This is a genomic window from Streptomyces sp. NPDC093089 (assembly GCF_044754405.1).
In the GTDB taxonomy this organism is placed as follows: Bacteria; Actinomycetota; Actinomycetes; order Streptomycetales; family Streptomycetaceae; genus Streptomyces.
This window is the reverse complement of the sequence record NZ_JBIVPA010000014.1, coordinates 197740-255410: the sequence shown is the minus strand read 5'-3', so window position 1 is coordinate 255410 and position 57671 is coordinate 197740. Positions and strand designations below refer to the sequence as shown.

The 57671-nt window shown below is 73.8% G+C and carries 45 protein-coding genes (1 of these 45 running past the window's edge); 31 read left to right on the top strand and 14 right to left on the bottom strand.

Features of this window, described 5'->3' with window-relative positions:
* A protein-coding gene (locus tag ACIQFX_RS30415) for a glycosyl hydrolase (protein ID WP_402469913.1) crosses the window boundary here: on the bottom strand, nt 1-1942 show its 5' portion. It extends 830 nt beyond the left edge of the window; only the first 1942 of its 2772 coding nucleotides appear in the window; it begins with the start codon at nt 1940-1942; its stop codon lies beyond the left edge, outside the window.
* Between the two features lie 249 nt (nt 1943-2191).
* Between ACIQFX_RS30415 and ACIQFX_RS30410 the strand changes: the two genes are divergently transcribed.
* The 4 genes from ACIQFX_RS30410 to ACIQFX_RS30395 all read left to right on the top strand — a co-directional run bounded on the left by ACIQFX_RS30410 (nt 2192) and on the right by ACIQFX_RS30395 (nt 7149).
* Nucleotides 2192-3496, top strand: coding sequence for an extracellular solute-binding protein (locus tag ACIQFX_RS30410; protein ID WP_402469911.1), 1305 nt, complete (start codon nt 2192-2194; stop codon nt 3494-3496).
* A 223-nt stretch (nt 3497-3719) separates the two neighbouring features.
* On the top strand, nt 3720-4685 hold the full coding sequence (locus ACIQFX_RS30405; RefSeq protein ID WP_402469908.1) for a carbohydrate ABC transporter permease: 966 nt from the start codon (nt 3720-3722) through the stop codon (nt 4683-4685).
* Nucleotides 4682-5623, top strand: coding sequence for a carbohydrate ABC transporter permease (locus ACIQFX_RS30400; RefSeq protein ID WP_402469904.1), 942 nt, complete (start codon nt 4682-4684; stop codon nt 5621-5623). The genes ACIQFX_RS30405 and ACIQFX_RS30400 overlap by 4 nt, the downstream gene beginning before the upstream one ends.
* A 116-nt stretch (nt 5624-5739) precedes the next feature.
* On the top strand, nt 5740-7149 hold the full coding sequence (locus ACIQFX_RS30395) for a GH1 family beta-glucosidase (RefSeq protein ID WP_402469901.1): 1410 nt from the start codon (nt 5740-5742) through the stop codon (nt 7147-7149).
* A 73-nt stretch (nt 7150-7222) separates the two neighbouring features.
* Here ACIQFX_RS30395 and ACIQFX_RS30390 read toward each other — a convergent pair whose 3' ends face one another.
* Together ACIQFX_RS30390 and ACIQFX_RS30385 are read right to left on the bottom strand one after the other, a co-directional pair.
* A complete protein-coding gene (locus ACIQFX_RS30390; RefSeq protein ID WP_402469899.1) occupies nt 7223-8590 on the bottom strand; it encodes a carbohydrate-binding protein in 1368 nt (455 codons plus the stop codon).
* A 92-nt stretch (nt 8591-8682) separates the two neighbouring features.
* Nucleotides 8683-9627 (bottom strand): LysR family transcriptional regulator, encoded by a 945-nt coding sequence (locus ACIQFX_RS30385; RefSeq protein WP_402469896.1) that lies wholly within the window; start codon nt 9625-9627, stop codon nt 8683-8685.
* Between the two features lie 177 nt (nt 9628-9804).
* On the opposite strand from ACIQFX_RS30385, the gene ACIQFX_RS30380 reads away from it, so the two are divergent.
* Complete coding sequence (locus ACIQFX_RS30380) at nt 9805-10470, top strand: GPP34 family phosphoprotein (RefSeq protein WP_402469894.1); 666 nt, start codon at nt 9805-9807, stop codon at nt 10468-10470.
* Between the two features lie 51 nt (nt 10471-10521).
* On the opposite strand, the gene ACIQFX_RS30375 is transcribed toward ACIQFX_RS30380, so the two are convergent.
* The gene (locus ACIQFX_RS30375) at nt 10522-11943 is read right to left on the bottom strand and encodes a chondroitinase-B domain-containing protein (protein WP_402469893.1); all 1422 of its coding nucleotides are present in this window, start codon (nt 11941-11943) and stop codon (nt 10522-10524) included.
* A gap of 331 nt (nt 11944-12274) precedes the next feature.
* On the opposite strand from ACIQFX_RS30375, the gene ACIQFX_RS30370 reads away from it, so the two are divergent.
* Nucleotides 12275-15991, top strand: a complete 3717-nt coding sequence (locus ACIQFX_RS30370; RefSeq protein ID WP_402469891.1) for a choice-of-anchor D domain-containing protein — start codon at nt 12275-12277, stop codon at nt 15989-15991.
* Between the two features lie 31 nt (nt 15992-16022).
* Here the strand turns inward: ACIQFX_RS30370 and ACIQFX_RS30365 are convergent, their stop codons facing one another.
* The 3 genes from ACIQFX_RS30365 to ACIQFX_RS30355 all read right to left on the bottom strand — a co-directional run bounded on the left by ACIQFX_RS30365 (nt 16023) and on the right by ACIQFX_RS30355 (nt 19003).
* The gene (locus ACIQFX_RS30365) at nt 16023-16388 is read right to left on the bottom strand and encodes a hypothetical protein (protein WP_402469889.1); all 366 of its coding nucleotides are present in this window, start codon (nt 16386-16388) and stop codon (nt 16023-16025) included.
* Between the two features lie 175 nt (nt 16389-16563).
* The gene (locus tag ACIQFX_RS30360) at nt 16564-17955 is read right to left on the bottom strand and encodes an NAD(P)/FAD-dependent oxidoreductase (RefSeq protein ID WP_402469886.1); all 1392 of its coding nucleotides are present in this window, start codon (nt 17953-17955) and stop codon (nt 16564-16566) included.
* 181 nt (nt 17956-18136) lie between these two features.
* A complete protein-coding gene (locus ACIQFX_RS30355) occupies nt 18137-19003 on the bottom strand; it encodes a PaaX family transcriptional regulator C-terminal domain-containing protein (RefSeq protein ID WP_402469883.1) in 867 nt (288 codons plus the stop codon).
* A 156-nt stretch (nt 19004-19159) separates the two neighbouring features.
* Here ACIQFX_RS30355 and ACIQFX_RS30350 point away from each other — a divergent pair, with 156 nt between their 5' ends.
* The 5 genes from ACIQFX_RS30350 (at nt 19160) to ACIQFX_RS30330 (ending at nt 25239) form a co-directional block, all read left to right on the top strand.
* Nucleotides 19160-20071, top strand: coding sequence for an SDR family NAD(P)-dependent oxidoreductase (locus ACIQFX_RS30350; RefSeq protein WP_402469881.1), 912 nt, complete (start codon nt 19160-19162; stop codon nt 20069-20071).
* A 14-nt stretch (nt 20072-20085) separates the two neighbouring features.
* Entirely contained in the window at nt 20086-20955 is an 870-nt protein-coding gene (locus ACIQFX_RS30345) for an amidohydrolase family protein (protein WP_402469983.1), read from the top strand.
* An 11-nt stretch (nt 20956-20966) separates the two neighbouring features.
* Nucleotides 20967-22487 (top strand): long-chain fatty acid--CoA ligase, encoded by a 1521-nt coding sequence (locus tag ACIQFX_RS30340; protein ID WP_402469878.1) that lies wholly within the window; start codon nt 20967-20969, stop codon nt 22485-22487.
* Between the two features lie 213 nt (nt 22488-22700).
* The gene (locus ACIQFX_RS30335) at nt 22701-23156 is read left to right on the top strand and encodes a MaoC family dehydratase (RefSeq protein ID WP_033200905.1); all 456 of its coding nucleotides are present in this window, start codon (nt 22701-22703) and stop codon (nt 23154-23156) included.
* A gap of 211 nt (nt 23157-23367) precedes the next feature.
* Complete coding sequence (locus ACIQFX_RS30330; protein ID WP_402469875.1) at nt 23368-25239, top strand: IclR family transcriptional regulator C-terminal domain-containing protein; 1872 nt, start codon at nt 23368-23370, stop codon at nt 25237-25239.
* Nucleotides 25240-25328: 89 nt separating this feature from the next.
* Here ACIQFX_RS30330 and ACIQFX_RS30325 read toward each other — a convergent pair whose 3' ends face one another.
* Entirely contained in the window at nt 25329-26039 is a 711-nt protein-coding gene (locus tag ACIQFX_RS30325) for a TetR/AcrR family transcriptional regulator (protein WP_402469872.1), read from the bottom strand.
* Between the two features lie 168 nt (nt 26040-26207).
* Here ACIQFX_RS30325 and ACIQFX_RS30320 point away from each other — a divergent pair, with 168 nt between their 5' ends.
* On the top strand, nt 26208-27842 hold the full coding sequence (locus ACIQFX_RS30320; protein WP_402469869.1) for an amidohydrolase: 1635 nt from the start codon (nt 26208-26210) through the stop codon (nt 27840-27842).
* Between the two features lie 7 nt (nt 27843-27849).
* Here ACIQFX_RS30320 and ACIQFX_RS30315 read toward each other — a convergent pair whose 3' ends face one another.
* Nucleotides 27850-28914, bottom strand: a complete 1065-nt coding sequence (locus tag ACIQFX_RS30315) for a LacI family DNA-binding transcriptional regulator (protein WP_402469867.1) — start codon at nt 28912-28914, stop codon at nt 27850-27852.
* Between the two features lie 141 nt (nt 28915-29055).
* Between ACIQFX_RS30315 and ACIQFX_RS30310 the strand changes: the two genes are divergently transcribed.
* Genes ACIQFX_RS30310 through ACIQFX_RS30290 form a run of 5 tightly spaced genes read left to right on the top strand, consistent with a single transcriptional unit; the run spans nt 29056 to nt 34313 of the window.
* A complete protein-coding gene (locus tag ACIQFX_RS30310) occupies nt 29056-30693 on the top strand; it encodes an ABC transporter substrate-binding protein (protein ID WP_402469864.1) in 1638 nt (545 codons plus the stop codon).
* Nucleotides 30690-31643 carry an ABC transporter permease gene (locus ACIQFX_RS30305; RefSeq protein WP_402469861.1) on the top strand — a complete coding sequence of 318 codons (954 nt, stop codon included), beginning with the start codon at nt 30690-30692 and terminating at the stop codon, nt 31641-31643. Before ACIQFX_RS30310 ends, ACIQFX_RS30305 begins: the two co-directional genes overlap by 4 nt.
* Nucleotides 31640-32509: an ABC transporter permease gene (locus ACIQFX_RS30300; protein WP_402469857.1), complete on the top strand. Its 870-nt coding sequence runs from the start codon at nt 31640-31642 to the stop codon at nt 32507-32509. Before ACIQFX_RS30305 ends, ACIQFX_RS30300 begins: the two co-directional genes overlap by 4 nt.
* Before the next feature lie 5 nt (nt 32510-32514).
* Nucleotides 32515-33501, top strand: coding sequence for an ABC transporter ATP-binding protein (locus ACIQFX_RS30295; RefSeq protein ID WP_402469854.1), 987 nt, complete (start codon nt 32515-32517; stop codon nt 33499-33501).
* Nucleotides 33498-34313 carry an ABC transporter ATP-binding protein gene (locus ACIQFX_RS30290; protein ID WP_402469851.1) on the top strand — a complete coding sequence of 272 codons (816 nt, stop codon included), beginning with the start codon at nt 33498-33500 and terminating at the stop codon, nt 34311-34313. Before ACIQFX_RS30295 ends, ACIQFX_RS30290 begins: the two co-directional genes overlap by 4 nt.
* Nucleotides 34314-34335: 22 nt before the next feature.
* Here the strand turns inward: ACIQFX_RS30290 and ACIQFX_RS30285 are convergent, their stop codons facing one another.
* Nucleotides 34336-36135: an alpha/beta hydrolase gene (locus tag ACIQFX_RS30285; RefSeq protein ID WP_402469848.1), complete on the bottom strand. Its 1800-nt coding sequence runs from the start codon at nt 36133-36135 to the stop codon at nt 34336-34338.
* A 154-nt stretch (nt 36136-36289) separates the two neighbouring features.
* Here ACIQFX_RS30285 and ACIQFX_RS30280 point away from each other — a divergent pair, with 154 nt between their 5' ends.
* From ACIQFX_RS30280 to ACIQFX_RS30245, 8 genes are all read left to right on the top strand, one after another.
* Nucleotides 36290-37288: a MerR family transcriptional regulator gene (locus ACIQFX_RS30280; RefSeq protein ID WP_402469845.1), complete on the top strand. Its 999-nt coding sequence runs from the start codon at nt 36290-36292 to the stop codon at nt 37286-37288.
* A 167-nt stretch (nt 37289-37455) separates the two neighbouring features.
* Nucleotides 37456-38223: a GntR family transcriptional regulator gene (locus ACIQFX_RS30275; protein WP_402469843.1), complete on the top strand. Its 768-nt coding sequence runs from the start codon at nt 37456-37458 to the stop codon at nt 38221-38223.
* A 40-nt stretch (nt 38224-38263) separates the two neighbouring features.
* Complete coding sequence (locus ACIQFX_RS30270; RefSeq protein WP_017236562.1) at nt 38264-38491, top strand: ferredoxin family protein; 228 nt, start codon at nt 38264-38266, stop codon at nt 38489-38491.
* A gap of 14 nt (nt 38492-38505) precedes the next feature.
* Complete coding sequence (locus tag ACIQFX_RS30265) at nt 38506-39876, top strand: ABC transporter substrate-binding protein (protein ID WP_402469840.1); 1371 nt, start codon at nt 38506-38508, stop codon at nt 39874-39876.
* A gap of 59 nt (nt 39877-39935) precedes the next feature.
* On the top strand, nt 39936-40784 hold the full coding sequence (locus ACIQFX_RS30260; protein ID WP_402469980.1) for an ABC transporter permease: 849 nt from the start codon (nt 39936-39938) through the stop codon (nt 40782-40784).
* Nucleotides 40781-41599, top strand: a complete 819-nt coding sequence (locus ACIQFX_RS30255) for an ABC transporter ATP-binding protein (protein WP_402469838.1) — start codon at nt 40781-40783, stop codon at nt 41597-41599. Before ACIQFX_RS30260 ends, ACIQFX_RS30255 begins: the two co-directional genes overlap by 4 nt.
* A 124-nt stretch (nt 41600-41723) precedes the next feature.
* Nucleotides 41724-44492: a fumarate reductase/succinate dehydrogenase flavoprotein subunit gene (locus ACIQFX_RS30250; protein ID WP_402469835.1), complete on the top strand. Its 2769-nt coding sequence runs from the start codon at nt 41724-41726 to the stop codon at nt 44490-44492.
* 149 nt (nt 44493-44641) lie between these two features.
* Nucleotides 44642-45490, top strand: a complete 849-nt coding sequence (locus tag ACIQFX_RS30245; protein WP_402469832.1) for a VOC family protein — start codon at nt 44642-44644, stop codon at nt 45488-45490.
* A 75-nt stretch (nt 45491-45565) separates the two neighbouring features.
* Here the strand turns inward: ACIQFX_RS30245 and ACIQFX_RS30240 are convergent, their stop codons facing one another.
* Nucleotides 45566-45703 (bottom strand): hypothetical protein, encoded by a 138-nt coding sequence (locus ACIQFX_RS30240; protein ID WP_402469829.1) that lies wholly within the window; start codon nt 45701-45703, stop codon nt 45566-45568.
* Here ACIQFX_RS30240 and ACIQFX_RS30235 point away from each other — a divergent pair.
* Nucleotides 45692-46015, top strand: coding sequence for a hypothetical protein (locus ACIQFX_RS30235; RefSeq protein WP_402469827.1), 324 nt, complete (start codon nt 45692-45694; stop codon nt 46013-46015). The two genes, ACIQFX_RS30240 and ACIQFX_RS30235, sit on opposite strands and share 12 nt — an antisense overlap.
* A 186-nt stretch (nt 46016-46201) precedes the next feature.
* Here the strand turns inward: ACIQFX_RS30235 and ACIQFX_RS30230 are convergent, their stop codons facing one another.
* On the bottom strand, nt 46202-47674 hold the full coding sequence (locus ACIQFX_RS30230) for an MFS transporter (protein WP_402469824.1): 1473 nt from the start codon (nt 47672-47674) through the stop codon (nt 46202-46204).
* A 123-nt stretch (nt 47675-47797) separates the two neighbouring features.
* Here ACIQFX_RS30230 and ACIQFX_RS30225 point away from each other — a divergent pair, with 123 nt between their 5' ends.
* The gene (locus ACIQFX_RS30225; RefSeq protein WP_402469821.1) at nt 47798-48262 is read left to right on the top strand and encodes a MarR family winged helix-turn-helix transcriptional regulator; all 465 of its coding nucleotides are present in this window, start codon (nt 47798-47800) and stop codon (nt 48260-48262) included.
* A gap of 112 nt (nt 48263-48374) precedes the next feature.
* On the opposite strand, the gene ACIQFX_RS30220 is transcribed toward ACIQFX_RS30225, so the two are convergent.
* Nucleotides 48375-48743 carry a YrdB family protein gene (locus ACIQFX_RS30220; protein ID WP_402469818.1) on the bottom strand — a complete coding sequence of 123 codons (369 nt, stop codon included), beginning with the start codon at nt 48741-48743 and terminating at the stop codon, nt 48375-48377.
* 208 nt (nt 48744-48951) lie between these two features.
* On the opposite strand from ACIQFX_RS30220, the gene ACIQFX_RS30215 reads away from it, so the two are divergent.
* From ACIQFX_RS30215 to ACIQFX_RS30200, 4 genes are all read left to right on the top strand, one after another.
* A complete protein-coding gene (locus tag ACIQFX_RS30215; RefSeq protein WP_402469815.1) occupies nt 48952-51930 on the top strand; it encodes a carbohydrate binding domain-containing protein in 2979 nt (992 codons plus the stop codon).
* Nucleotides 51931-52256: 326 nt separating this feature from the next.
* Nucleotides 52257-54053 (top strand): S8 family serine peptidase, encoded by a 1797-nt coding sequence (locus ACIQFX_RS30210; protein ID WP_402469977.1) that lies wholly within the window; start codon nt 52257-52259, stop codon nt 54051-54053.
* Between the two features lie 201 nt (nt 54054-54254).
* Nucleotides 54255-55166 carry a diiron oxygenase gene (locus ACIQFX_RS30205; RefSeq protein ID WP_402469812.1) on the top strand — a complete coding sequence of 304 codons (912 nt, stop codon included), beginning with the start codon at nt 54255-54257 and terminating at the stop codon, nt 55164-55166.
* A gap of 33 nt (nt 55167-55199) precedes the next feature.
* Entirely contained in the window at nt 55200-56858 is a 1659-nt protein-coding gene (locus ACIQFX_RS30200; RefSeq protein ID WP_402469809.1) for an FAD-dependent oxidoreductase, read from the top strand.
* 119 nt (nt 56859-56977) lie between these two features.
* Here the strand turns inward: ACIQFX_RS30200 and ACIQFX_RS30195 are convergent, their stop codons facing one another.
* Nucleotides 56978-57556, bottom strand: a complete 579-nt coding sequence (locus ACIQFX_RS30195; protein WP_402469806.1) for a Type-2Aa cytolytic delta-endotoxin — start codon at nt 57554-57556, stop codon at nt 56978-56980.
* Between the last annotated feature and the right edge of the window lie 115 nt (nt 57557-57671).

The window sequence follows — 57671 nt, the reverse complement described above, 5'->3', positions numbered from 1 at the left end:
ATTCGACGGCGGGGCCGCCGTTCTCCCGTTCCATCTCGGCGATGTTGCGCCGGACGGCGTCCTTGTGTCCGCCGAGGTGCAGGGAACCGCCGGTCACGGGGAGGACGTTGATGCCGTGGATCTCCTCCGGGTTCGCGGTCCACCAGGTGGAGTAGGCGGCGCCGCTGCCCCAGACCATGCCGACGGTGTCGTGCTGGAAGGAGGCGGGGAAGACCTGCTGGTCGGCGTCGAACCAGTACTGGGCGATGGCCTCGCCCTCGGTGGTGAGCAGGTAGGTGCCGAGGTCGCGCAGGGCGGTGTCGCCGGTGGCCGAGCCCCACAGGACGAGCGCGGCGCTGAGGTTGGTCGACTCGGAGGAGGACTCCTGGTTGTTGCCGGCGGCGAAGCCCTGGTGGCCGCTGGCCCAGCTGTGTCCCGCGTAGACGTCGAAGCCGCGCAGGAAGGGGAAGGCGCCGTCGGTGCGGCTGGGGTTGGCGGTGTCGCGCACCAGGGTCTTCACCATGGCGCCCCAGGCGGAGTCGGCGGCCCAGGCGGGGTCGTACTGGGCGACGATCGCGGCGGCGTACACGTAGTAGCCGTAGTGGAAGTGGTGGTCGTTGAGTTCGGTGTCGCTGCCGTAGGAGGCGGGATAGCCGGTGAGCGTCTTCCACGCCTGGTCGTACGAGAACTCGTTGGCGCCGCCGGCCGTGAACCACTCCTGGAGGCGGCCCTTCATGAGGCCGAGCAGCTTGTCGCGGATGGCGCCCTCGCCGATCTGGTCGGCGAGCGGGACCAGCTGGGCGAGCTTGCCGAGCGCCTTGCCGGTCCAGTAGGTGTCGACGGCTCCGGAGAAGGGGTCGGAGGAGTTCGCCACCTCGTTCAGGTAGCCGCGCAGCCGGGCGGTGTCCGCGCCGGTGCCGCCGGGGAGGGCGGGCAGGGTGGCCGCGGCGCGCTGGGTGGTGGTGAAGGAGGCGGCCTCGCGGACCTTCATGGTGCCGCGGGGCGAGACGTAGGTGTACGGGGTGAGCGGGTCGGTGGTGTGCAGCCACTGGTGGCGGTAGAGGGCCTGGAGGGTGCCGCGCTCGGTGCCCTCCTTGGCCTCGGTGGTGAGGCTGTAGGTGGCGCGGACGGTGCCGGCGTCGTAGCTCCAGTTCACGGTGGATCCGGTGACGAAGCTGTAGGCGTACTTCCGGTAGGTCGCGAGGGCGCCGGTGGAGGGAAGGACGGCGACGGAGAAGTAGTCCTTGCCGCCGAGGCCGGCGGTGACGGTGGTGCCGGAGACGTTCCAGTCGGTGCCGCTGGGGGCGAAGAGGGCGTAGTGGTGGCCCGCGACGGTGATGCCGAGGACGTTGCCCTGGTCGGCGAAGACGGCGGGCGCCTCGGCCGTGGTGATCCGGGCGTCGCCGCCGGTGCCCTTGGCGTACACGAAGGGCAGGCCGTGGCCGATGGTGGTGCGCAGGGTGCGGGAGCCGTCGGACCAGTAGGGGGTGACGGTCCAGTCGGACCAGGCGTCGGCCTTGGTGTCGGGCGAGTTCAGGCCGGTGAGGCCGAGGGTGAGGTCGCGTTTGTGCGCGTACTCGTACTGGCGGCCGTCGCCGACGACGGCGGGGCTGGTCGGGTAGCCGACCTCCAGGCCGCCGGCGACGGCCTGGTAGGTGAGCGGGTGGCCGTACATGGGGGTGGAGTACGGGTTGTCGCCGTAGCGCTGGAAGGCGAGGGAGGACCACCAGTCGTTGGTGGGGACCGGCTTGCCCTGGGCGGCGGCGGTGACCTTGGGGGTGACGGGCGCGCCGGTGTTGGTGGTGGGGCCGGAGGTTCCGGCGGGGCGGGTGTCGGAGTAGCTTCCGGCGCCGGTGGGGACGGTGGCGGCGGCCGCGGGGGCGGCGGCGGGGCCGAGTCCCAGGGCTGCGAGGGCGGAGACCAGGACCAGCGCTGCGGCCGGCCGTGTGCGGGGGGCTGGCATGAACGGCACCTCATGTCGTCGCGGAGTCGCGGTGAGCGGGCGGCTGAGAGCGCTCTCAGATGGCCGGAAACGTAAAACCCTTGAAACGACTGTGTCAAGAGATTGAACACAGTGGGGAGTTGAGGCCGTGTCTCGTCCGTTACGCCTTCGAGCCTTGACGGATGAGCCGCTCCGCAGGCACGCTCCCTCCGCAAGCTTGAGAGCGCTCTCAACCGCTCTCGCTCGTTCCGGAGCCAAGGGAGGCTTCCCATGCCCATCGCCCGAGCCGCCAAGAGAACCGCCGTCCGCCTGGGGGCGGTCGCGCTCACCGGGGCACTCCTCGCCGCCTGTGGAGGTTCGACGGACGACACGTCGTCGGACGGCGCGGGCGGCAAGGTCACGATCACCGTGGACCTGTTCGGCTCCTTCGGGTACAAGGAGGCCGGGCTCTACGCCGAGTACGAGAAGCTCCACCCCGGCGTCACCATCAAGCAGACGGACACCGAGGACGAGGCCGACTACTGGAAGTCCCTCCAGACCCGGCTCGCCGGCGGCGGCGGGCTCGCCGACGTCCAGGGCATCGAGGTCGGCCGGATCGCCTCCGTCACCCAGCAGCAGGCCGACCGCTTCACCGACCTCAGGAAGTACGGCGCGGACGGGCTGAAGGACCAGTTCGCCCCCGCCAAGTGGGCCGCCGCCACCGGCAAGGGCGGCGAGGTCCTCGGTCTCGGCACGGACGTCGGCCCCGAGGCGATGTGCTACCGCACGGACCTCTTCGCGCAGGCGGGACTCCCGACCGACCGGGACGAGCTGGCGAAGAAGTGGGCCACCTGGGACGGCTACCTGGACCTCGGCAAGCAGTACAAGGCGAAGGCCACCGGCAAGCGCGCCTGGCTCGACAGCGTCGGAAGCCTCTACTCGATCATGATCGGCCAGGAGAAGGAGCGGTACTACGACGCCTCCGGGAAGCTGATCTGGGAGGACAACCCCGCCCTCCGCACCGCCTGGGACCACTCCGTCCAGGCGGCCCAGGACGGCCTGAGCGCCAAGCTCGACCAGTGGTCCCCCGCGTGGAACCAGGCCTTCGCCGCCGGCTCCTTCGCCACCATCCCCTGCCCCGCCTGGATGCTCGGCTACATCAAGGGCCAGGCCGGTGAGGCCGGCAAGGGCAAGTGGGACGTCGCCCCGCTCCCCGGCGGCGCCGGCAACTGGGGCGGTTCCTACCTCGCCGTGCCCAAGGCCGCCGCGCACAAGAAGGAGGCGTACGAGCTGATCAAGTGGCTCACCGCCCCCGAGCAGCAGGCCCGGCTCTTCGAGAAGCAGGGCAACTTCCCCTCCGCCACCGGTGCGATCGAGAAGGTCGCCGGCGCGAAGGACCCGTTCTTCTCCGACGCCCCGATCGGGAAGATCTTCGGCGACGCGGCGAAGGCGGCCCCCGTCCAGGTCCTCGGCGTCCACGACCAGAACATCGCCCAGCAGATCACCAACGCCCTGAGCGAGGTCGAGCGCAAGGGGACCTCGCCGGAGAAGGCCTGGTCCAACGCGAAGAAGGGCGTCGAGAACACCATCGGCTGACGCGCCCGGTCGGCCGACCCGCACCCTCGGCCGACCCGCACCGCCGGTCCACCCGCCCGCCCGGCCGGCCGTCGCGCTTCCCCGGACGACCCGCCCGGCCGTCCGCCGCGCTCCCGGGCCGACGCGCACGGCCGCCCCGCCCCGCCTCCCCGGACGACCGCGCCGCCGGTCGTCCGGCACACCCCGCCCCGACCGCACCGACCTCTCACCGAAGGGCCGCACCGTGACCCTCACCGCATCCCAGGCACCGGCCCCGCCCGGCCGGACCGCCCCGCCACCGCGGCGGGGATCCGCCCGGCGGGCCTGGCGGACGCTCTCGCCGTACGCCTATCTGGCCCCGTTCTTCACCCTGTTCGCCGCGTTCGGACTGTTCCCGCTGGTGTACACGGCGTACGTCTCGCTGTACCGGGTGGAGCTCCAGACGCCCGGCGACATGCAGTGGCGCGGCCTCGGGAACTACACCGCGCTGCTCGGCGACGAGTACTTCTGGCTCGCGCTGCGCAACACGTTCACCATCGGGGTGCTCTCCACCGTGCCCCAGCTGGTCATGGCGCTCGGCCTCGCGCACCTGCTGAACTACCGGCTGCGCGGCCGCACCTTCCTGCGGACCGCGATCCTGCTGCCGTACGCGACCTCGGTCGCCGCCGCCACCCTCGTGTTCGCCCAGCTCTTCGGCAGCGACTTCGGGCTCGTCAACTACGTCCTGGGCGTGGTCGGCGTCGACCCCGTCGACTGGCAGAACGACACGGTCGCCTCGCAGGTCGCCGTGTCGAGCATCGTCGTCTGGCGCTGGACCGGGTACAACGCGCTGATCTACCTGGCGGGCATGCAGTCCATCCCGCACGAGCTGTACGAGGCCGCCGCGATGGACGGCGCCTCGCGGTGGCGGCAGTTCTTCCACGTCACGCTGCCCGGGCTGCGGCCCACGATCGTCTTCACCGTCGTGGTCTCCACGATCGGGGCCACCCAGCTCTTCGGGGAGCCGCTGCTGCTCGAAGGCCAGATATCGGGCGGCATCTCGCACCAGTACCAGACGCTCGGGCTCTACATGTACGAGCAGGGCTGGGGCTTCTTCCACCTGGGCCGGGCGGCGGCCATCGCCTGGGTGATGTTCCTGCTCATCGTGGTGCTGGTCGGGGTCAACGCCCTGATCGCGCGCCGCCGTTCCCGCAAGGAGGCCGGCCGATGACCGCGCCGATCGCCCCCGCGGCGGCCCCGGGGCCGTCCGCCCCCGCCACCCCGCCGGCCGGCGGCCGCCGGACTCCCCCGCGCACGGGCCGGCCGCGCCGCGGTGCCCCGCGGGCAGGGCGCACCCTGCACGCCGGCCCGGTCGCGTACGCGATCCTGATCGTCGCCGTCCTCGTGTCGGCGTTCCCGTTCTACTGGACGATCGTCGCCGCCAGCCGCTCCAACGCCGATCTGGCCCGGGTCCCGCCGTCGCTGCTGCCGGGCCCGAACCTGATGCGGAACTTCGAGGCGGTCGTCGAGGAGGCGGACATCGGCAAGGCGCTGCTGAACTCGCTGGTCGTCTCGGGCTCGATCACCGTGGGCACCGTGCTGTGCTGCACGCTGGCCGGTTTCGCCTTCGCCAAGCTGCGCTTCCGGGGGCGGGGCGCGCTGCTCGCGATCACGGTGGGCACGATGATGATCCCGCCGCAGCTGGGCGTCATCCCGCTGTTCATGCTGATCGCCGAACTGGGCTGGGTGAACCAGCTCCAGGCGGTGATCCTGCCGGGTCTGGTGTCGGCGTTCGGGGTGTTCTTCATGCGGCAGTACCTGGTGCAGTCGCTGCCCGACGAGCTGATCGAGGCGGCCCGGGTCGACGGCGCGTCGACGGCCAGGATCTTCTGGTCGATCGTGGTGCCGGTGGCCAGGCCCGGCATGGCGGTGCTCGGCCTGCTGACCTTCATGGCGGCGTGGAACGACTTCTTCTGGCCGATCGTCGCCCTGACCTCCTCCGAGCCCACCGTCCAGGTCGCACTGCGCCAGCTGGGCGGCGGCTACGTCCACGACCAGTCCGTGATCATGGCGGGCACGCTGCTCGGCACGCTCCCGGTGCTGCTCGTCTTCGGCCTCCTCGGCCGCCAGATCGTCGGCGGCATCATGCAGGGCGCGGTCAAGGGCTGACCCGCGGCCCGCCGCCGGCCCGCCCTCACCCCACTCTCGCCCTCGCATGCACACCCTCACCCGCACCTCCCCCTGCCTCTCCCCAAGACGTCTCACTCCAAGGGAGTTCCCGTCCCATGACCGCGCTCGACACCCGTACCCACACCGACGACACGACCGCCCTCCGCTTCCCCGAGGGGTTCCGCTGGGGCACCGCGACCGCCGCCTACCAGATCGAGGGCGCGGCGACCGAGGACGGCCGCACGCCCTCCATCTGGGACACCTTCAGCCGCACCCCGGGCAAGGTCCGCAACGGCGACACCGGTGACATCGCCGCCGACCACTACCACCGGCTCGACGAGGACATCGCCCTGATGCGGCAGCTCGGGGTGACCGACTACCGCTTCTCGATCGCCTGGCCCCGGGTCCAGCCGACCGGGCGGGGACCCGCCGTGCGCAAGGGCCTGGACTTCTACCGGCGGCTCGTCGACTCGCTCCTGGAGGCCGGCATCCGCCCGGTGGCGACGCTCTACCACTGGGACCTGCCGCAGGAGCTGGAGGACGCGGGCGGCTGGCCGCACCGGGAGACCTCGTACCGCTTCGCCGAGTACGCGGGGATCATGGCGGACGCCCTCGGCGACCGGGTGGCGACCTGGACGACGCTGAACGAGCCGTGGTGCGCCGCGTTCCTCGGCTACGGCAACGGCGTGCACGCCCCGGGCCGGACCAGCGACCTGGCCGCGCTGCGCGCCGCCCACCACCTCAACCTGGCCCACGGGCTCGCGGCGCGGGCGCTGCGCGGTGCACTGCCCGGCTCCGCCGAGGTGTCGCTGACGCTCAACCTGCACGCGGTGCGGGCCCGTTCGCAGGCGCCGGAGGACCTGGACGCGGCGCGGCGGATCGACGCGGTCGGCAACCGGATCTTCCTCGACCCCGTCTTCCACGGCAGGCTCCCCGAGGACCTGGTCCGCGACACGGCGGCGGTCACGGACTGGTCCTTCGTCCAGGACGGCGACCTCGCGGCGGCCGCCGCGCCGCTCGACTCGCTCGGCATCAACTACTACTCCCCCGCCGTCGTCGCCGCCGGGTCCTCCGAGTCGCCGTCGCCGTGGGCGGGCGCGGAGAAGCACGTCCGGTTCGAGCCCGCGCCCGGTCCGCGCACCGCCATGGACTGGCCGGTGGACGCGGACGGGCTGCACGAGCTCCTGGTCCGGCTGCGGGACGAGCTGCCCGGCGTGCCGCTGGTGATCACGGAGAACGGCGCGGCGTACGACGACTACGCCGACCCCTCGGGCCGGGTGAAGGACCCCGAGCGGGTGGCGTACCTGCACGCGCACCTCGCGGCGGTGCACCGCGCCCTCGCCGACGGCGCGGACGTGCGGGGCTACTTCCTGTGGTCGCTCCTGGACAACTTCGAGTGGGCGTACGGCTACAGCAAGCGGTTCGGCATCGTCCACGTCGACTTCGCCACCCAGCGGCGGACGCTCAAGGACAGCGCCCGCTGGTACGCGGACGTCATCGCCCGGGGCGGCCTCGCGCGGTCCTGAGCCCGGCGGCGCGGAGGAGGCGCCGCGACCACCCCCCGGGTGCGCGGCGCCCCCGGTCAGGGACGGTCCTGCCTCACAGGCGCTGCCACAGGGCGGGGACGTTCGGCGGCTCCCAGCCCGACTGGGCCTGGTGGCCCTGGAGGCAGCGGTAGCTCCCGCCGCCGTACGTGACCGTGTCACCGGCCGCGTAGACCTTGCCCGCGGCCCAGGTGCCGCCCGGCTGGGGTTCGCCGGGGCCGGGGCCGGGGCCGCTCCCGGTGGTCTTCAGGGTCAGGCCGTAGTTCTGGAGCAGCGGGTTCAGCGGCTGGAAGAAGGTGGTGCCGCCGCTGGAGCAGGTGCCGGAGCCGCCCGAGGTGACGCCCTGCGCCTGGCTGCCGGAGATGTACGAGCCGCCGGAGTCGCCGGGCTCGGCGCAGACGGTCGTACGGGTCACCCCGGTGATGGTGCCCTCGGGGTAGGTGACGCTCGTGTTGTGCTGCTGCACGGTCCCGCAGTGCCAGCCGGTGGTGGAGCCGGAGCGGCACACGGAGGAGCCGACGGGCTGGAGCACCGAGCCGGTCACCTGGACGTTGCCGCCGGAGCCCTTGACGTACGGGGTGGCGGTCCAGTTGGAGTTGGCCGCGACCCAGGCCATGTCGTTGCCGGGGAAGATCGAGCCCTGGAAGCTGCCCTGCGCCACCTGGTTGAAGCCGCTGGTGGTGGTGCCGGCGCGGCCGCAGTGGCCGGCGGTGGCGAAGCCCTGGGTGGTGCCGCGGGTGACCGCGAAGCCGACGGAGCAGCGGCCGCCGCCGCCCATGTAGTAGGCGTCGCCGCCCCGGATGTCGTACAGCGGGCGCGGCGCCTCGGCCGTGCGGACGACGCGGACGAGGTCGCGCGGGACGCCGGTGGCCCGGACGAGCCGCGCCCCGGCGCCGGCCTTCGCCTCCTCGACGACGAGGACGTTGGCCCGGACGTCGACGTAGCGGACGGGGGCCTCGGCGGTGGCGGCCCGGTCGAGGGCCTCCTTGGCGCGCTCCAGGGCGGTCAGGCCGTGCGTGACGAGCCGGACGCGCGCCCCGGTGGCCCGTATCGCGGCGGTGTCGGCGGCCCGGGTGGTGGCCACGGTCAGGGTGTCGGCCTCGGCACCGTCGACCCAGGCGCCGGCGAACGTCCCGCCGAGGTCCTGGCGGAGCCGGGCGGCGGTGGCACCGGCCTCGGCCTCGTGGGCGAGGCGGCGCAGGGACTGCTCCCGGGTGAGGCCCAGGTCGCGTCCCATGGCACGGAGGAGTTCGGGCTGGGCGGAGGCCGCGCCGAGGGTCTGCGCGGCGGTGCTGACGGCGGGGGTCGGGGCGGTGTCCCGCGCCTGCGGGGCCGCGGTGGCGGAGCCTGCCTGGAGGCCGGCCAGCGCCATTCCGGCGGCGGCCAGCGCGGTACACGCCGCGCGGGCGTGTCGTCGGAGCATGGGTGTCTCCTCGGTTCTCGGTGGGGGATCTCCTGAGAAGGTAGGAGTCCCGACGAGGAGACGGCAGCGGCCAGTTCGCCCCTGCCTCCGTGTTATGCCCCGGCCGCCGGAAGGTGCGGTGCCGGGGTTCCGCCGGCGCTCCGGGCCAGCGCGTCGGCGTGGGCGGCGCGGGTGTGGCGGAGGACGGCGGCGGCCCGGTCGGCGGCGCGGCCCTCGGGGTGCCAGCCCAGGAGGTGCCGCCAGACCAGGGGCGTCCCGGCCAGCGGGCGGGTGACGAGGCCGGGCGTCACGGGGAAGGTCGCCCGGCACAGGCCGACGGCCCGGCCGACCTGGACGAGGTGCACGCAGGACGCGGTGTCCGTCTCGTACACGCAGGCCGGGGTGAAGCCCGCGCGCACGCAGGCGGCCGCGAAGCAGTCGCCGAAGCAGCCGTCGCCCGGGACGTCGGTCCAGGCCTCGGCGGCGAGTTCGGCGAGGTCGATCTCGGTGCGGAGGGCCAGGGGGTGGTCGGCGGCCAGCATGACGTACACCGGGTCGCGGGCGACCTCCGTCCACGCCAGTCGGCCCGCCTCGGGTGCGCCGCTCTCGCCGCAGACGCCGACGAGGGCGAAGTCGAGCCGTCCGGCGACCACTCCGCAGGCGATCTCGCGCTCCGACCACGAGGTGTACGTGGTCACCTGCGCCCCCGGGTCGGTGCGGGCGATGCGGTCGACGAGTCCGCCGAGCAGCGGGCCGTGCGTGCCGCCGAGCCGGTATCCCTCCGTGCCTTCGCGCGCGAAGCGCACCGCCTCCTCCTGCAGTTCGCACACGGCGGGCAGCACCACGCGTGCCCGCTCCACGACCAGGTCGCCGAGCGCCGTGGCCCGCACGCCGTCCCGGCCGCGCACGAACAGCTCTCCGCCCAGTGCCCGCTCGATCCTCTTCAGCTGCGCGCTGAGGGCCGGCTGGGCCAGTCCCAGGACCGTGGCGGCGCGCGTGAGGCTCCCCGCGTCCGCGATGGCCCGGATCGTCTTGAGGTGTCTCAACTCCAAGTCCATACAGGGAGCTTGACGCCGGACGACCGATAGGTCCAGACCAGGTGGCGTACCGGTGTCCCCCGCTCGGCCGCTCCCGGGGAACCGAAAGGATCTTCGTGTCGTCTTCCCGACCGAAGGGCGGCCGGGGTCCCGGGGGACGGCGGGCCGCCGAGGATGGACGAGGGCTAGGAGCACGCGGTGGCGGTCACGCTCGCGGAGGAGATCATGCTGCTGTCGCTGGACGACGCGTCCGGCGCGGCGAAGGAACGGCAGTCCGCGGCCTGGGCCGTCGCGGGCGGGATCCTCCTCGATCTCGTCCTGGCCGGCCGCGTGGCCGTCGACGGCGGGCGGGTCCGGGTCACCGACCCGAACCCGACCGGGGTCCCCCTCCTGGACGAACGGCTGCGCCTGGTGACCGCCTGGGCGGCCGGCAGGAAGCAGGCGCCGAAGGTCACCCAGTGGCTGACGAAGGACCACACCAAGGCCGTCCGGGCCACCGTGGACAGCCTGCGCGGACGGGGCCTGGTCCACGCCGAGCAGCGCAAGGTCCTGGGACTCTTCCCGATCACCCGCTACCCGGAGGCCGACGGCTCCGCCGAGCGCGAGCTCAGGGACCGGCTGCGGGCCGTCGTCCTCGGCGGCGCCGAGCCCGACGCGCGCACCGCCGGCCTGCTCGCCCTCGTCCACGGCGCGAAACTGCACCGCCTCGCCTTCCCCGACGTGCCCCGCAAGCAGGTCGCGCCCCGCCTGGAGCGGATCACGGAAGGCCACTGGGTCACCGAGGACGTCCGGAAGGCGATCCGCGACATGCAGGCCGCGATGGCGGCGGTCACCGTGGCGACCATGGTGGCCGCCACGAGCTGACCGGTCCGCTCCCCGGCCCGCCGTCCGCTGTCCGGGGCGTCCCGCAACCGGTCAGGAGGCGTCGGGGCCGACGTCGGCCGGGGTGAGGGGACGGCGGAGCGGCAAGGTGGCGGCGTACTCGTCCGCGCCGACGTCGCGGGCGGTGCCGCGCGGGTGGCCGTCGATGTCCTCGGTGACGGGGACGCCGGTGAACGTGGCGGCGCCGATCGCGGGACTGTCCGCGGCCAGGCGGTGGACGCCGTCGGCGTCGGGCAGGAGGCGCGGGTCGACACGGGTGTAGCCGGCGGCGGGGAGGGTGCCGTCGGCGGCGGCGCCCCAGAGGATGTTGCCCTGCCAGGTGAAGCCGGTGGTGCGGCCCAGGGCGACGAGGCTGCCGGTGTCGCCGACGAGGAGGTTGTCGGCGACGACGACGTCCCGGGGTTCGTACGTGCGGCTCTCTCCGGACAGTGAACTCTTGTTGCCGCGCAGGGTGTTGTGGACGATGACGGCGCGGTCGCACGCGTCGTTGCCGCGTCGCTGCTCGGTGGTCTCGCCGTCGGTGTGGTCGCGGGTGGTGCCGCTGCCGATGACGAGGGCGCGGCCCGTCAGGCCGGCGAGGTGGTTGTTCACGACCAGGTGGTCGTTGCCGTAGAGGCGGATGCCCTCCTTGCCGCCGAGGAGGTAGTTGCCCTCCACGGTGGTGCGGTTGCCGTGGCGCAGCACGATGCCGCCCTGGCTGTCGCGGATCGTGTTGTGGCGGACGGTGTTGTCGGAGGACTTCACCGAGATGGCCTCGGGGTCGCCGTCGCACCGCTCGAACAGGTTGTACTCCACGATCGCGTGGGCGCCGGACAGCGCCCGGCCGCTGACGCCGAGCCGGATCGCCTCGCCGCCGTTGGCGCCGGTGTAGCCGTGGCGGGCGAAGTGGTTCCTGAAGACGTGGAGGCGCTGGGCGACGGCGGTCGTGCCGGGGCCGTCGACGACGAGGAAGATGCCCTGCGTGGTCCTGTCGTGGAACCGGTTCCGGTCGACCTTGGCGTCGTCGCCCTCCACGAGGACCCAGTCGAGGCCGGGTTCGTCGGCGAGCTGGAAGTCGTTGCGGGTCAGCCGGATGCCGGTGCTGTCCGCCGGGATCGCGAGCGTCTCGCTCTGCCGGAACGCGAAGCCGCTGAGCGTGACGTGGTCCGCGTCGCGGAACACGAAGCTGCGCTCGCCGCGCAGCACGGCGCCGCCCCGGGACGCGGAGACGATGGTGATGGGCGCGGCGGCGGTGCCCTTCCTGCCCGTGACGGTGAGGGCTCCGCCCGGCGGAACGGTGTACGTGCCGTTCGCGACGACGATCCGGTCGCCGGCGACGGCCCGGTCGATCGCGCCCTGCAGCTCGGCCAGGGACGTGACCGGCGCGGCGGTCGCGGCCGGGGCCGCGGGGACGAGCGGTACGGCGGCGGCCGCCGCGCCGATGAGGGAGCCCGTGAGGAAGGTCCGTCGTCGCATGATGCCTCCTGGGGAAGAGAGGAGTTCGCGCGGTGCCCGTCGCGGGACGCCGTTCGCGTCCCGACCGGGCCGGATCCGGTGCGGGCCCCCACGGCCCGCACCGGATCCGGCCTGGTCAGGACGGGACGGGCCCCACTCTCCCGCCCGCCGCTGACGTTCCGCTGACGTTCCGCTAACGCGCCCCGCCGGGCACCCGGTCCGGCGCCGATCGGGTGGACCTCGGGAAGGGCCGGGGAAGGAGGGGTGTACGTACGCGGGCGGACGGTTCAGGATGGGGGCCGGCGGAGCGAACCGGTCTTCGTCCTCGTGGGTCCACGTGAAGGTGGGGGAGATGACCGGCCGACGCAGGGCGATCACCCGGCTGCTGACGATGTCTCTGACGTTTTCCCTGACCGCGGGACCGGCGACGGCCCTCGGCGCCCCCGCGCTGCCGTCCCGGCTCGTCGCCGACCAGACGACGATCTCGCACGACGACCTGCGCACCGGCTGGGACCGCGACGAGCCGGGGCTCGGCCCCGACCAGGTGTCCAGTTCGGACTTCGGACTGCAGTTCTCCACCCCCGTCGACGGCCAGGTCTACGCCCAGCCGCTGGTGGTGGGGCGGACGCTGATCGCGGCCACGGAGAACAACAAGGCGTACGGCATCGACGCGGCCACCGGCGGCATCGGCTGGACGAAGGACCTCGGCGCGCCGTGGCCCGCCTCGGCCGTCAGCTGCGGGGACCTGGTGCCGAACATCGGGGTCACGTCGACCCCGGTGTACGACCCGGTCAGCAACGCCGTCTACCTGACGTCGAAGGTGAACGACGGCCCCGACGTCCAGCACCCCAACTGGTACGTCCACGCCCTCGACCCGGCGACGGGCGCCGAACGGGCGGGCTGGCCGGTCAAGGTGGCGGGCGCCCCGGTGAACGATCCCGGGCGCGCGTTCAACCCGTACACCGCCGGGCAGCGGCCCGGGCTGCTCCTCATGGGCGGTTCGGTGTACGCGGCGTTCGCCTCGCACTGCGACCGCGGGCCGTACGTGGGCTACGTCATGGGGGTCAACACCACGACCCGCAAGACCACGCTGTGGGCGACCGAGGACGCGTCGGCGAACGGCATGGCCGGCGTGTGGATGAGCGGCGGCGGTCTCGTCTCCGACGGCCCGGGCCGCATCCTGTTCTCGACGGGCAACGGGGTCTCCCCCGCGCCCGGACCGGGCAACCGGCCGCCGGGCCAGCTCGCGGAGTCGGTGGTGCGGCTCGGGGTGAACAGCGACGGCACGATGTCGGCGCAGGACTTCTTCAGCCCCTCCAACGCCTCCCAGCTCGACCTGAACGACACCGACCTGGGCTCCGGCGGGCCGGTCGGCCTGCCGGAACCCTACTTCGGCACCAGCCGGCACCCGCGCCTGCTCGCGGAGATCGGCAAGGACGGCCGGCTCTTCCTCCTCGACCGCGACGACCTCGGCGGACGCAGCCAGGGTCCGGGCGGGACCGACAAGGTGGTCGGCGTGTTCGGGCCGTACGAGGGGGTGTGGGGGCACCCCGCCGTGTACGGCGGTCAGGGCGGGTACGTCTACACGATCGGCAGCAACGGACCGCTGAGGGCGTTCGCGTACGGGCTGTCCGGCTCGGGCCTCCCGGTGCTCAGCAACACCGGCAGCAGCGCCCAGCGGTTCGGCTACACCTCGGGTTCGCCGGTGGTGACGTCGACCGGGACGAACCCGGGCTCGGCGCTGGTGTGGGCCATCGCCTCCGACGGGGCGAACGGCGCCAACGGGCAGCTGCGCGCCTACGACGCCGTACCCGTGAACGGGGAGCTGCGGCTGCGCTGGTCGGCGCCGATCGGGGTGGCGTCGAAGTTCGCCGTGCCGGCCACGGACAACGGACGCATCTACGTGGGCACCCGGGACGGCCGGGTGATGTCCTTCGGCCGTCCCGCGAACTCGGCGCTGCACGGCGAGCCGGTGGACGTCGGCGACGTCGCGGTCGGCTCCTCCGGTACGGCCACGGCGACCGTCACGGCGACCCGCGACGTGACGCTCACGGGCGTGCGCACCCCGGCCGGCAGCGCGTTCACGGCGGCCGCGGCCGGTCTGCCGCGCACGCTGCGGGCAGGCGAGACGCACACCGCGCAGGTGACCTTCTCCCCCACCGCGCCGGGGGCCGACACCTCGGCGCTGACCTTCACCACGAACGTCGGCGACAGCGCGCTCGGCCTGACCGGTTACGGGACCCGGCCGGGTCTCCTCGCGTCCCCGGGCTCCCTCGACTTCGAGACGGTCCCGACCACGTCCCGCAAGACGCTCGGCGTGACGTTCACGAACACGGGGACGACCGACGAGACCCTCTCCTCGGTCTCCTTGCCGGACGGCCCGTTCACCGTCGCCGATCCGCCGACCGCGGGCACGGTCGTGCGTCCCCGTCAGTCCGTCACCGTGCAGGTGACGTACGCGCCGACCGTCGCCGGGGAGCACACGGGGACGGTCGCCGTCACCGGCGGGAGCGGCACCGCGTCCGTCTCCCTGGCGGGTACGGCGGTGACCGGGCGGGCGCAGCTCACCATCACGCCCACCTCGACGGACTTCGGTCAGGTGCGGGTCGGCGAGTCGTTCACCAGGACCTTCGACATCGCCAACACGGGCAACATCCCGCTCACCATCACCAAGGCCAAGCCTCCGGCGGCACCCTTCCACGTGACGAACCCGATCAGCGAGGGCCAGGTCCTCGGCCCGGAGGACGTGGTCCACCAGGCCGTCACGTTCTCGCCGACGGCCATCGGAGCCGTGTCGGCGGGGTACGAGCTGACGGCCGACGACGGGCAGGGGGCGATGAAGGAGACGCTGACCGGTACGGGGACCGCCGGCACCGTGGTCAACGTCCCATCGCCCGGCGCGGGCGGCTGGAAGCTGAACGGCTCCGCGCGGATCTCCGGGAACGACCTCCAGCTGACCCAGGCGACCGCCTCCCAGCGGGGTACGGCGGTCTGGCCCGTGCCGGTGCTCACCGACGGTCTGAAGGCGTCGTTCACCACGGTGATCGGCGGCGGGACCGGCGCCGACGGACTGTCCTTCTCGCTCCTCGACCCGGCCAGGACCACGCCGTCCGCGCTCGGCGGCGTCGGCGGCGCGCTCGGCTTCGGCGGCCTGCCCGGTGTGGCCGTCGCCTTCGACACCTTCCGCAACACGGGCGATCCGTACAAGAACTTCGTCGGCGTCTCCACCGGCGGCACGAGCTCGTCCCTGACCTATGCCGCGACCACGCCGAACGTGCCGAACCTGCGGTCGGGCACCCACGCGGTGTCCGTCGCGGTCACCGGCAAGACGATCGCGGTGTCCGTCGACGGCGTCGAACGGCTGCGGACCACGGTGGCCTCGCTGCCGCCGACGGCGTTCCTCGCGTTCGGCGGCGGGACCGGCGGCATGACCGACATCCACGCCGTCCGGGGCGCGGCGATCACCGCCAACGCGTACGCGCTGCCGCCGCCCGGCCCCAACGGCTGGACGTACAACGGCAGCGCCGCCCTGTCCGGCACCTCGCTCGTCCTCACGCCCGCCACGGCCAACGCCAAGGGTTCGGCGATCCAGTCCACCTCCGTGCCCTCGGCGCGGCTGCGGGCCCGCTTCACCGCCACCCTGTCGGGCGGCACCGGCGCCGACGGGCTCGCGCTGCTGCTCCTCGACGCGGCGCGGGCGACGCCGACGTCACTGGGCACCGGAGGCGGCGGGCTCGGCTTCAGCGGGCTGCCGGGGGTCGCGGTCACCCTGGACACCTACCGCAACGGCAGCGACCCGTCGGCGAACTTCGTCGCCGTGTCCACCGGCGGCACCGGAACCACCCTGCGGTACGCGGCGACCTCGACGAACGTCCCCGCCCTGCGGACCGGCAGCCACGTGGTCGACGTGAACGTCACCGCGGCCGGGCGCCTCATCGTCCTGGTCGACGGCGTCCAGGTCATCGACGTGGCGATCACCCTGCCGCGCAACGTCCTGGTCGGCTTCAGCGCCGCCAACGGCGGTCTGACCGACCGCCACACGGTCAGCGGGGTGCGGATCGGCTACTGAGGTCCCGGCACGGGCGGGGCCTCCCGCGTGTTCAGCGCACCGACTTGATCGGAATGACGGCGGCGGCGACGAGGGTGATGACGGCGGCCGTCAGGTACAGGCCGTCGTAGCCGATCGCGCCGAGGACGAGGTAGCCGAGGGACAGGTCGGCGGGGACGAACAGGGCGGCGAGGCCGCCGCAGAGGATCCAGGGGTTGCGCCGCCCCGAGCGGTCGGAGAGGAGTCCCGCCATGGAGTTGAAGAGGGTGGCGAAGATCGCGGCCACACCGGAGACGAGACCGAAGTCGGCGACCTTGTCCGCCGGGTCGATCAGTTCGACCTGGACCGGCAGCAGCACCACGCCGATGCCCATGTAGACCATGAACATGGCGGCGTTCGCCACCGTGAGCAGGGGCATCAGGCGCAGCAGGGCACCCCGGTCGGCGGTCGGGCCGGGGCCCGCGGTGCCGATTCCGCCGGGCCGGTCGGCCGGACTTCGGACGCGTTCGTGTCGGGTCTCCTCGGCCGCGACGCCGGGGAGGGCGTCGCGGCGGGTCTTGCGTGAGCGGGGACGGAAATGCGGTGGGACCGGGTCAGCTGTCGAAGCCGAGGCCGAAGCGGTCGAGGGTGCGCAGCCAGAGGTTGCGGTGTCCCTCGTTGCGGTCGGCGCGCGCCATGGACCACTTGGTGATGTTGATGCCGATCGAGCGGACGGGCTCGGGCGGGAAGGGCAGGGGCTTGCGTCGGACGAGTTCCAGGCCGGTGCGCTCGGTGCGCTCGCCCGCGAGGAGGTCGAGCATGACCTCGGCGCCGAAGCGGGTGGCGCCGACGCCGAGGCCGGTGAAGCCGGCGGCGTAGGCGACCTTGCCGTGGTGACTCGTATCAAAGAACACGCAGAAACGGGTGCTCGTGTCGATGGCCCCGCCCCAGGCGTGGCTGAACCGCACCCCTTCCAGCTGCGGGAACGTGGTGAAGAAGTGGTCGGCGAGCGTCGCGTACGTCTCGGGCCGCCGGTCGTGCTCGGCGCGGACGGGACCGCCGTGGTAGACGGCGTCGTACCCGCCCCACAGGATGCGGTCGTCGGCGGAGAGCCGGACGTAGTGGAACTGGTTGGCGCAGTCGGCGAAGCCCTGGCGGCGCGTCCACCCGACGGAGGCGAGCTGCTCGGCGGTGAGCGGCTCGGTCATCAGCGCGTAGTCGTACACGGGGACGGTGTACGGGCGGTGGCGCCGGAGCAGGGACGGGTAGGCGTTGGTGGCGAGCGCCACGCGCCGCGCGGTGATCCGGCCGTAGGGGGTGGTCACGGCGATCACGGCGCCGTGTTCGTCGAGCGAGGTCGCGGGGGTGTGCTCGTGGATGCGGACGCCCAGGTCGAGGCAGGCCTGCTTGAGGCCCCAGGCGAGCCGGGCGGGGTTGACCATGGCGACGTCGTCCCGGTTCCACACGCCGCCGAGGAAGGTCGGGGAGTCGATCTCGGCCCGGACGGCCTCGGCGTCGAGGAGGAGCGGCTTGCCGCCGTAGCGCGCGGCGGCCTCGGCCTCCTCCGCGAGGCCTTCGAGCTGGTACGGCTCGGTGGCGACGACGAGGGAGCCGGTGCGCTCCCAGTCGCAGTCGATGCCGTACCGCTCGACGGCGTCCTCGATGCCCTGGAGGTTCTCGCGGCCGAGGCGTTCGAGGAGGCCGATCTCGTCGGGCCAGCGCTGGAGGCCGTTGCCCAGGCCGTGGGTGAGGCTGGACTCGCAGAAGCCGCCGTTGCGGCCGGAGGCGGCGCCGCCGACCTCGTCCGCCTCGACGAGGACGACGTCGGCGGAGGGGTCGCGCTCCTTGGCGACGAGGGCGGTCCACAGGCCGGTGTAGCCGCCGCCGACCACGAGCAGGTCGCAGGTGGTGCCGCCGACGAGCGCGGGCTCGGGCTGCGGCCGGCGGGGGTCGTCGAGCCAGAACGGGGTGTGCTCGACGTCCCGGAGCGAGGTGAGGTGATCCATGGGCGTTCCTTACGGGTCGCGGAGACGCCCGGGCGCGGGGCGTCTCCGAAGTGCCGCCATGAGACTCCGCCGCACGGAACAAGGTCAATGGTGTTGACATAAGCGCCGCGGCCCGCGCCCCACCCCCTCGGTGCCTGCGCCGGCCGGTCGGCCTCGCGGCCCGTACCCCGCCTCTCGGCGCCTACGCGAGCGGGTCCCAGCGGTCGAGGATCTCGTCCGCGATCCGCCGGGCCCCCGGCTCGAACCGCGCGGAGAGGTCGTGGAACAGCGCCTCCGCGCGCTCGGCCGGCCACTGCTCCGGCAGGTGCTCGGCGGGCAGGTGCGGGTCGCCGCGGACCACGTCGAGCCAGTCGGTGTGGAGCAGGAGCAGGCGGCCCAGGTCGTCGTGGGCCTCGGCGGGCGCGGGGCCGTCGCCCCAGCGGGCGAGGAAGGCGCGGTAGCCCCCGGCGATGGCGTCGACGTCGAAGGCGGCGCGGAGCAGGGGCCCGGCCTCGGTGGGTGCGGCGGCCTCGCCGTGGAAGGCCTTGATACGGTCCCCCAACCCGAGTTCCGCCGCGACGTGGGCGACGTCGACGCGGCCGGGCGCGACCCAGAGGCCGCTCTGGAGGGGGCCGAAGCCCGCCCAGACGAGCCGGGAGCGCAGGTCGTGGCGTTCGCGGCGCCAGGACTCGGGGAGCGAGAAGCCGACCAGGGTCCAGGTGCCGTCCCAGGCTCGGTTGACGGCGCCGGTGCGGCGGATCCGCTCCTCGCCGTCGGCGAGCACCTCGGCGGCCCGGTCGGTGAGCGAGAAGTACATCCTGCGGCCTCGCCGGTGCCGTTCGAGCAGCCCGCGGCCGACCATGCGCGTGAGGGTCGAGCGGACGGCGTCCTCCCCCACGCCGACGCGGGCGAAGGCGTCGATGACGCTCGCCGAGGAGAGGGCGGTGCCGGTGCCGAGGACGTGGATGCCGAAGAAGCTCAGCATCAGGGACTGGGGGCGGGGCGGGGCGCCGCGGCCGGCCGTTTCGGGGTCGGCTTCGGACGGCTGTGCCGGGTCGGGTGCGATCACGGGGACAGCGTAGGCCCGGACTCCGCACCCCAGAATGAATCTTCGGCACTTTGTTGACCGCAGGCAAGAATGTGCCTAGCTTTGGCCTCGCCGGTGCGTGCTCCAGGCCGCGTCTCCTCGCGCCCCGCACCCGGCTCTCGGGAAGGACCCCCGCTCATGACCCCTGTGGATCTCTCCGGCAAGGTCGCCGTCGTCACCGGCAGCGGCCGCGGACTCGGCCTCGCCTACGCCCGCTCGCTCGCCGCCGTCGGCGCGGCCGTCGTGATCAACGACGTGGACACCGAGGCCGCCGTCGAGGCCGTGCGCCTCATCACCGCCGACGGCGGACGGGCCGTCGCCGAGGTGGTGCCGGTCGGCTCCACCGAGGCCGCGGAGGCGCTCGTCGCCCGCGCCGTCGACAGCTACGGCCGGCTCGACGTCATGGTCACCAACGCCGGCGTCCTGCGGGACCGGGTGCTGTGGAAGATGACCGACGAGGACTTCGACACCGTCGTCGAGGTGCACCTGCGCGGCACCTTCACCTGCGTCCGCGCCGCCGTCGAGCGGATGCGCGCCCAGGGCGAGGGCGGCCGGATCGTGGTCGCCGGCTCCCCCGCCGGACAGCGCGGCAACTTCGGGCAGACCAACTACGCCGCCGCCAAGGCCGGCATCGCCGCCATGGTCCGCACCTGGGCCATGGAGCTCGCGAAGGCCGGCATCACCGCGAACGCCGTCATCCCGGTGGCCGCGACCGCGATGACCAAGACCATCCCGGCGTTCGCCCCGCACGTCGAGGCCCTGGAGAAGGAAGGCGTCGCGCTCCCCGACAGCCTGCGCAAGGGCGAGGGCTTCGGCACGGCCGAGGACGTCGCCGGCCTGGTGACCTTCCTCGCCTCGGAGGCCGCCGCCGGCGTCACCGGTCAGTGCGTCGGCATCGGCGGGGACAAGCTCGCGCTCTGGTCGCACCCTCAGGAGGTGTCGGTGGCGTACGCGGACGGCGGCTGGAGCGCCGAGGCCATCGCCGCCGCCTGGCCGGTGACCGTCGGCCGCACCCCGGAGACCTTCGGCATCCCGGCGCCGCAGCTGTGAGCGGCCACGGCTCGATGGACGTGGACGCGCTCGTCGCCATCGACATGCACACCCACGCCGAGGTGTCCGAGAAGGGCTGCGCGTCGCTCTCCGACGAGCTCGACGCCGCCGCCGGCGCGTACTTCAAGGCTGAGCACCGCCACCCGACGCTGTCGGAGATCGCCACGTACTACCGCGAGCGGCAGATGGCGTGCGTGGTCTTCACGGTGGACGCGGAGTCGGCGACCGGCACTCCGCCCGTGCCCAACGAGGAGATCGCCGAGGCCGCGCTGCGGAACCCCGACGTGATCATCCCGTTCGCCGGGGTCGACCCGTACAAGGGAAAGGCGGCGGTCCGTCAGATCCGGCGGCTCGTCGAGGAGTTCGGCGTCAAGGGCTTCAAGTTCCACCCGAACATCCAGGCCTTCCACCCCAACGACCGCATGGCGTACCCGCTGTACGAGGCGATCGAGGAGGCCGGTGCGATCGCGGTCTTCCACACCGGGCAGACGGGCATCGGCGCGGGCGCTCCCGGCGGCGGGGGCATCCGGCTGAAGTACTCCAACCCGATGGACGTGGACGACGTCGCCGCGGACTTCCCCGGGATGAGGATCGTCCTCGCCCACCCGTCCTTCCCCTGGCAGGACGAGGCGCTCGCGGTGGCCACCCACAAGCCCCAGGTGTACATCGACCTGTCGGGCTGGTCGCCGAAGTACTTCCCGCCGCAGCTGGTCCGCTACGCCAACAGCCTCCTGAAGGACAAGGTGCTGTTCGGCTCCGACTTCCCGCTGCTCGCCCCCGACCGCTGGCTGGCCGACTTCGCGGAGCTCCCGATCAAGGACGAGGTCCGTCCGAAGATCCTCAAGGAGAACGCGGCCCGGCTGCTCGGTCTCACCGGAAACTGAGGGATCACCCCATGCGCAACCAGGGCATCGGCTCGTGGCCCGCACGCCGCGACCGCAGGTCGCCCCGGCGCACCGCCCTCCTGCACGAGGGCCGCGCGGTCGACTACGCCGAACTCCACGACCGCTGCACCCGCTTGGCCCACACCCTGCGGGGTGCCGGGGTCGAGCGCGGCGACCGGGTGGCGTTCCTCGGCCCCAACCATCCGTCCTACCTGGAGACGCTCTTCGCGGCCGGCCTGCTGGGCGCGGTGTTCGTCCCGCTCAACACCCGCCTCGCCGTACCGGAGTTGCTCCATCAACTGACCGACTCGGGCAGCACCGTGCTCGTACACGCGGGGCAGTCGCCCGAGCGGGTGAGGGAACTGGCGGCCGGGGCCGGCGTCGGCACCGTCCTCGCGGTGGACGGCGGCCCGGGGACCTCGTACGAGGAGCTGCTCGCGGCCGCGTCCACGGAGCCGGTCGACGAGGAGGTGGGGCACGACGACGTCTGCCTCATCATGTACACCTCGGGCACCACCGGCCGTTCCAAGGGCGCCGTCCTGACCCACGGCAACATCGTCTGGAACAGCCTCAACGTCCTCGTGGACACGGACCTCGCCGGCGACGAGGTGGCGCTGGTCGCCGCCCCGCTCTTCCACACGGGCGCCCTCAACATGAGCTGCCTGCCGATCCTCCTGAAGGGCGGCACCGTCCTCCTGGAGTCCTCCTTCGACGCGGAGCGCACCCTGCGGCTCGTCGAACGGCACCGCGTGACCTACATGTTCGGCGTGCCGACCATGTTCGACGCGATGGCGGCGACCCCCGGCTGGCCGGAGGCGGACCTGACCAGTCTGCGCACCCTGCTCTGCGGCGGCGCCCCGGTGCCGACCCGCACCGCCCACGCCTATCTGGACCGGGGCCTCGCCTTCGTCCAGGGGTACGGCATGACGGAGACCGCGCCGGGCGCCCTGATCCTGGACCGGGCGGACTCGCTGACCCGCGCCGGTTCGGCGGGCGTCCCGCACTTCTTCACCGACGTACGGGTGCTGCTGCCCTCCGGCGAGGAGGCGGCGCCCGGCGAGAAGGGCGAGGTCGTCGTCGCCGGGCCGAACGTCACGCCGGGCTACTGGAACCTTCCGGAGGCGACCGCCGCGGCCTTCCGCGACGGGGGGCGCTTCCGGTCGGGCGACGTGGCCGTCGTCGACGAGGACGGCTACGTACGGCTCGTCGACCGGCTCAAGGACATGATCATCTCGGGTGGGGAGAACATCTACCCGGCCGAGGTCGAGGACGTCCTGCTCGGACACCCGGACGTCGCCGAGGCGGCCGTCATCGGCGTGCCCGACCCCCGATGGGGCGAGGTGGGACGCGCCGTCGTCGTCACCCGCGCGGGAGCGGCCGTCACCGCCGAGGAGCTGATCGCCCACCTGGAGGCCCGGCTCGCCCGCTACAAGATCCCCAAGAGCGTCGTCCTCGCGCCGGACCTTCCCCGCAACGCCACCGGAAAGCTGCTCAAGGCCCCCATCCGGGCGCGCTACGGCGACGACGGCTGACGCTCCTGCCGGTGTCCCGCCGGTGCCGCCGTCCGTCGTGCCCGCCCGTCGTGCTCCTTCGACGTGCTCCTTCGTCGTGCCCGTCCGTCGTGCTCCTTCGACGTGCCCGTCCGTCGTGCCCGCCCGTCGTGCCCGTTCGACGTGCCCTTTCGACGGCCCTCCCGCATTCCCTCGCATCTCCGCATCCCCCTGCATCTCCAGAGGAGTACCACCATGGCTCTCACCGTCCACGGCATCGACGAGATCAAGGCCCAGGCCGGAGCCGACCTCGGCCACAGCTCCTGGGTCGAGATCGCCCAGCCGCGCGTCGACACCTTCGCGGACGCCACCGACGACCACCAGTGGATCCACGTCGACGCCGAGCGCGCGGCCACCGGTCCCTTCGGCGGCACCATCGCCCACGGCTACCTCACCCTCTCCCTGCTCATCCCCATGTGGAGCGAGCTGCTCCAGGTCGAGGGCGTGGCGATGGCGGTCAACTACGGCCTGAACAAGGTGCGTTTCCCCTCCCCCGTGCGCGTCGGGTCGAAGATCCGCACGCACGGCCGCGTGGTCTCCGTCGAGGACGTCAAGGGCGGCGTCGAGGTCGTCGTGGACCTCACCGTGGAGATCGACGGCGTCGCCAAGCCGGCGTGCGTCGCCCAGGCGGTGTACCGCTTCTTCGCCTGATCCCGGGATACGGGGCAGGGGCGGCCGCTTCCCGAGGTCGCCCCTTCGGCGTGCCCGCGGGTCGGATCCGTCCAGGCGTCCCGCACGCGCGCCGGGCGGTGACGGGTGCCGGCGGCCCGTACGCGTCAGGGGTCTCGCCGCGGGTGGCGGGTACGGTGGGCCCGCGCCGTCCAGGCGCCCCGCTCGCCCCCGCCCCCGAGGAGTCCGGACGATGCCGCAGCCCACCGAGGCCGAGGGCGCACCCGCCGAGTCGGTCGGGCCGTTGGAGCGGGGGCTCGCCGTGCTGCGCGTGATGGCCGCCGGGTCCGACGTGCGCCACCGTCCCGGCGACCTGGCCCGGTCGACCGGCCTGGCCCGGTCGACCGTCGACCGGGTCGCCACGACACTCGTCCGCCTCGGCCTCCTGCGGACCGAGGGCCGCGACCTGCTCCTCGCCCCGCGGGCCGCCGAACTCGGCAACGCCTACCTCGCCTCCTCCGGGCTCCCCGAACTCCTCGGGCCGCACGCCGCCGCCCTCGCCGACGCGCTCGACGAGTCGGTGTCCCTGGCCGTTCCGGACCGCGACGGCGTCCGCTTCCTCACCCAGGCGACCCGCCACCGCGCCATGGCGATCTCCTTCCGGCCCGGCGGTCTGCTGCCGGCCGAGCGGTGCGCGCCCGGCGCCCTGTTCGCCGCCCACTGGGACGCGGGCGACCGCGAGCGGTGGCGGGCGCGACGCGCCGAGGACCCGCTGGACACCGCCTTCCCGTCCGTACCGCCCCGCCCGGCGGCCCCGCCGGACGAGGTGGAGGCCGAGTTCCTCGACCGGGTGCGGGAGGCCCGCGAGAGCGGCGTCGCCGTCGACGACCAGCTCATCGAGCCGGGCCTGCTCTCCGTCGCCCTGCCCGTACGGGCACCGGACGGCGCGGTGGTCTGCGCGGTCGCCGTCGTGAGCCACACCAGCCGGCACACCGCCCGGTCACTGACGGAGCGGGCCCTGCCGTCGCTGCGCAGCGCCGTCGCGGCGATGGAGGCGGCCCTCGCGGCGCGGGAAGCCGTGGCGGGCGCGGCGGCGGGTGCGCCCCCAGGGGTCGCGGCGCCGGGAGTCGCCCCGGGGCCCGTGCCACCGGCCGCCCCGATGCCAATGCCCCCGGCCGCCTCAGGGCTCATGCCCCCGGCCGCGCAGGGGGCCGCCCCCGAGGTCACGGCAGCGGTGGCCCCGCCCGGGTCACCACCCGGGGCCACCGCACCGGAAACCCCGCCCGGGTCACCACCCTCGGTCGCGCCCGCGCCGGGAAGGGCGGAGCTCAAGGAGGAACTCGGCTCGGGCTTCCTGCAGTCCCTCGCCCGCGGTCTCGACGTCCTGCGCGCCTTCGGCGGCGTCAGGGGTCCCGTGCGGCTCGCCGAGCTCGCCCGGCTGACCGGGCTTCCCCGGGCGACGGCGCGCCGGTCGCTGATCACCCTGCGCCATCTGGGATACGTCCGGGAGGAGCCGGGCGGGTTCGTGGTCCTGCCCCGGGTGCTCGAACTGGGTCACGCCCGCCTGTCGGGCCTGAGCCTGCCGGAGATCGCGACCCCGCATCTGGTCGCCCTGGTGCTGCGGGTGCACGAGTCGGCGTCGGTGGCCGTGCTCGACGGTGACGACATCCGGTACGTGGCGCGAGTCGCCGGCACGCGCATCATGCACATCGACATCACGGTGGGCACCCGGCTCCCGGCGTACGCGACCTCGATGGGCCGCGTACTCCTGGGGGACCTGACCGAGGACGAGCGTGCCGAGCGCCTCGGGCGCATCACGCCGGAGGCGCTGACCCCGCGCACGGTGACGACGCACGAGGGGCTGGACGAGGTGGTGGCGGCGACGGCCGCGCGCGGCTACGGATGGGTCGAGCAGGAGCTGGAGGAGGGCCTGCGCTCGCTCGCGGTGGCCGTCACGGACGGACGGGGCCGGGCGGTCGCGGCGGTCAACGTGGCCCTGCACGCGAGCCGGGCCACGCCGCGGGAGAGCATGGCCGCTCTGCTGCCGCCGCTGCGGGAGACGGCCGGCCTGATCAGCGCCGACCTCACCGCCGTGGGGCGCTTCTCGCGGGTGGCGACCGGCTGAGGTCGTGCGCGGTGCGGGTGCGGGTGCGGGCGGGAGGCCGGGCCCGAGGGACGGCCTCCCGCCCGCGGAGGGGACGCCTCTCTCTTCGTTCAGCCGTCGGCGCCGGTCGGCCGCAGGGCCTCCACCGCGGCGAGCATCAGCTCCAGGGCGAAGGGGTAGCCGCTGCCGCTCATGTCGGCGGCGAGCAGGGGGAAGGTCGCGGCGATGTGGGGGTGGGTGTCGGGCGACAGCCTGCCGTACACCTCGTGCCAGACCTCCTCGTCCTTCTCCCGGGCGGCGGACGGCAGCGCGGCCGCGGCGGCGTCCTGGGCGGCGAAGGCGAGGGCCTGGTCGACGAAGGCGTGGTAGATGCGGACGGCGAGGTCGTCGGGGAAGCCGGCGGTCCTGAGGATGCCGAGGATCCGTTCGACGGCCCGGGTCTCGTGGGGGCGGCCGGTGGTGCGGTGGGCCGCGAGGACGGCGGCCTGCGGGTTGTTCCGGTAGCATGAGTTGATCCGCACGCCCATCGCGCGAAGGTCGGTCCGCCAGTCGCCGGTCGCCGTCCAGCCCTCCTGCGCGCGGCCGATCATCTCGTCGGCGACGGCGAGGAGCAGGGCGTCGGTGTTGCGGAAGTAGCGGTAGAGGGCGGTCGGGTCGGCGCCGAGCGCGGCGCCCAGCCTCCGTACCGAGAGGGCTTCCGCGCCGTGCTGCGCGATCAGGCGCAGGGCGGTGTCGACGATGAGCCGTTCCGAGAGGACGGCGCCCTGCTTGGTGGGGCGGCGGCGCTGCCTGCTTCCTTCGGGCACGACGCGTTCGGACATGGCCGAAACCTTACGTCAACGTGGTTGACGTGTAAACGGCCTCGGTCGATCACCTTGCGGGGAGCGGCCGTTCGGTCGCGCGGACGCTTATGTCAACGCCATTGACGTGTGGACGGCCGCCCGCTTCCATGGCCCCCACCACACGTCACCCCATGTTCTGGAGCGCACATGAGCACGGCCGATCTGGTCTTCACCCGCGGCCCCGTCTTCACGGCGGACCCGGCCCGCACCCGGGCCACCTCGCTCGCCGTCGTCGGCGACCGGATCACGGCCGTCGGCCACGACGAGGTACGGGACCTCATCGGGCCGGGCACGGAGGTCGTCGACCTGACGGGCAAGCTGCTGCTGCCCGGCTTCCAGGACGCCCACATCCACGCCGTCGGCGGCGGCAAGGAGCTGGCCGAGTGCGACCTGACCGGCACGGTCGGCGTCGCCGAGTACCTGGAGCGGATCCGCGAGTACGCCGACGCCCACCCGGAGCAGGACTGGATCACCGGCGGCGGCTGGTCGATGGAGAGCTTCGACGGCGGACTGCCCACCCGGCAGCTGCTCGACTCCGTCGTCCCCGACCGGCCGGTCCTGCTGTCCAACCGGGACCACCACGGCGCCTGGGCCAACTCCCGGGCGCTGGAGCTCGCGGGCCTCACCGCCGACACCCCCGACCCGGCCGACGGCCGGATCGAGCGGGAGGCGGACGGCACCCCCGGCGGCACGCTCCAGGAGGGCGCGATCGGCCTGGTGGGCCGGTTCGTGCCGCCGGCCACGCACGAGGACCGGCTGGCCGGTCTGCTGCGGGCCCAGGAGCTGCTGCACTCGCTCGGCATCACCGCCTGGCAGGACGCGCTGCTCGGTTCGTTCAGCGGCATGACCGATCCGTCGGACGCGTACATGACCGCCGCCCAGGACGGTTCGCTGACCGCCCGGGTGACCGGCGCGCTCTGGTGGGACCGGGAGCGCGGCGCCGAGCAGATCCCCGAACTGGTCGCCCGTCGCGAGAAGTTGAGCGCGGGCCGGTTCCGCGCCGGCTCGGTCAAGATCATGCAGGACGGCATCGCGGAGAACTTCACCGCCGCCATGATCTCCCCGTACCTGGACGGCTGCGGCTGCGCCACCGGCAACAGCGGCCTGAGCTTCGTGGACCCCGAGGCGCTGCGCGGGTACGTGACCGAGCTCGACGCCCTCGACTTCCAGGTCCACTTCCACGCCCTGGGCGACCGCGGCGTCCGGGAGGCCCTGAACGCCCTGGAGGCCGCGGTCGCCGCCAACGGCCACCGCGGCAACCGCCACCACCTCGCCCACCTCCAGGTCGTCCACCCGGAGGACCTGCCCCGCTTCGCCAGGCTCGGCGCCATCGCCAACATCCAGCCGCTGTGGGCCGCCCACGAGCCGCAGATGGACGAGCTGACCATCCCGTTCCTGGGTCCCGAGCGCGCCGCCTGGCAGTACCCGTTCGGCGACCTGGTGCGGGCCGGTGCCACCCTCGCGGCCGGCAGCGACTGGCCGGTCAGCAGCCCGAACCCGATCGAGGGCATCCACGTCGCCGTCAACCGCCGGGACCCGGAGGCCACCGACGACCGGGTCTTCTACGCGGAGCAGCGCCTCGACCTCACCACCGCGCTCGCCGCCTACACCGCCGGCACCGCGCACGTGAACCGCCTCGACGACACGGGCAGCCTGCGCGCCGGGCACCTCGCCGACCTGGTGGTCCTGGACCGCGACATCCTGACCGGCCCGCCGGAGGAGATCGCCGAGGCGCGGGTGGAGCGCACGTACGTGGGCGGCGAGCTCGTGTACGCGCGCTGACGTGCCGCTACTCGCTCCGGCCGGGGCGGACGGAGGAGGCCCGGACGTCGAGACGCGTCGCCACGAGCGTCCCGGCGGGTTCCCTGCGGCCGTGTTCGAGGACCGCGACGAGGTGCTCGACGCCGGCCTCGGCGACCGCCTCCGGCCGCAGGCTGAGGGTGGTCACCGGCGGGTCGGTGTACGGGGCCGTGGCGTCCTCGCTGACCAGGACGACCAGCAGGTCGTCCGGGACCGCGTAGCCGTGGCGGCGCGCCGCTGCCAGGACCAGGGGCGGACTCGCCTCCGCGACGACGAGCAGGGCGTCGGGCCGTTCGGCCCCCTCGGATGTGCCGAGGGCGGTCTCGACGGCCTCGACGACCGGCCCGTTCCCGGTCTCCGCGACGCGCACGGTCAGCTCCGGCAGGGCGTGGGCGGCGCACCAGGCCCGGTGCGCGGTCTCGACCCCGACGTGGAAGCGGGTGGCGATGTCCGGCACCACGAGCACGGGCCGCCGGGCCCCCTGTTCGCGCAGGTGGTCCAGGGCTTCGCGGACGGCCCCCTCGGCGTCGACGTCCACCCAGGAGGCGCCGTGCCGCCCCTCCACGGAGCGGTCGCTGAAGACGGGGATCCCGGCGGCGAGGAGGTCCTCGATGACGGGGTCCCCCGCCACCGGGTCCGCGACGACGACCGCGTCGAGCGGCAGGTCGGCCCACTCGCTCTGCAGGGTGCCGGCCGGCAGCAGCACCACGGCGTAGCCGCGGAGCAGCGAGGTCGCCGCGGTGGCGCCGGTGAGCCGGGCGAAGTAGGGCGACTCCAGATAGGTCCAGAGCGCGTCGGGGAGGCCGCCCACCACGTATCCGATCAGCCGGGCCCGTCCCGCGCGCAGGTGGCGCGCGGTGGCGTTGGGCCGGTAGCCCATTCTGCGCGCGGTCTCGCGGGCCTTCTCCCGTACCTCGGGTGAGAGTCTGCCGGTGCCGTTGAGCGCCGCCGAGACGGTCGTCTTGGACAGGCCCGCCTCGCGCGCCACGTCGACGAGGCGGACGCGCGGGACGGGCGGCGAGTGCTGCCCGCCGTGCCGTGAAGCTTCGGTCATGGGGTGATGGTGCCACCCTCGTGACCTCTGCAAAACCGTTCCCGCAAAGTCACCTCAAGGTCTTGTGCGGGAACGTTCCCGCACCAATACTCGCTCCATCCCCCCGAGCCCGTCACTACACCCGTAAAGGGGTGGGTCTCCATGCGCACGCCCAGAGCCATCGCGCTTCTCGCCTGTACCGCCGCGCTCGCGGCCACCACCGCCGCCTGCTCCGGCGCCACCAAGCCGCCCGTCTCCGCCGCCGGCGCGGACTTCAAGGTGACCCCGCTGTCGCCGCCCGCCCAGGGCCCGCTGGACTCCTTCACCTGGTCCCTGTACGCCGAGCCGTACACGCTCGACTACGCCCTCGCGTACGACTACCCGCCGAACACGGTGCTCGCCAACGTCTGCGAACAGCTGCTGCGGGTCACGCCCGACCTGAAGATCGAGCCCGGCCTCGCCGTGAAGTGGGCGCAGCCCGACCCCCGCACCCTCGTGTACACCCTGCGCCCCGGGGTGAAGTTCCACGACGGCACCACCATGACCGCCGACGACGTGGTCGCCTCCCTGAAGCGCCAGATGGTCCCCGAGACCGGGTCGCCCTGGGGGTCCTCCTTCAAGAACGTCGACGCGATCGAGAAGACCGGCCCCCTGGAGGTGACGATCCGCCTCGGCAAGGCCGACGTCCTCTTCCACGAGCTGCTGGCCGCCTCCCCCGGCACCGTCGTGAGCGCCGCCTCGCTCGCCGAGGCCGGCAAGGACTACGGCACCCCCAAGGGCAAGCTGAACTGCACCGGCCCCTTCGCCCTCGACACCTGGGCCCAGGGCGACAGCATCACGCTCAAGAAGAACGCCGCCTACTGGGACCCGAAGCTCACGGCCAAGTCCGAGAAGGTGAAGTTCACCTTCGTCGAGGACGTGGCGGCCCGCTCCAACGCCTTCCTCTCCGGCAGCGCCGACGGCGGCTACATGGTCCCCTCGTCGTCCTTCGCCCAGCTGCGCTCCAGCGGCAAGGGCTCGCTGCTCTTCGGCCCCAACACCGCCGGGTCGAACCTCGCGGTCCTCGACTTCCACGGCGCGCTCGGCGACCTGAAGGTCCGCAAGGCCCTGTCGATGGCCCTCGACCGGAAGAACATCATCAAGGCCGCGGCCGGCGGCGTCGGCGTCCCCGCGAAGGCCCCCGCCGCACGCGGCGCCTGGGCACTGGCCCCGGAGAAGACCGCCGCGCTCTTCGACACGCTGCCCGAGCCCGCGTACGACGTGGAGGCCGCGAAGAAGCTCGTCCAGGAGGCCGGCGCGACCGGCCGGACCGTCACCCTCGCCACCAGCACGCTCGCACCCGAGATCAGCGTCGTCGCCAACGCCGTCCAGGCCGCCGGCCGCCAGATCGGCCTCGACGTCCAGCTGAAGCCCGTCTCCCCGGACGCGTACAGCAGCATCTTCGTCGACCCGAACGCGCGCGCCGGCCTCGACCTGGTCATCACCAGCGGCTACGACAACACGCCCGACCCGCTGGAGTTCTACCAGTACCTGCGCACCGGCGACTTCGGGAACTACGGCAACTGGACCAACGCGGAGTTCGACGTGGCCTTCGACCGGGCCAACTCCGAGCCCGACGCCGGCAAGCGCGCCGAGCTGACCGCGAAGCTGCAGAAGATCGCGCTCGACGAGCTGCCCGTCATCCCCGTGTACGAGGCCCCCTTCTCGGTCTTCCTCGGCAAGCGGATCACCGGCGCTCCGACCGGCGTCGTCCAGCTGTACTACCCGTGGGCCGCGACGATCGGGGCCGCGAAGCGATGACGCGCTACCTCGTCGGACGACTCCTCGGCCTGGTGGCGGTGCTGTTCGTGACCTCGCTCGTGGTCTTCGGCTCCGTCCACCTGGCCCCCGGCGACCCGGTGTCGTTCCTCCTGCACGGCCGCCCCGCGACCCCCGAGGCCGTCGCGGCCCTGCGCGCGGAGCACCACCTCGACGATCCGCTGGCCACGCAGTACCTGAAGTGGCTCGGCGGCGTCCTGAGCGGCGACTTCGGCCGCTCGGCGCAGTACCACCAGGACGTGTCCGCGCTCATCGGCTCCCGGCTGACGGGCACCGCGCTGCTCGTCGGCTACGCCGCCGTCCTGGTCGTCGTGCTCGGGGTGACGGCCGGCGTCCTCGCCGCGCTGCGCCCCGGGCTCCCGGACCGGGTGGTGCTCATCGGCACCGGTGTCGCCACCGCCACGCCCTCGTTCGTCACGGCCATCGCGCTCGTGTCGCTGTTCTCCGTCCAGCTCGGCTGGTTCCCCGGGCCCGGCGGCGGCACGGCGACCGGCCTCTCCGACCGGCTCTACCAGCTGACCCTGCCGGCCTTCGCCCTGGCGCTGTCCTTCGCGGGACTCCTCGCCCGGGTCACCCGCTCCGCGATGCTCGACGAACTCGACCGCGACCACGTCGAGGTGGCGCGGGCCCGGGGCGTCGCGGGCCCGGCCGTGGTCCGCCGGCACGTGCTGCGCAACGCGCTCGGCCCCGTCGTCACCGTCGGCGGCACCATGCTCGCCGGCCTCCTGATCAGCACCTCGATCGTCGAGACCGCGTTCGACGTCCCCGGACTCGGCTCGCTGCTCGTGCAGTCGGTCACGGCGAAGGACTTCGCCGTCGTCCAGGCGATCACGCTCCTGAGCGTGGCGGCCTTCGTCCTCGTCAACCTCGTGGTCGACCTGCTCGTCCCGCTCATCGACCCCCGTCTCTCCCTCGGGGAAGGCTCCTCATGACCACCACCACCTCCACGGTGCCGTACCGCAGGCCGGGGCTCCGCGCCCTGCGCCTGTTCGGCCAGGGACCGCTCTTCGCGGTCTCGGTCGCGGTGCTCGCCGCGCTCGTCCTGGTCGCCCTCCTCGCGCCCGTCATCGCCCCGTACGACCCGGAGGCGCTCGACCTGTCCGCGAGTCTGGCCGGCACCACCGGCGACCACCTGCTCGGCACCGACCAGTCGGGGCGCGACATCCTGTCCCGGCTGCTCCACGGCGCCCGCACCGGGCTCCTCGGCCCGCTGCTCGTCGTCGGCGTGTCGACCCTGCTCGGCACCCTCCTCGGAGTGGTGGCGGCCTGGCGGGGCGGCTGGGCGGACACCGTCCTGTCCCGGTCCATGGACCTCGTCTTCGCGATCCCCGGCCTGATGCTCGCGATCCTGCTCGTGTCGGTCGTCGGCTCCGGCCTGACCGCCCCCGTGATCGCCATGTCCGTCGCCTACACCCCGTACGTGGGCCGCCTCGTGCGCGGCATCGCGCGCCAGGAGAAGGCCCGGCCGTACATCGAGGCCTACCGGGTGCAGGGCTGGTCCGGCTGGACCGTCTGCGTGCGCCACCTGCTGCCCAACATCGCGCCGACCGTCTTCGCCCAGTCGGCGATGAACTTCGGGTACGCGCTGATGGACCTGGCGGCGCTGTCCTTCCTCGGCTTCGGCGTGCAGCCGCCGGCCGCCGACTGGGGCGCCATGATCAACGAGGGACAGGCGGCCGTCCTCCAGGGGGCCATGCTGCCCGCCCTCGCGCCCTCCGCGTGCATCGTGCTCGCCGTGGTGGCGTTCGGCATCGTCGGCGAGGGGCTCGCCGACCGGATCGCGAAGCGGGAACGGTGAACGGCATGCGCACACAGACGGGTGGGGCGCCGGTCCTGGAGATCGACGGGCTCGACGTCCGCCTCGCCGGCGACCGGGCCGCCCGGCCGATCCTCGACGGGGTGAGCCTCACGGTACGGCCCGGGGAGACCGTCGGCCTCGTCGGCGAGTCCGGCTCGGGCAAGTCCGTGGCCTGCCGCAGCGTCCTCGGACTGCTGCCCGCCGGCGCCCGGACCACCGGCCGGGTCATGGTCTCCGGTCGGGACGTCCTCACCATGAACCGCGCCGACCTCACCACGCTGCGGGCCCGGCGGGTGTCGATGGTCTTCCAGGACCCGCGCGCCTCCGTCAACCCGCTGCGCCGCGTCGGCGACTTCCTCACCGAGGGCCTGCGGGCCGCCGGGACACCGGCCGCCAAGGCCACCGCCCGCGCCGAGGAACTCCTCGCCGCGGTCGGCATCCGCGACCCGCGCGGCGCCCTGCGCCGCCATCCGCACCAGTTCTCCGGCGGCATGCTCCAGCGGGTCGTCATCGCCGCGGCCCTCGCGAGCGAACCCGACCTGCTCGTCGCCGACGAACCGACCACGGCGCTCGACGTCACCACCCAGGCCGAGATCATCTCGATCCTCGCCCGGCTGCGGGCCGAACGCGGCACCGGCATGCTCTTCGTCACCCACGACCTCGAACTGGCCGCGTCGGTCTGCGACCGCGTGTACGTCATGTACGCCGGCCGGATCGTCGAGACCCGGTCCACCGACGAACTGTTCGACCGCCCGCGCCACCCGTACACGGCGGGCCTCCTGGCCTGCACCCCGAGCATCGCGCCCGGCGCGCCGGCTCCCCGGCCCATCCCGGGCCGCCCCGTCTCCCTCGCCGAGGCGCCCCCCGGCTGCGCCTTCGCCGCCCGCTGCGCCCACGCCGTGCCGCACTGCCACGAGGAGACCCCCCGACTCGCGGCGGACGCCGTCGGGTCCGCCGCCTGCCACCGCGCCGACGAAGGGATCACGCTGTGACCGTCACGACCGAGGAGGGCCTGGTCGTCGAAGGCCTCCGCAAGCGGTACGGCGACCACACCGCCGTGGACGACGTCTCGTTCACCCTGGCACCCGGCTCCTCGCTCGCCGTCGTCGGGGAGTCCGGCAGCGGCAAGACGACGACCGTCCGGATGCTGGTGGGCCTCGAACGACCCGACGGCGGTACGGTCCGGCTCGGCGGCCGGGACCGTTCCGCCCTGCCCCGCGGCCGGACCGAACGCCTCGCCCGCGCCCGCGAGATCCAGATGGTCTTCCAGGACCCGTACCTCTCCCTCGACCCCCGCATCACCGTCGAGGGCTGCCTCGACGAGGTCCTGCGCCTCCACACCCCGCTCGACGCGGCCGCCCGGCGCGCCCGCGTCACCGAGCTCCTCGACCAGGTCGGCCTGGGCGCCCGCGAAGCCGGAGCCCTCCCCCGCGGCCTCTCCGGCGGCCAGCGGCAGCGCGTCGCCATCGCCCGCGCCCTCGCCGTGCGACCGAGGGTCCTCGTCCTGGACGAGGCCGTCGCCGCGCTCGACGTCTCCATCCAGGCGCAGATCATCGAACTCCTCCGCTCCATACGCGAGGAATCCGGCGTCGGCTACCTCTTCGTCACCCACGACCTCGCGGTGGTGCGCCACATCGCCGACGAGGTCCTCGTCCTCAAGTCGGGCGCCGTCGTCGAGTCCGGCCCCGCCGACCGCGTCCTCGGCTCACCCGAGCACCCGTACACCCGGCTCCTCCTGGACTCCGTGCCCCGCCGGGGCCGGCGCCCCGGCCAGGCCGTGTCGGAGGCTCACCCGTCGGGCTGAGCACCCCGGTCGGCACGGAGACTCACCCGTCGGGCTGAGCACCCCGGTCGACGTCGACGCCGTCGTCCCCCCTCACGATCCCGGCCCCGGCAGGCGTACCCGTCCCCGGCCCCGCCCCCAAGCGGTCGAGGACGGCGCCCATAGCACGCGCCACGGCCGCCCGGGACTCGTCGGAGGGGTCGACGAGTTCGAAGCCGTGCCGTCCGTCCGGCACGTCGACGACCTCCACGCCCGCCCCGCTCCTCCCGGCGGCCTCCAGGAACTCCCGGACGGTCGTCGCGAAGGCCGGGTGCTCACGCCCGGCCCTCGTCAGCACCACCGGCGGCCCGCCCGCCGCACCCACCGCCTCGACGGGGCGGAAACGGGGCTCCACCGTCTCCCAGCCGGGCAGCGGCGCGAGGGCCGGGTAGCTCATCGCCACGCACCGCAGCCACGGCGGCGGCGCGGCCAGCCAGTCCGCCGCCAGCAGACCGCCGGTGGAGAAGAACCAGAGCGCGATCCGCTCCCCGTCGACCCGCGGATCCGCCCGGACCCCCTCGACGGCCTCCGCCAGGTCCTCGGCCGCGATCCGATAGTCGCCGACGCCGTGCAGCCGGTGGTCCAACGTCACCCCGACCACACCCCGGCTCGCCGCGTAGCGGCCGTACCCCAGGAAGAACGGGGTGTCGCGCGGGGTCGGCCGCTGATCGGGCGCGACGGGTCCGCCGTGGACGAAGACCACGGCCGGCAGGAGGCGGCGACCGGCCCCGGCCGGGAGGCGCGCGTGGTCGGCGGGGGCTTGCGCGGTGCCGGCTGGGGCGTGTCCGGTGCCGGTCAGGACGTATCCCCCGTCGGCGGGGGCGTGTCCGGTGCCGGTCGAGACGTGCCCGCCGTCGGCCGGGTCGTATCCCGCGTCGGCCGGGAAGTGGAGGTCGATCCGGCCCCGCCGCTCGCGCGGTCCCTCGGGGAGGTCCAGGAGGAAGGGGAGCAGGTGCGACGGCTGCTCGTGCGTCCCCTGGGGCGGGGTCACCCGGTGTCCCTCGCCCGCCGCCGCGCGGATCAGGGCGTCGGCCAGTTGGCCCGGCGTGGAGAGCATCGGCCAGTGGCCGGTGGCGAGTTCGAGGAACCGGACCCGGTCGTCGGCGAGGAACCGGAACTGCGGAGGCCCCCATTCGACCAGCATCTCCACCACGGCGATGCTCGACCCGTTCGCGGTGCACAGCACGCCGGTGACCGGCAGCGCGGCGACCGCGGCGGTGAGCCGGAGCGGCTGGGTGAGGGTGGCGGACGGCTGCGGCACGGCGAGCCGCTCCAGGCGCGCCAGCGCGTCGGCGGGAATCCCGTCCGTGCTGCCCCACCGCTGCCAGCTCCCGCGCTTCGGCGGCGGCACCGACCACCCACGATCCCCGTCCCCGCCGCCCCCGCCGTGCCCGACCCGGTCACCGTCGGCCCCGTCACCCGTCCCGTACCCCAGGCGCTCCCTCACCTCCGGATCGGGTACGGAGCCCACGGCCGGCCGTCCGTCCTCCGGAAGTCCCGTGTCCACGGCGACGATCCGGGCCACCCGGTCCGGCCGCAGGTCGGCGGCGCCGAACACGGGGTGGAGGGCGTAGCCGTGGCCGACGAGCACGACCTCCGGCGCGTCGAGGCCGTCGATCAGCCGGACCAGGTCCTCGATGTGCGTCCCCAGTCCCGTGCCGGGCCCCGCCTCTCCCCTCCGCTCCGCCATCCCCGTGAGCGTCACGGGGTGCGGCTCCGCTCCCGCCGCCCGGAGCCGGGCGGCGGTCTCCTCCCACACCCAACTCCCGGTGAACGGGCCGGACACCAGCACGAACGCGGTCATGGTCGTCTCCTCGCTGCTCCTCGGCGATCTCCCGCCCGCCACGCTAGGAACTCCCCCGGGGGGAGATTCAAGGCGCGCGGCACAATGGGCTCGCCGGTACGGGGGTACGGACGTACGGGTGGATGGCCCCGATTCCCTTGCGGAGGTGCGCGTCGTGTCGCCGGACGGTCTGTGGAGCATCGGGGAGTTGGCGGGGCGCGCGGGGGTCACCGTGAAGACCGTGCGGTTCTACTCCGAGCGGGGCTTGCTGCCGGAGGCGGGGCGGAGTTCGGGCGGGCACCGTCGGTACGGGGCGGAGGCGCTGGAGAGGTTGCGTCTGATCCGCTCCTTGCGCGGACTCGACCTGTCGCTCTCCGAGGTGGAGCGGGTGCTCCCCGGGACGGCGGGCGTACGCGCGGAGGCGGGCGTACGTGAGGAGGCCCGCGTACGCGCGGAGGCGGGCGTACGCGCGGAGGCGCTGGAGGAGGTCGTCGCCGCCGAGTTGCGGCGGGTGGAGGCCCGGTTGGCCGCGTTGCGGTGGCGCGAGGCGTCGCTGCGGCTGGTCCGGGACGGCACGGCGGCGGAGCGGGTCGAGCGGTTGCGGCTGATCGGGGCCGTGGCCGTGCCGCCGGACACGGACGCGATGGCGCGGTTCTGGCGCCGGATCCTGCCGGTGCGGCTTCCGGGGCGGGTGGTGTCGCTGGTCGTCGACGCGGTGGTGCCGCGGCCTCCGCGGGAGCCGGACCCGGAGCAGGTGCTGGCGTTCGCGCGGCTGCACGAGCTGGTGACGGATCCGCGGCTCGCCGGGGCGGAGTTCAGGCCGGCGCCGCCGCTGCCGGACGGGGAGTACCGGCCGGCCGTGCTGTACGAGGGGCTGGCGGAGGCGTACGCGCTGGCCGCGGCGGAGGCGGAGGTGGGGGCGGGGCGCGGGGCGGAGGGCGGTGGGGCGCTGGACTGCTTCGTCTCGGCCTACGCGGTCGCGCGGGGCGAGCCGGACGGCGCGGCGTTCCGGCGCCGGCTCGTCGGGTGGCTCGCGGTGCACGACGGGCCGGTGATCGGCCGGTACTGGAAGCTCGCGGCGGGTCTGTTCGCGCCGGGGGAGCCGGTGCTCGGGGTCCTGCACCATCAGCTGTCCGTCGCGCTGCGGGGTCAGGTCCGGGCGGGGGCGGGCTGAGGCTTCCCACATGATGGGCGGCCGGGCGTCCACGTGGTGGGCGCCGTGGTGGCGGATCTTGTCCTGGGCGGGGAGTCGTCGCAGGTCAGGGGCGTACGGGCGGAGCGTCGGGTGGCGCAATACTGCCGCAACACCACCGGGTCCCGTCGCCCGCTACGTTCCGTCCCATGCCCGCCGAATCCGCCTCCGCAGCCCGCCCCGTCGCCGTAGCCCGCCGTCTGCGGCTGCGGGCCGACCGGGCGCGGCAGCTCGCCGACCTGCTGCGCCACCAGATCCTGGCGGGCCGGTTCCCGGGCGGGGTGCTTCCGCTGGAGGACGCCATCGCCGCGGACTACCGGGCCAGCCGCAACACCGTGCGGCAGGCGCTGGACCTGCTGCGCGGCGAGGGGCTGGTCGAACGGCGGACCGGGGTCGGCACCGTGGTGGTCTGCGAGAAGTTCCCGCACGGCCTGGACCGGCTCCAGGGTCTTGCGGAGACCCTGCGCGAGCACGGGCGGGTCACCAACGAGGTCCGGACGGTGGGGCCGGTGGCCGCGTCCGGGCCGGTGGCGCACCGGTTGGGCCTGCCCGAGCACACGGACGTGCTGTGCGTGGAGCGGTTGCGGCGGCTGAACGGGCTGCCGCTGTCGCTGGACCTGTCGTACCTGCCGATGGACGTCGGCGGTGAACTCCTCGGCTGCGACCTGGAGAACACGGACGTGTTCCGGCTCCTGGAGCAGCTGACCGGCGGGCCGCTCGGGCACGCCGAGATCACCCTCGAGGCCGTCAACGCCGACGCGCACTCGGCCGCCGTGCTCCAGGCTCCGCGCGGGGCCGCGGTCCTGATGCTGGAGCGGCTGACCCGTCTGCCCGACGGGCGCCCGGTGGACCTGGAGTTCATCCGGTTCCGCGGTGACCGCATCACCATGAGCGGCCTGCTGCACCGCTCCCTCTGACCCCGTCGCCCCTTCCCGTACCCCCTTCCTGGAGACAGCCATGCCCCTGGTCCCCCAGCGCGCCGACGTGCCCGTGACCATCGACGAGTCGAAGTGCATCGACGGCTGCACGCTGTGCGTCGACATGTGCCCGCTCGACTCGCTCGCGATCCGCGAGGACGACGGCAAGGCGTACATGCACGTGGACGAGTGCTGGTACTGCGGCCCCTGCGCGGCCCGCTGTCCGACCGGCGCGGTGACCGTCAACATGCCCTACCTGCTCCGGTGAAAGGCCTCCCTCCCATGAAGTCCCGAACGACGTCCCGAAGACTCGCCCCCGCGCTCCCCCTGGCCCTGCTCCTGCCGCTCGCCACCGCCTGCGGCGACGGCTCCGGCGGCGCGGCCGGGTCGTCCGGACCGTCCGGCGGCGGGACGGTCACGGTGACCGTCGGCTACCAGTCGAAGACCATCAACACCGTCACCGCCGGCACCCTGCTGCGCTCCCTCGGCTACTTCGAGCAGGAGCTCGCGGCCGCCAGGAGGAAGGACGGCCGCACCTACCGGGTGGTGTGGCAGGACTACGCGACAGGTGCCCCGATCACCGCGCAGATGACCGCCGGGAAGATCGACATCGGCTCGATGGGCGACTTCCCGCTGCTGATCAACGCGGCGCGCGGAAAGCAGCTCAAGGAGCCGACGCGGCTCGTCGCGGTGACCGGCTACAACCTGCGGGGCGGCCTCAACACCGTGGTCACCGCGCCCGGTTCGCCGCTGCGCACGCTCGCGGACCTGAAGGGCCACAAGGTGTCCACCAGTGTCGGCTCGGCGGCCGACGGCACACTGGTCCGGGCCCTGCGCCGGGCCGGTCTCGACCCGGCGAAGGACGTCGCGAAGCTGAACCAGCAGCCGAGCGTGGGCGCTTCGGCGCTCGCCGCGGGCAGTGCCGACGCGCTGTCGCAGTTCGTCGCCTGGCCGGGCCTGCTCGCCTTCCAGGGGCGGGCGACGGCCCTGTACGACGGGGCCGAGCTGAACCTGCCTACCTTCCACGGGGTCACCGTCCGCGAGGAGTTCGCGAAGGAGCGGCCCGGAGTGCTCGACGCGTTCCTGCGGGCGCAGCGGCGGGCCACGGACGAGCTGCGCGCCCGGCCGGTCGCCGCCGCCGAGTCGGTGGCGAAGGAGACGGGGCTGCCGGCGGAGGTGGTCTACCTCTACAACGGCGCCCAGGGCATCGCCACCTTCGATCCGGAGCTCCGCCCGGAGCTGATCGCCGCGCTCAAGGAGGACGTGCCGGTCCTGAAGGAGGCCGGCCTGGTGAAGGACGTCGACGTCGACGCGTTCGTCGACACCGCGCCGCTGCGCCGGGCCGCTCCGGGCGCCGCCTACCCCGAGGCCGCCGCGGCCCGGCCCGAGCTGTGGCTGCGGGGGCAGGACTCGACGCGGTCGTTCGACAGCCCCGGCGCGCTCCTGAAAGCCGTCAGGGGGGCCGACGTGCGGGCCGCCTACGTTCCGGACGCGGTGACCGGGACGCTCTGGTTCGCGGACCGGGCGGTGTGGGTCGCGGACGGCGGCACGTGGCGCGCCTTCGTGACGCGGGCGGCGGCGGAGCGGTACGTCGCCGGGCACGCCGGCGCCCGGACCGTCGCGTACGCGGACGCCGTGAGGCTCGCCTCGTGAGCGGCGCGATCGCCGGTGGCACCTCCGGCGGCACGGGCCTGACCCGGCGCCTGGTCCGGATGGCGTCCCTCGCCGGGGCGCTGGGACTGTGGCAGCTGCTGACGGCGTACGACGTCGATCTGTGGCTGCGGTTCGAGCAGTTCCCGACCGTCGTCGAGGTCGCCTCCGCGTTCGCCGACCGGGTCGGCACGGAGACCTACCGGCAGGACCTCGGCCACAGTCTGCGCCGGATCGCGGTCGGGTTCCTCCTCGCCGCGGTCCTGGGCGTGGCGGCCGGCACGGCCGTCGCCCGGTCCCGGTGGGCCGCCGACCTCCTGGGCCCGCTGGTGGAGGTGGTGCGGCCGGTGCCGGCCATCGCCCTGGTGCCGGTGGCGATCCTGCTGCTGCCCACCAACGAGCAGGGCATCGTCTTCATCACCTGCGCCGCCGCCCTCTTCCCCGTCCTGGTGTCGACCCGGCACGCGGTGCGGGCCCTGAGCCCGGTGTGGGAGGAGGCCGTGCTCACCCTGGGCGGCGGCCGGGCCCGGGTCCTGTTCTCGGTGGTGCTGCCGGGCGCCCTGCCGGGGATCTTCGGCGGTCTGTCCGTGGGCATCGGCGTCTCGTGGATCTGTGTGATCTCGGCGGAGATGATCTCCGGCGAGTACGGGGTGGGCTACCGCACCTGGCAGGACTACACGGTCGTCGACTACCCCGGGGTGTTCGTCGGCATGGCCACCATCGGCGCCCTCGGCTGGCTCACCTCCACCGCCGTCGAGTCGCTCGGCCGCCGGGTCACCGCCTGGCTGCCGCGCCCGGCCGACCGGTTCGCGCCGGGTCCCACCCGCGCCGCGGCCGCCCCCGCGTCCGCCGCCGCCCCTCGCTCCCCCGTCCTCCTCGCCACCGCACCCGAGAAGGAGCCGGTCCGATGAGCACCGTGAGCCCGTCCGCGTCAGCCGCCACCGCCGCGACGCCGTCCGGGGCGGCCGGCCCCCGCGAACCGGCCGCGCGGGACGGCTCCGTACCGGCGGGCGCGGAACTCGCCCTGCACGGCGTACGGCTCGGCCGTCCCGGCGCGGCGCCCGTGGCGGGGCCCGCCGGTCTGCGGATCGCGCCCGGTGAACTCGTCACCGTGGTCGGCCCGTCCGGCTGCGGGAAGACGACGCTGCTGCGCACCCTCGCCGGGCTGCTGCCGCCGCTGGAGGGCCGGGTCACGCAGGACGGCGAGCCGATCCGCCGGCCCGGCGCGGACCGGGCGCTGGTCTTCCAGCACGACGCGCTGCTGCCCTGGCGGTCGGTCCGCGCCAACGTCGAACTGCCCCTCGCGATCCGCCGGGTCCCGCGGGCCGAGCGGCGCCGCTCGGCGCTGGAGTGGCTGGAGCGGGTCGGGCTCGCCGAGCACGCGCTCAAGCTGCCGCACCAGCTGTCCGGCGGCCAGCGGCAGCGCGTGCAGCTGGCCCGCGCGCTGGCCGGCCGGCCCCGCGCCGTCCTGATGGACGAACCGTTCGGCGCGCTCGACGCGCACACCCGCGCCGGCATGCAGGACCTCCTCGTGGAGATCCTCCGGGGCACGGGCGCGACCGTCGTGTTCGTCACCCACGACGTCGACGAGGCCGTCCACCTCGGCGACCGGATCGTCCTCTTCGCGACGGGCGAGGTACTCGACGTCCCGCGACCCCGCGTACGGGACGCGCACGACGATCCCGCGACGGCGGCCCTGCGCCGCCGCGTCCTCGACTCCCTCTGAGGGCACCGCGCGCCCTCCCCCCTCACCGCGAGCCCACCTCATCACACCCCTTCCCTCATCGGCTTCCGCTCCCCCGTCGACCTCCGCTCCGCGGCCTCCGACGGCCGCTTCGAAAGGCACCCCCGTGGAGACCCTCCTCACCGTCCCCGACCTCGCCGACGCGACCGAGCTCTCCTGCGACGTGCTCGTCGTCGGCGGCGGCACCGCGGGCACGATGGCCGCGCTGACCGCCGCCGAGCGCGGGGCGAACGTCCTGCTCCTGGAGAAGGCGCACGTCCGGCACTCTGGCGCCCTGGCCATGGGCATGGACGGCGTCAACAACGCGGTCGTGCCCGGCCGGGCCGAACCCGACGACTACGTCGCCGAGATCACCCGCGCCAACGACGGCCTCGTGGACCAGTCGACCGTCCGGCAGACGGCGACCCGCGGCTTCGCGATGGTGCGGCGGCTGGAGTCGTACGGGGTGAAGTTCGAGAAGGACGAGCACGGCGAGTACGCGGTCCGGCAGGTGCACCGCTCCGGCTCGTACGTGCTGCCCATGCCGGAGGGCAAGGACGTCAAGAAGGTCCTCTACCGGCAGCTGCGGCGGCGCGAGATGCGGGAGCGGATCCGGATCGAGAACCGGGTCATGCCGGTCCGCGTCCTGACCCGCCCGGAGGACGGCCGGGCCGTCGGAGCGGCCGGATTCCACACCCGTACGGGGGAGTTCGTCGTCGTCAGGGCCGGTGCGGTCGTCCTGGCCACCGGCGCCTGCGGACGGCTCGGCCTGCCCGCCTCCGGCTATCTCTACGGCACGTACGAGAACCCGACCAACGCCGGCGACGGGTACGCCATGGCGTACCACGCGGGCGCGGCGCTGACCGGGATCGAGTGCTTCCAGATCAACCCTCTGATCAAGGACTACAACGGGCCCGCCTGCGCCTACGTGGCCAATCCGTTCGGCGGCTACCAGGTGAACCGGCACGGCGAGCGGTTCGTCGAGTCGGACTACTGGTCGGGGCAGATGATGGCCGAGTTCGCCGCCGAACTCGCCTCGGACCGCGGCCCGGTCTACCTCAAGCTGAGCCACCTGCCCGAGGAGACCGTCGGCGCGGTCGAGTCGATCCTGCACACCACCGAGCGGCCCACCCGGGGCACCTTCCACGCGAACCGCGGGCACGACTACCGCACCCACGACATCGAGATGCACATCTCCGAGATCGGCCTGTGCGGCGGCCACTCCGCCTCGGGGGTACGGGTGGACTCCCGCGCCCGCACCACCGTGCCCCGGCTGTACGCGGCCGGCGACCTGGCCTCCGTACCGCACAACTACATGATCGGGGCGTTCGTCTTCGGCGACCTCGCGGGCGAGGACGCCTCCCGGTACCGGGCGTACGAAGGGGAGTTGGACCCGGCGCAGCTCGCGGCGGCCCACGAGCTCGTCTACCGGCCGCTGCGCCACCCCGACGGCCCGCCGCAGCCGCAGGTCGAGTTCAAGCTGCGCAGGTTCGTCAACGACTACGTGTCGCCGCCCAAGACCGGCGCCCGGCTGTCCCTCGCCGTCGAGGCGTTCACCCGGATGTCGGAGGAGATCGCCGGCATGGGCGCGCGGACCCCGCACGAGCTCATGCGGTGCGCCGAGGTGTCGTTCATCCGCGACTGCGCCGAGATGGCCGCGCGGGCCTCGCTGGCCAGGACCGAGTCCCGCTGGGGGCTGTACCACGAGCGGCTCGACCACCCGGAGCGCGACGACACGGCCTGGCTGCACCACCTCGACCTCCGCAAGTCCCCTTCCGGGGCGATGGAGTTCACCGCCCGACCGGTCGAGCCGTACGTGGTCCCCGTGCCCGGGTTCGCCCCGCCGGGCGGTCCCGAGCGGCACATCGGCGAGGTGGCGCCCGTGCCGGTCGCCACGGCCGGCCCCCGCGACGCCGCCCCGGCGGCCCGCGCGACGGACGCCCCAAACACGGGCGGAGCGGACGCGGGCGCGTCGGGCGAGGGGACCGCGGGTGAGGCGCCGCAGCCCCGGCTGCTCCGTCTGCTGTCGCTCGTCGAGGACTCCCCCGACCTGGCGGCGCTCGATCCGTACCTGGCCGACCCCGACCCGGCGGTCCGGTCCGCCGCCGTCACCGTCCTCGGGGAGACCGCGCCGGCCGGGACGGGGCCCGCGCTGGCCGCGCGGCTGCGGGACGGGTCGCCGCGGGTCCGGGCGGCGGCCGCGGCCGCCCTGCGCGAGCTGGTCGAGGTCCTGCCCGCCGAACCGGTGCTCGGGGCGGGGCTGCGGGAGGCCCTGGGCGTGCCCGACGCGGCCGTGCGGGCCGCCGCCCTCGACGTGCTGCGGGCACTGCGGCTCGGCGACGCGCCGCTGTACGCCGCCGCGCTCGCCGACGGCGTCGTCGACGTCCGGGTGCGGGCCGTACGGGCCCTGGTCGCGGTGGACGCGGTCGCGGAGCTCGCGGTGGCCGCCGGCGATCCGGCGCGCGAGGTGCGGGTCGCGGTGGCCCGCGGCCTGGCCGCCGTGCGGGACGCGGCCCCGGAACCGCTGCTGCCGCTCCTCGGCGACGGCGACCCCCTGGTGCGGGGCGCCGCGCTGGCCTCGCTCGCCGACACGGGCTGCCCGCCGGAGTGCGCGGCGACGGCGGAGGCGGCCCTCGCGGACGCGGCCTGGCAGGTGCGGGCCGGTGCGGCGACGGCACTGCGGGCCGCCCCGGCCGGCGTCGCCGTCCCCGGACTCGCCGGCGCCCTCGCCGACCCGAACGCCGACGTCCGCAAGGCGGCCGTCCTCTCCCTGCTCGCCCACCGGGGCGAGCCCGCGGCCCGTACCGCCCTCGCGGGCGCGTCCGGTGACGCCGACGCCGACGTCCGGGCCTACGCCGCCCGGGCGGCGGCACCGGTCGCGAGCGGCGCCCGCTGAACCCGGGCCGTCCGTGCGGCGCCGTGCGCGGCGTCCCACGGACGGCTCCGCGTCACCCGCACTCCGCACACCCGGACGGGTGGTGGGCGTCGGCATCCGGGTGAGCGCGCGCATGCCCGGCCCGAGGAGCGGGAAGGGGCGCAGGCTGGATGCAGGACGACTTGGAGGTGGTGCCGGTGTCGGGGCCTACGACGACCGGGGACGCGGTGGGCGCGCCGTGCTGGCTGAGCCTGAGCGCGCGTGATCTCGAAGCGGCGGAGCGCTTCTACGGGGCGGTGCTGGGCTGGACGTTCCGGCGGGGCGGCCTGGACGACGCGTTCGCGGTGGGCGAGCTGGGCGGGGTGCCGGTGGCCGGGATCGCGCCGGTGGCGGCCGAGCTGGCCGTTCCGGTGGCGTGGACGGCGTTCTTCTCGGTGGCCGACGCCGACGCGGCGGTGGCGCGGATCCGGGAGCGCGGCGGCACCGTCGGCGTCGGTCCCGTCGCCTATCCGCCCCGGGGACGCGCGGCGCTGGCCACCGACCGCGAGGGTGCGGCGTTCGGGGTGTGGGAGGGGCCCACGGAGTCCCGCTGGCACGTCGACGAGTACGCGGCCCCGGCCTGGCTGGAGCTGCACACCCGGGACGCGTTCGAGGCGGCCGTGTTCTACGGCGAGGTGCTGCGCTGGACGGAGGGTTCGCCGGGCCGGCTGGAAGTGTCGTACGAGCAGGACAAGGTGGTGCTGCGGCGGGACGGCGAGGCCGTCGCCCGGCTGAACAGCGGCCCGGTCGAGTCCGCGTCGCCCCGGCCCCAGCTGCGGCCGCGGTGGCTGGCCTGCTTCCGGGTGCCCGACCCCCGGGCCGCCACGGAGGCGGTGGTGGCCCACGGCGGGTCGGTCGTGCAGGGCGGCGACTGGGGCGGGGTCCGCGGCCCCGAGGACTCGGACGGGCGCCGGGTGGCGGTGCGGGACCCGGACGGGGCGCTGTTCACCCTGGCGGTGGCCGAGGAGCGGAAGGCCTGAGCGGTGCGGGGACGGGGGCTCGGGTCCGTGGCCCGTCCCCGCACCGGCGGGACGCCCCCGGCCGCCGGTCGGCGGTCAGGGGCGGTGGGTGCGGGCCGCTCGGCGCGCCAGGAGGCGGGCCCGCTGGTCCGGGGCGGTCGCGAGGTCGATCGCGGTCCACGCCATGGCGAGACCACCGCCCGGCGACGCCTGGCCCGGCTGATGGGGTCGCACGTCCTGCACCTGCGACTGCACGCCGATCCCGCGGTCCTCGGCTATCCCGTGGAGGCCCGCTTCCGGCTCGGCGTCCCGCACCGCGAACTCGCCCCCGCGATCCGCCTGCTCGCGGGCGAGCCGGCCCTCCGCCACCTCGTCGTCACCAGCGGCGCGACCAGCCTGCTCGGCTGCTCCGGCCACCGCGACACCCGCGACTTCCAGGAGTTCGCCGCCCGGGTCTTCCCGCGGCTCCGGGGCGTGACGTCGACGGAGACGGCCCTGCTCATGCGGACGTACAGGCGGGCGGGCTTCACGTCGGGCGGGGGGTGACCCGGCGGTCCGCGGCGGTCGGAAGGGGCGACGGCAAGGACCCCGACGTCCGCCTCTGCGCGGTCGTCGGGGTCCTCGGGGTCCTCGGGGTCCGGTGTACGCCCCGGCCGGAGCCGGGCGCCGGACCGGGGCGGTGCCGTCGCGCGCCGTCCCTACGTGCGCGGCGGCACCGCCCGGTACCGGGTGTCAGGCCGCGGCCGCTCCGGTGGCGGTGCGCGGCGTGGTGCCGGATTCCGCCGCGGCCCGGTCGTCGGCGCCGCCGGCGGACGGGGCCTTCACGGGGATGAGGGCGGCGACCACCGCGGCGACGAGGCCGACGCCGCAGCCGATGAGCAGGGCGACCCGGAAGCCGTCCTCGGAGGGCAGGACGTGGCCGCCGAGGACGGTGGTCATCTGGGCGAGGACGACGCCGATGACGGCGGCCGAGACGGACGTGCCGATGGAGCGCATCAGGGTGTTGAAGCTGTTGGCCGACGCGGTCTCCTCCTGCGGCACGGCGCCCATGATGAGGGCGGGCATGGCTCCGTAGGCGAGGCCGACGCCCGTGTTGCAGATGAGCGTCACGACGAGCAGGCCCCAGGTGGAGCCCATCAGGGCGAGGGAGGAGCCGTACCCGGCGGAGATGACGAGGGCGCCGACGGCGAGGGTGACCTTGGGGCCGCGGGCGGCCGAGAGCTTGGCGCCGAGCGGGGCGAGGAGCATCATCATCAGGCCCGCCGGGGCCATCCAGAGGCCCATCGCCATCATGGACTGGCCGAGGCCGTAGCCGGTGGCCTCGGGCAGCTGGAACAGCTGGGGCACCACCAGCGACTGCGCGTACATGGCGAAGCCCACCAGGACCGACGCCATGTTGGTCATCAGGACGACGGGGCGGGCGGTGACCCGCAGGTCGACGAGCGGGTCGCGGGTGCGCAGCTCCCACGCGCCCCAGGCGAGGAGCACGACGGCCGCGACGGCGAACAGGCCGAGGGTGGTGCCGCTGCCCCAGCCCCAGGTCGCGCCCTTGGAGACGGCGAGCAGCAGGGCGACGAGCCCGACGCCGAGGCCGAGCGCGCCGGGTGCGTCGAAGCGGCCCGGGGCCGGGTTGCGTCGGCCCGTGGGGGCGACGCGCCAGATGAGGACGCCGACCAGGGCGCTGAGTCCGGCGGCGACCCAGAAGAGGACCCGCCAGCTGGCGTTCTCGGCGACGGCCGCGGAGAACGGCAGGCCGAGGGCGCCGCCGACACCCATGGAGGCGCTCATCAGGGCGATGGACCCGCCGAGCTTCTCGGGCGGCAGGATGTCGCGCAGCAGGCTGATGCCGAGGGGGACGACGCCCATGCCGAGGCCCTGGAGTCCGCGACCGACGATCATCGGGACGACGGAGGAGGCGAGGGCGCACACGATCGAGCCGGCGATCAGCGGGATCACCGAGACGAGCAGGACGCGCCGCTTGCCGAGGGTGTCGCCGAGCCGCCCGGCGACGGGGGTGGCGACGGCGCCGGCGAGCAGGGTCGCGGTGATCACCCACGAGGCGTCGGACGCGGTGGTGTCGAGCAGCCTGGGGAGGTCGCCGATGAGCGGCACCACCAGCGTCTGCATGAGCGCGGCCACGATGCCCGCGAGCGCGAGGACGCCGACGACGCCTCCGGGTCGGGCGTCGGGCTTGGAGCCGTCCACGGGTTCTCCCTCGGTCTTGCACGGTGGTTCCGCACGTGATTCGTTATGCATCATGCACATCAATGGCGCCATACACAAGCTGTGCATGATGCACATCCCTCTGTCGCGAGAGAGAATGCCCCCATGGACAAGCCCGTGGACAAGCCCACCCACCTGGTCGAATTCGAGACCATGCTGCTCAGCAGGCACACGCACCTGTACGCGCCCCGCTCCCGCGGCGGCGCCCAGCTCGACCGCAGCGCCTACGTCCTCCTGAGCCGCATCCGCATACACGGCCCCCTGTCCATCGGCCAGCTCAGCGAGGCCTTCGGCCTCGACGCCTCCACCCTCAACCGCCAGACCGCCGCCATGCTCCGCGCCGGCCTCGTCGAACGCATCCCCGACCCCGACGGCGGCATCGCCCGCAAGTTCCGCATCACCGAGGAGGGCGAACGCCGCCTCGACGCCGACCGCACCTCCAACATCGAGGGCCTCGAACGCGTCATGGAGCACTGGCCCTCCGAGGACGTCGCCGAGTTCGCCGCCTTCCTCGAACGCTTCAACCGCGACATCGAACGCCTCGAAGGCCGCCCCTGGCCGCGCCCCTGAGCGGGAACACGCCCCGCCTCCACGCCCGTCGCCGCGAGGCAGGGCGGACCCCGCCCCGCCGCCCCCTCCTCACGGGCGGGGACGTCACCGCCTCCGAGTGACAGGCCGCCCGTCAGGCTCCGCGTCGCATCGCGGCCTGCCGGTCGGCCGTCGCCAGGGCGGTGTTGAGGAGTACCACGACGGCGAAGGCGAGGGCCGCCGACGGGCGGTCGAGGGCATGGAGGGCGAGGGCCGCCGCGCCGAAGACGAGGGCCTTGACGACGAGAACTCCCGGGATCGGCAGGGGGATACGGGCCTTGGGGGCGGCGAAGAGGCCCCAGACGAAGGCGGCGAGGGCGGGCGCCGCGACGGCGAGGAGCAGCCGGAGGGCCACGTTGTCCGCGGCGTCCCAACCCCACCAGGCCAGGACGGCCAGGGCCGCGAGTTCCAGCAGGAACGCCAGCCCTTCGTTGAACACGTGCAGCGGGCCGGGCAACTTCATCGGGATCCCCCTCGACTTCGATCACGCGCGCGAACAGGCCGAGCCTAGAGGGCACTTCCGACAGAAGTCTTTACCGCGGGGCGGCGGCGGCGGTAACTTCCCGCCGACGCAAAACGTTTCTGAAACTTTCCGACTGTGTTTCCAGCGGTGCTGATCCCCATCCCCCCAACCGGCCCGCACGGAACGCGCCCCTGCTGGGAGAAATCCGATGACCCGCACCCCCACACGGCCGCCCGGACGCCCGGTGGCCGTCCTGGCCGTGGCCGCCGGCCTGCTCGGCCTGCTCGCGGCACCACCCGACGAACCCTCGCCGCGGACCGCGCCGGCCGCCGCCGTCGCCGAGAACACGGCGACGGTCTTCTACTGGACGAAGACGAAGAACTGGGCCGCCCACAACCTGCATTACGCCCCCGACGGGGGCGCGTGGACCACCGTCCCCGGCGTCGCCATGGAGGCCGCCTGTACGGACTGGGTGAAGAAGACGGTCAGCCTCGGCACGGCCACCGGGCTGCAGGCGACCTTCAACAACGGCACCGGCACCTGGGACAACAACGGCGGCCGGAACTACGCCCTGGGCACCGGCGCGATCACCGTCAAGGACGGGGTCGTCGCCCACTCGGACCCCTGTGCAGGCACCACGCCCACGCCGTCCGCCAAGGCCACGGTGTACTACTCCACCGAGACGCTCGGCTGGTCCACCGCGAACATCCACTACCAGCCCGCGGGCGGTTCCTGGACGGCCGTGCCCGGCGTCGGCATGCAGGCGGCCTGCGCCGGCTGGTGGAAGCGGGAGATCGACCTCGGGACGGCGACGTCCTTCAAGGCCGCGTTCAACAACGGCAACGGCACCTGGGACAACAACGGCGGCGCGGACTACGCCGCCGGAACGGGCGTCAGCACCGTGCGGAACAACGTGGTGACGGCGAACGCGGTCGACCCGTGCGCCGCCGCGACGCCCGACACGCAGGCACCGACGGCCCCCGGGCGCGTCACCGCCGCCGCCGACGGCGTCTCGGTCCTGCTCGCCTGGGACCCCGCCACCGACGACCGGGGCGTGACGAAGTACCAGGTCACCCGGGTCGGCGGCAGCGGCGGCACGGTCGTGACCGACGTCGGCTCCACCGTGTACTCCGACACGGGCCTGGCCGAGCGGACCGCGTACACCTACACGGTGAAGGCCGTGGACGCGGCCGGGAACGTCTCCGCCGCCTCGGCCTCCGCGACCGCCACCACCGGCGACAGGCCGGCGACCCCCGCCACCGGGAAGCCGCTGGGCACCGACCCCCGCAAGGACCCGATCTACTTCGTCCTCACCGCCCGCTTCTACGACGGCGACGCGTCGAACAACCGCGGCGGCAGCCAGCACGTCAAGTCGGGCAACGCGGCCAACGACGACCCCATGTTCCGGGGCGACTTCAAGGGCCTCGTCCAGAAGCTCGACTACGTCAAGGCGCTCGGCTTCTCGGCGATATGGGTCACCCCGGTGGTCCTCAACCGGTCCGACTACGACCACCACGGCTACCACGGCTACGACTTCTACAAGGTCGACCCGCGCCTGGAGTCGGCCGGCGCCTCCTACCAGGACCTCATCGACGCCGCCCACGCCAAGGGCATGAAGATCTACCAGGACGTCGTCTACAACCACTCCTCCCGCTGGGGCGCCAAGGGCCTGTTCACCCCGACCGTCTACGGCGTCCGGGACAGCCAGTGGAGCTGGTACTACGACGAGAAGCAGCCCGGCTTCGAGTACGACGGCCTGACGGTCGACGCGAAGTCCGGCAAGTCGTACTACAACGGCGACCTGTGGTCGACGGCCGAGCCGACCGGCAACACCTGCCTCAACTGGGGCAAGCCGACCGGCGGCAAGAGCGCCGAGGGGTACACCGTCTACAACTGCCAGTGGCCGAGCCCGACCTCCGGCATGTTCCCGAAGGCGCTGTACCACCAGTGCTGGATCGGCAACTGGGAGGGCGAGGACTCCCGTTCCTGCTGGCTGCACGAGGACCTGGCCGACTTCAACACCGAGAACCCCGCCGTCCAGAGCTACCTGATCGGCGCCTACAACAAGTACATCGACATGGGCGTCGACGGCTTCCGCGTCGACACCGCCGTGCACATCCCCCGCACCACCTGGAACCGTCGCTTCCTGCCCGCCATCCAGGAACGGGTGACACAACGTCACGGAGCGGCGGCGGCAGCGAACTTCTTCGTCTTCGGCGAGGTCGCCGCGTTCGTCAACGACAAGTGGAACCGCGGCTCGGTGAACCACTCGGCGCAGTTCTACACGTGGAAGGAGCGCAAGGAGTACGACATCGACGACGCCAAGGCCGCTCTGGAGATGTACGACTACGAGCAGCAGCAGGGCACCGGCAACCAGCCCACGTCGACCAACGCGTTCCTGAGCGGGAACAGCTACCACACTCCGGACCACAGCCGGTTCTCCGGCATGAACGTCATCGACATGCGCATGCACATGAACTTCGGTGACGCCTTCAACGCCTTCTCCAACGGCAAGGACTCGGACGACAGTTACAACGACGCCACCTACAACGTCGTCTACGTCGACAGCCACGACTACGGCCCGAACAAGTCGAGCGAGCGGTACACGGGCGGCACCGACGCCTGGGCCGAGAACATGTCCCTGATGTGGACGTTCCGCGGCATCCCGACGCTCTACTACGGCTCCGAGATCGAGTTCCAGAAGGGGAAGAAGATCGACTGCGGGCCGACCTGCCCGCTCGCCACCACCGGCCGCGCCTACTACGGCGAGCACCTCGCCGGCTCCGTCACGACCTCCGACTTCTCCCAGGTCTCGGCGGCCTCCGGCGCCGTCGCCACCACGCTCCAGCAGCCCCTGGTCCAGCACGTGCAGCGGCTCAACCAGATCCGCCGCGCGATCCCGGCGCTCCAGACGGGGCAGTACTCCACCGAGGGCATCTCGGGCGGCATGGCCTTCAAGCGCCGCTACACCAGCGGTTCCACGGACAGCTTCGCCCTGGTCACGGTCTCCGGCGGCGCCACCTTCTCCGGCGTCCCGAACGGCACCTACACCGACGCCGTCACCGGCGACGTCCGCACGGTCACCAACGGCACCCTCACGGTCGCCGCACCCGGCAAGGGCAACCTGCGCGTGTACGTGCTGAACGGTCCGGGCAGGATCGGCGCCTCGGGCCCGTACCTGAAGTAGCGCACCCGGTGCGGGGCGGCCCCACCCGCCCCGTACCCCCGCCGCACTCCCCCGGCGCCGTCCTCCGTCGCGCGGCGCGGTCGCCTCCGCACACCCCGGGAACGAAAGGGGCGGGAGGGAGGATAGGTGCACCTTCCAGGCGCCGCTAGATCAACAGTGCGTCACACGAACAGGCTTTTCGGACAGAACACTTCCCTCCGCCCGAAGAGTCTGGGATCTTGCGTCCACCCCACACATCACAGGGCCCGGCCGGCGCCACCCGCGCCACCGGGTCATCGGAGGACGCATTGTTTTCCCACATATCCAGCCGGTTGAGGGCCTCGGCCATCGCCGTCGCAGCGCTCGGTACGACCGTGGCGCTCGCCGCCCCCGCCGGATTCGCCCAGGCAGCAACGTCGGACACCGCGCCCGTCGCGGCGAGTTCGGCGGGGGCGACCCAGGCCAGGACGGCCACCAAGGCCACCCGGACCGCCGCGTCGTCGGCGGCCTGGGTCGCGGGCACCCGCGCCTACCTGGTCATCACCGCACCCGGCGGCACCGCCGCGGTGAGCGGTGCCGTGACGAGCAACGGCGGTTCGGTGTTCGCCTCGTACGACGCGATCGGCGTGATCGTGGCGCACTCGGCGTCGTCGTCGTTCGCCGCGTCGATGCGCACGGTCAGCGGAGTCCAGCAGGTCGGCGCGACCCGGACGTCCGACGTCCCGGCCGACGCCTACAACCCGGCGCTCCCGGCGAACCCGTCGCAGTCCGCGACGACGCTGACGGAGTCCAACCGCTGGGACATGACCCAGATCAAGGCCGACCAGGCCTGGGCGGTCACCACCGGTTCGGCGTCGGTGAAGGTCGGCGTCCTGGACACCGGCGTCGACGACCAGCACCAGGACATCGCGCCCAACTTCAACGCCGCCGACTCGGCCTCCTGCGCCTACGGCAAGGCGGACACCCGCACGGGCGCCTGGCGTGACGTCGGCACCCACGGCACGCACGTCGCGGGCACGGTCGCGGCCGCCAAGAACGGCAAGGGCGTCATCGGCGTCGCGCCCGGCGTGAAGATCTCCTCGGTCCGCATCGCGGAGCCGGGCAGCAGTCTGTTCTTCGCGGAGAACACGATCTGCGGCTTCATGTGGGCCGGTGACCACGGCTTCAAGGTCACCAACAACAGCTACTACACGGACCCGTGGCAGTTCAACTGCCCGGACAACGTGGACCAGGCCGCCATCATCGAGGGCGTCCGCCGGGCCCAGGTGTACGCCGAGGGCAAGGGCTCGCTCCAGGTGGCCGCCGCCGGCAACTCCAACTACGACCTGGCGAACAAGACGACCGACTCCGAGAGCCCCAACGACTCGACGCCGGTCACCCGCACGATCACCAACGCCTGCATCGACATCCCGACCGAGCTGCCGGGCGTCGTGACCGTCGCCTCGCAGGCCAGCGGCGGCGCGAAGGCCTCGTACTCGAACTTCGGCAACGGCGTCATCGACATCGCGGCGCCGGGCGGCGACGGCACCACCCAGGTGTACTCGACGCTGCCGGGCGGCAAGTACGGCAACATGAGCGGCACCTCGATGGCATCCCCGCACGTCGCCGGTGTGGCGGCGCTGATCGCGAGCAAGAACCCGACGTTCACGCCGGCGCAGATCCGTGACCAGCTCGGTGTCCAGGCCAACGACCGGGCGTGCCCGTCGGACGCCCGCTGCACGGGCACCGCGGCGAAGAACGGGTTCTTCGGCGAGGGCGCGGTCGACGCCCTGAAGGCCGTCGGGGGCAGCACCCCGCCGCCCGGCGCGTACTTCGAGAACCTCACCGACGTCACGATCTCGGACAACGCCACGGTCGAGAGCTCGATCACGGTCAGCGGGGTGACGGGCAACGCCCCGGCGACCCTCAAGGTCGGCGTGGACATCAAGCACACCTACATCGGTGACCTGAAGGTCGACCTCGTCGCCCCCGACGGCACGGTGTACACCCTGCACAACCGCACCGGCAGCGGCACCGACAACATCGCGCAGACCTACACGGTCAACGCGTCGGCGGAGGTCGCGAACGGCGTCTGGAAGCTTCGCGTGAACGACAACGCGAGCGCGGACACGGGCAGGATCGACGCCTGGAACCTGACCTTCTAGTACGTCCCGACCCGGGGAACGGGGCCGGAGCCGCCATGGCTCCGGCCCCGTTCGCGTGCCCGGGGGCGAGCGCGGCGGAAAAAGTCCGTACCGGGGGGTAGGCCTGCCCCGGGGCCTTGCTATACGTTCCGTCCAACAAGCTTGCTAGACGCGATGTCTAACAAGAGCCCGAGCCGCTCTCGCGACCCAAGGAGCCGCACCATGGCACGCAGCACCGTTCGCCCGGACAGCGAGTCCGTCACCGACACCGACGTCGCCGAGCGGCTGCTCCGTTCGGCGGCGAAGCTGTCGTACGACCCCGCCGTCGAGGTGGACTGGGACACCCCCCTCGACAAGGACTTCCACGGACAGAGCCCCGAGTGGAACTCCCTCTACGGCACCGCCTACTGGAACGAGATGACCGAGGAGCAGCGCAAGGAGCTGACCCGGCAGGAGACCGCGTCGGTCGCCAGCACCGGCATCTGGTTCGAGATGATCCTCCAGCAGATGGTGCTCCGCGACATCTACCGCATGGACCACACCGACCCCCGGTTCCAGTGGGCCCTCACCGAGATCGCCGACGAGTGCCGGCACTCCATCATGTTCGCCCGGGGCTCCCAGAAGCTCGGCGCGCCCGCGTACCGCCCCAAGCGCGCGGTGCTCGAACTCGGCCGGTTCATGAAGACCGTCGGCTTCGGCGAGGCCGCGTACGCCGGCATCCTCGTCGCCGAGGAGGTCCTCGACGTCATGCAGCGCGACTGGATGCGCGACGAACGGGTCGTCCCCTTCGTCCGCACCATCAGCAACATCCACGTCGTCGAGGAGTCCCGGCACATGAAGTTCGCCCGGGACGAGACGCGCCGCCACCTCGCCCGCGCGGGCCGGACCCGCCGCCACTTCCAGGCCCTCGTGGTCGCCATCGCCGCGTACTACATCATCACCAGCCTGGTCAGCCCCGAGGTGTACGTGCGGGCCGGACTCGACCCCGAGCGCGCCCGCCGCGAGGCCGCCGCCAACGAGCACTACAAGGCGCAGCTGCGCGCCAGCTGCGCCGGGCTGATGGAGTTCCTGGCCGACGTCGGGATGCTGACCCGGCCCGCGCTCTTCTTCTACCAGCGCGCCCACCTCGTCTGACCCCTCCGAGCCGAGCAGAGCAGAGCCGACGACATGACCTACGCGATCACCCAGACCTGCTGCAACGACGCGACCTGCGTCGCCGTCTGCCCGGTCAACTGCATCCACCCCACCCCCGAGGAACCGGACTTCGGGACCACGGAGATGCTCTACATCGACCCGAAGTCCTGCATCGACTGCGGCGCCTGCGCCGACGCCTGCCCCGTCGACGCGATCTTCCCGGCGGACCGGCTCACCGGCCCCCTGCGCGCCTACGAGGACCTCAACGCCCGCTACTACGCCGAGCGCACGCCCCCGCCGGCCCTGGCCTCGCCCAACTTCCACACCTGGGGCGAACCGTCCTTCCCCCGCTCCCTCCCCGCCGACTTCGCGCCGCTCCGGATCGCGGTCGTCGGCACCGGCCCCGCGGGCATGTACGCCGCCGAGGACCTGCTCCTGCACACCAACGCCGAGGTGACGCTGATCGACCGGCTCCCGGTGGCCGGCGGACTCCTCCGCTACGGCGTGGCGCCGGACCACCCGGCGACCAAGGGGGCCGGGGACTCCTTCGCCCGCTTCCACTCCCACCCCCGGGTCCGCATGCGGCTCGGCCTCCGGGTCGGCGAGGACGTCACGGCCGAGGAACTCGCCGCCCACCACGACGCGGTGATCTACGCGGTCGGCGCACCGGCCGACCGCCGCCTCGGCATCCCCGGCGAGGACCTGCCCGGCAGCGTCTCCGCCACGTCCGTCGTCTCCTGGTACAACGCGCACCCGGAGACCGCGGGGGACGCCGTCCGGCTCTCCGCCGAGCGGGTCGTCGTGGTCGGCAACGGCAACGTCGCCCTCGACGTCGCCCGCGTCCTCGTCATGGACCCCGCGGAACTCGCCGCCACCGACATCGCCGACCACGCCCTCGCCGCGCTCCGCGGCACCCCGGTCCGCGAGGTGGTGCTGCTCGGCCGCCGCGGCCCCGGGGACGCCGCGTACACCGGCTCCGAACTGCTCGCCCTCACGCACCTGCCCGGCGTGGAGCTGGTGGTCGACGACCGGGACCCGCGCACCGGGGCGGCGATCGACGCGGCCGCGCCCGGGACGAAGGCGGCCCTCCTGCGGGACGTGACCCGCGAGGCGGTCGACTGGACGCGGGCACCCGCGCCGGACCGCCGCCGGATCGTGCTCCGCTTCCACTCCGCCCCGGTCGAGGCGCTCGGCACCGACGGGGTGCGGGCGGTCCGGGTGACGGAGGACGGGTCGGAGTCCGGTACGGAGATCGGGGCCGGGCTGCTCGTCCGGGCGATCGGGTACCGAGGCGTCCCGCTGCCGGGGCTGCCCTTCGACGCGGCCACCGGAACGGTGCCGCACGAGGCCGGACGGGTGGCCGGGCTGCCCGGCGGCTATGTCGTCGGCTGGATCAAGCGCGGGCCTTCGGGTGGCATAGGCGCCAACCGGGCGTGCGCGGAGGAGACGGTCGGGACGCTGCTCGCGGACGCGGTCGCCGGTGCGCTGCCCGCTCCCGCGGGCACGGCCCAGGACTTCCACCGACTGGCCAGGAGCCGCAGCCGCGGTCTCGTCGACGCGCGCGGCCTCGCGGCCATCGACCGGGCCGAACGGTCCCGTGGCCGGGACGCGGGTCGCCCCCGGGTCAAGCTGGCGACGGTGCCGGAGCTCGTCGCGGCGGCGCGGGGCGGGCGGTGGCGCCGGAACGGCTGAGCGGGGCGGAGGAAGGAAAGGACGGAAGGAGGAAAGCAGGAGGAAGGCAGGGCGGGACAGGTCGTTCCGGGCCGCGGGGGATCCGGCCCGGGACGGCGGGCCGGTGCGTGCCGGACGGGTCAGACCGAGACGCCCAGGGCCTGGCGGACCACGATCGCGTCGAGCCGCACCGCGAACGGGACGACGTCCGTGAGGTCGAGCGCGACGGCCCGCTCCTTCGGCAGTTCCACCGTCACGTCGACGCAGAAGGCCAGGGCGTACATGTGCGCCCCGGTCTCCTCGTCCTGGAGGGCGAAGAACAGGTCCCGGTAGAACCGCGTGCGCTCCGCGGACTTCTCGTAGAAGGAGAGGCCGGGCTGCCCCTCCTGCGCGGCGAGGCCGGTGAAGGCCCCGACGAGTTCCCGCTCGACGGTGGCCCAGAAGCCGGCCTCCGCGCACTCCGGCGGCAGCGCCTGGCGGACGGCCTCCTTGAGCGAGAGGACCATGACGAGGACGGGGGCGTACTCCTGGAGCCCCCAGCCCCGGACCATCTTCACGACGGTGCTGTCCGGGACGGCCGCGGCGGCGTCCCGTATCGCCTCGAAGTCGAAGTCGACGGTCGCCGGCGCGATCGCCTCCTGGAACACCCGGTCGATCGACCGGGCCTGGGCGAGGTGGTCCGGTGCCACCTCGACGACGGTCCTGAAACTGGCGGCCAAAGCTCCTCCTGGAAGATCGGGATGATCTCGGTGATCAAGGAGGGGTCAGTATGCCGAGGCGGCCCCGCCCCGGTGGGGCGCGTCCGCCGTGCGGACAGGGGGCCGGTTCCGCCGA

Excerpts from the sequence above, each read along its gene's own strand:
- ACIQFX_RS30410 (WP_402469911.1), top strand. The coding sequence starts at position 2,192 with ATGCCCATCGCCCGAGCCGCCAAGAGAACCGCCGTCCGCCTGGGGGCG.
- ACIQFX_RS30400 (WP_402469904.1), top strand. The coding sequence starts at position 4,682 with ATGACCGCGCCGATCGCCCCCGCGGCGGCCCCGGGGCCGTCCGCCCCC.
- ACIQFX_RS30395 (WP_402469901.1), top strand. The coding sequence starts at position 5,740 with ATGACCGCGCTCGACACCCGTACCCACACCGACGACACGACCGCCCTC.
- ACIQFX_RS30390 (WP_402469899.1), bottom strand. The coding sequence starts at position 8,590 with ATGCTCCGACGACACGCCCGCGCGGCGTGTACCGCGCTGGCCGCCGCC.
- ACIQFX_RS30385 (WP_402469896.1), bottom strand. The coding sequence starts at position 9,627 with ATGGACTTGGAGTTGAGACACCTCAAGACGATCCGGGCCATCGCGGAC.
- ACIQFX_RS30375 (WP_402469893.1), bottom strand. The coding sequence starts at position 11,943 with ATGCGACGACGGACCTTCCTCACGGGCTCCCTCATCGGCGCGGCGGCC.
- ACIQFX_RS30370 (WP_402469891.1), top strand. The coding sequence starts at position 12,275 with ATGACCGGCCGACGCAGGGCGATCACCCGGCTGCTGACGATGTCTCTG.
- ACIQFX_RS30365 (WP_402469889.1), bottom strand. The coding sequence starts at position 16,388 with ATGCCCCTGCTCACGGTGGCGAACGCCGCCATGTTCATGGTCTACATG.
- ACIQFX_RS30360 (WP_402469886.1), bottom strand. The coding sequence starts at position 17,955 with ATGGATCACCTCACCTCGCTCCGGGACGTCGAGCACACCCCGTTCTGG.
- ACIQFX_RS30350 (WP_402469881.1), top strand. The coding sequence starts at position 19,160 with ATGACCCCTGTGGATCTCTCCGGCAAGGTCGCCGTCGTCACCGGCAGC.
- ACIQFX_RS30345 (WP_402469983.1), top strand. The coding sequence starts at position 20,086 with ATGGACGTGGACGCGCTCGTCGCCATCGACATGCACACCCACGCCGAG.
- ACIQFX_RS30340 (WP_402469878.1), top strand. The coding sequence starts at position 20,967 with ATGCGCAACCAGGGCATCGGCTCGTGGCCCGCACGCCGCGACCGCAGG.
- ACIQFX_RS30335 (WP_033200905.1), top strand. The coding sequence starts at position 22,701 with ATGGCTCTCACCGTCCACGGCATCGACGAGATCAAGGCCCAGGCCGGA.
- ACIQFX_RS30330 (WP_402469875.1), top strand. The coding sequence starts at position 23,368 with ATGCCGCAGCCCACCGAGGCCGAGGGCGCACCCGCCGAGTCGGTCGGG.
- ACIQFX_RS30325 (WP_402469872.1), bottom strand. The coding sequence starts at position 26,039 with ATGTCCGAACGCGTCGTGCCCGAAGGAAGCAGGCAGCGCCGCCGCCCC.
- ACIQFX_RS30320 (WP_402469869.1), top strand. The coding sequence starts at position 26,208 with ATGAGCACGGCCGATCTGGTCTTCACCCGCGGCCCCGTCTTCACGGCG.
- ACIQFX_RS30315 (WP_402469867.1), bottom strand. The coding sequence starts at position 28,914 with ATGACCGAAGCTTCACGGCACGGCGGGCAGCACTCGCCGCCCGTCCCG.
- ACIQFX_RS30310 (WP_402469864.1), top strand. The coding sequence starts at position 29,056 with ATGCGCACGCCCAGAGCCATCGCGCTTCTCGCCTGTACCGCCGCGCTC.
- ACIQFX_RS30305 (WP_402469861.1), top strand. The coding sequence starts at position 30,690 with ATGACGCGCTACCTCGTCGGACGACTCCTCGGCCTGGTGGCGGTGCTG.
- ACIQFX_RS30300 (WP_402469857.1), top strand. The coding sequence starts at position 31,640 with ATGACCACCACCACCTCCACGGTGCCGTACCGCAGGCCGGGGCTCCGC.
- ACIQFX_RS30295 (WP_402469854.1), top strand. The coding sequence starts at position 32,515 with ATGCGCACACAGACGGGTGGGGCGCCGGTCCTGGAGATCGACGGGCTC.
- ACIQFX_RS30285 (WP_402469848.1), bottom strand. The coding sequence starts at position 36,135 with ATGACCGCGTTCGTGCTGGTGTCCGGCCCGTTCACCGGGAGTTGGGTG.
- ACIQFX_RS30275 (WP_402469843.1), top strand. The coding sequence starts at position 37,456 with ATGCCCGCCGAATCCGCCTCCGCAGCCCGCCCCGTCGCCGTAGCCCGC.
- ACIQFX_RS30270 (WP_017236562.1), top strand. The coding sequence starts at position 38,264 with ATGCCCCTGGTCCCCCAGCGCGCCGACGTGCCCGTGACCATCGACGAG.
- ACIQFX_RS30265 (WP_402469840.1), top strand. The coding sequence starts at position 38,506 with ATGAAGTCCCGAACGACGTCCCGAAGACTCGCCCCCGCGCTCCCCCTG.
- ACIQFX_RS30260 (WP_402469980.1), top strand. The coding sequence starts at position 39,936 with ATGGCGTCCCTCGCCGGGGCGCTGGGACTGTGGCAGCTGCTGACGGCG.
- ACIQFX_RS30255 (WP_402469838.1), top strand. The coding sequence starts at position 40,781 with ATGAGCACCGTGAGCCCGTCCGCGTCAGCCGCCACCGCCGCGACGCCG.
- ACIQFX_RS30245 (WP_402469832.1), top strand. The coding sequence starts at position 44,642 with ATGCAGGACGACTTGGAGGTGGTGCCGGTGTCGGGGCCTACGACGACC.
- ACIQFX_RS30235 (WP_402469827.1), top strand. The coding sequence starts at position 45,692 with ATGGGGTCGCACGTCCTGCACCTGCGACTGCACGCCGATCCCGCGGTC.
- ACIQFX_RS30225 (WP_402469821.1), top strand. The coding sequence starts at position 47,798 with ATGGACAAGCCCGTGGACAAGCCCACCCACCTGGTCGAATTCGAGACC.
- ACIQFX_RS30220 (WP_402469818.1), bottom strand. The coding sequence starts at position 48,743 with ATGAAGTTGCCCGGCCCGCTGCACGTGTTCAACGAAGGGCTGGCGTTC.
- ACIQFX_RS30215 (WP_402469815.1), top strand. The coding sequence starts at position 48,952 with ATGACCCGCACCCCCACACGGCCGCCCGGACGCCCGGTGGCCGTCCTG.
- ACIQFX_RS30205 (WP_402469812.1), top strand. The coding sequence starts at position 54,255 with ATGGCACGCAGCACCGTTCGCCCGGACAGCGAGTCCGTCACCGACACC.
- ACIQFX_RS30200 (WP_402469809.1), top strand. The coding sequence starts at position 55,200 with ATGACCTACGCGATCACCCAGACCTGCTGCAACGACGCGACCTGCGTC.